Here is a 57,671-nt window from a genome sequence, read left to right as displayed (position 1 = left end):
AGAGGAAGACCATCCATATTCCCGTTGCCTGTTCATACAAAACCGGATCAGCCTTGAGGTCCCCGTCAAAATCAGCCGCAAACATGGTTTGCCCCGGCCCGCCAAACAGCATGCTTTCAGAAGAATATTTATTACCGGAGAAAATGACCTTAGCCCGGCCTTCTGATTCCGAATAAACCGTCGGATCAGCTTTGCCGTCCCCGTCAAAGTCGGCTGAAACAAAGCTGTAACCGGGACCGCCCATCAAACACGACGCTCTTATGTCAAAAGCGCCGTAGTTGGAAAGTATGGCGGATAAAACGCCTTCCGTTTCATTGTAGATTACCAGGTCGGCCAATTCGTCCCCGTCAAAATCAGCCGAAACAGCATCCTCTCCGTTCCCGCCAAAGCTCGCCTGGATGATTGGATTATAGCCCAACCTTGATAGTCTTGCCAACCAGATGCCAGAGCCCGGACAATAAATGAGCGGATCTGTCAACCGGTCGCCATCCAGATCGCCGCTTATTGCCTGACCATCTTGCGCCGTAATACTAAATGTCTGCCGGCCAAGACCGGAGCATAATACGTCAAAAACTCCCGATGCCGGATTGAACAACGCCAGGTCGGTCAATTTATCCCCGTCATAATCCCTTGCGGCGAACAACGATTTCGGCGTGGCGTTCACCTGCCGGTAGCCGGTATCATGCCCATAATCAAGGCTTGAGCCAAGCCCATTGCCGGCTTTTACTTTATACTGGTAATATACGCCTGATTTTGTGTAATAGTCGTTGAAATATGTCGCGCTAACTTGCGCAACCTTAGTCAGGTTTCCGCCGTTGTAATTCCCCCCGGGAATTTCCTTTCGCCAGATTTCATACCAGGCCGCATTCTCAACCGCGTTCCACGCAACCCGTATCCGGTAGGAATACAGGCCGTCGCTGGCGTTCACGCCGGCCGGCGTAATCAACCGGCGCCAGCCGGAGTCCGATGCGCTGTAACTGCCATATCCATTGGCATTTTTTGCTCTGACCCAGTAGTAGTAATAGATACCTTGCGAAACAGAAGCATCATTATAACTGGTCCCGGTTGTTTCCCTGATCAAAGCCGCCAATGAGAAATCGTTCTCCGTTGAGCGCCATACTTCATACTTGGTCGCCCCGCTGACCGCCTGCCAGGCAACCTTGATATAGTCGGCGTATATTCCGTCGCTTGCGCTTACCCCCGCCGGAATTGCCGGGTCCGCGATTGATCCGCAATAGCCCGAATCCGATGCGCTTAAGTCGCTGGTTCCGGCCGAATTAACCGCCTGAATCCAGTAATAGTATATGGTGCCGGCTGTGACGGTTGTATCCAGATAAAATGACGTTGTGGCAGTTCCAATCACAGAAGCATTCTGCACGTTATTGTTTGTTCCCCGCCATACTCTGTAACTTGTCGCGGCAGAAACCGCCGTCCAATAAATAAGCACTTTATCCGAATAAGTTCCGTCGCCGGCCGTAACGCCCGAAGGGGCCGGGGCCGCGGTCATGGTCAGCACTGCCACGGCGCTGGTGGCCGCGCCGGCCATGTTAGCGACCAAGCACCGGTAATTTCCCGCATCATCCATCGTTGCCGGATTGATCGTATAAGTCGCGTTGGTTGCGGAGCCAATATTTGCGCCATTTTTCTGCCATTGGTAACGGAACGGTTCCGTTCCTGTCGCCGATACAATAAAGCTTGCGGTTTCACCAACGTTCCGGATTAGTGACTGCGGGTTAGTCATAAACACCGGCGGAGCGGCCAGTATCAATGTCGCTGTCGCGCTGGTGGTTACGCCAACTAGGTTGCTGACCAGACAGCGGTAATCCCCCGCGTCGTCGCCCGCCACCGGATTGATCGTGCAGACCGCATTAGTCGCTGAAACTATGTTCACGGCATTATTTTGCCATTGGTAATATAACGGCTCAGGCCCCGAAGCCGTCACTGTGAAGATCGCGGATGAACCCAAATTATTCGTCAGCGATTGCGGCTGGGTCGTGATTGCCGCCGGTGCGATCCATAACGCGGTCGGGCGACTGCCAAAAGTCGTGCTCCAGCCTGTTGTCCCGGCCAGGTAATAGACGGTCGCATTGTTGTCTCCGGAGAACACGCTCGAGCCAAGACTGGGGGCGTTACCTTGGAAATAGACGCTTCTAAGACTGGCGCCACAGGATCGGAACGCAGCGTACCCGATACTGGTGACGCCATTGCCGATCACAACCTGGGTCAGTTTGGTGCAGTAACCGAATGTCCAGTCCGTGATGCTGGTGACACCGTTAGGGATCATGACGCTGGCCAGGCTGGCACAGCCTAAGAATGCTCTGTCCGCTATACTGATAACGCTATTGGGAATCCTGATGTCGGTCAGGCTGGAGCAGGAATCAAACGCATATGTCCCAATACTGGCGACGCTGTCGGGAATCGCGTAGGTTCCGGCTTTGCCTCCAGGACACATGATGAGCGTAGTCTGGTTCTTGTTGAACAAGACGCCGTCTGTACTGCTATAGGTGGCATTTCCCGTGTCCACTGTGATCGCGGTCAGGTTGGTGCAGTCACCGAACGCCCGATTACCTATATTGCTGACGCCGTTGCCGATCGCAACGTTAGTCAGTTTTTTGCAGTAATAAAACGCATAGTCCCCGATGCCGGTGACGCTGTCAGGAATTGTAACGTTGATCAGACCACAGCCGCTAAACGCATCCATCCCGATGCTGGTGACGTTGCTACCGATCGTGACGCTGGTTAGACTATAGCAGTCTTCAAAGACACCCTCCCCGATGCCGATAACGCTGTCGGGAATCGTCACCCCGGTTAGGCCGGAACAATCGCAAAACGCAACGTCTCCGATGTTGGTGACACTATCGGGGATCACATAACTTCCAGCTTTGCCTGCCGGATATTGAACTAGCGTAGTCTTGCTTTTGTTGAACAAAACCCCGTCCACACTGCTATAGGCTGAATTTTCCTCTTCCACCGTAATCGTGGTTAGGCTGCGACATGAGGCAAACGCACCATACCCGATGTTGGTGACGCTGTTGCCGATCGTGACGCTGGTCAGGTCATCGCACAAGAGGAATGCGCACCTCCCTATAATAGTAACGTTGTCGGGGATCGTCATGCTGGAAAGACTATAGCAGCAATAGAACGCATATTCCCCGATGCTGGCGACGCCATTACCGATTATGACGTTGGTCAGGCCGCTATCTTGAAAAGCATAGTTACCAATGGTGGTGACGCTGTCAGGGATTGTAACAATAGTCAGAACGGTGTTGAAAGCGAACGCGCTGTCCCCGATATTGGTGACGCCGTTGCCGATCGTGAGGGTGGTCAGGTCGTAACAGTGACTGAACGCATCATTTCCGATACTGGTAACGCTGTCGGGGATCGTGATGCTTGTCAGGCTGGTGCAATAATAGAACGCTTTCTTCCCAATGCTGGTAACGCTGTTGCCGATCGTAACGTTGGTCAGGCTGGCGCAGCCATAGAACACATAGTCTCCAATGGTGGTAACGCTGTCGGGGATCGTGATGCTTGTCAGGCTGGTGCAATAACAGAACGCATCCATCCCGATGCTGGTAACGCTGTTGCCGATCGTAACGTTGGTCAGGCTGGCGCAGCCATAGAATGCATCTACCCCGATGTTGGTAACACTGTCGGGGATCGTGACGCTTGTCAGGCTGGTGCAATCAAAGAACGCCCCCCCGATGCCGGTAACAGTTTTGCCCTCAATGGTGGAAGGGATGACAACCGCGCCTCCGGAACCAGAGTAGCTGGTGATGGTGATTGTGCCGTCGCCATTGTCCGTGTAAGTGTAATCGCCGGCCTGTACCGTTATGGCGACCAAAAAGAAAAGCGCCGGTATCCACCACGCTCTGGTTCGCGTCCGCAAAAGCAAAAACCCCAATCCGCTTTTCATTCGCGCCACACTTGATGTTTTCATGGTTTTCCTTTGGCTGGAATTCGGCGTCAACTGCCTTTCAAAAACTGCCCAAGCAAATGCTTCTTTCAGCCATGTGCTTTTACCGCGTGGACCAAACAGGAAGAAAGAATGCTCCCGCCGGAAAAGTTAAAGGCCATATATATGACTATTCAGTATCGACTAATATACATTCTTCACGTATAATTACAATGCGGTTTTTGCAAAACAGGCGCATAATTGCCTATTGATCGTTCCGCTGATTCGGATACTGCGTTCCGCCTGCTTGAATTCCGGACACCGGCGATAAGTTCGTACTTTCCGATTTCCGCCAAGGCGGCGGCAAAAATCACTTCAGCACCGCGCCGGCGCCGGCGCTGGTTACCTGGGAGGCGTAGCGCCGCAGGTATCCGGAAAGACTCTTCGGCTGATAAACCGGCAAACGCGCGCGGCGCTGTTTGACGACTTCCTCGGACAGCACGGCTTCCAGCCTGTGTTTTGGAATGTCAATGCGGATCAAATCGCCTTCTTCCAGCAGGGCAATCAGTCCGCCGGCGGCCGCCTCGGGCGAGACATGCCCGATGCAGGCGCCGCGGGTGCCGCCCGAGAAACGGCCGTCGGTAATAAGCGCCACTTTCTCCCCGAGCCCCTGGCCCATGATATATGACGTGGGTCCGAGCATTTCCTGCATGCCGGGGCCGCCGCGCGGCCCTTCGTAACGGATCACCACGACGTTGCCCGCCTTGACTTTACCGGCCAAAATGCCCTCGCAGGCTTCCTCCTGGGAATTGAAAATCACGGCCGTGCCTTCAAAGACCAGCATGGAAGGCGCCACGCCCGCGGTCTTGACGACCGCGCCTTCTTCCGCCAGATTTCCCCGGAGGATCGCAAGCCCTCCTTCACTGGCATAAGGATTTTCCAGCGGCCGGATGACGTTCTGGTCAATAACTTTTGCCCGCGCGATATTTTTACCCAGCGTGTTTCCGGTTACGGTCATGGCATCCGTGTTCAGCAACCCCTTGACGGCGCTGATGGTTTTCAGGATCGCGCTCACCCCGCCGGCACGGTCAACGTCCTCCACATGGTAGGCGCTGGAAGGCGAAACCTTGCAGATATTCGGGCATTTTTTTGAAATGGAGTTGATCCGCTCCAGATCGTAGTCAACGCCGGCTTCACGGGCAATCGCCAGCGCGTGCAAAACGGTATTGGTGCTGCCGCCCATGGCCATGTCCAGGGCAAATGCGTTGTCCAGCGCGGAAACGGCGACGATTTCGCGCGGCAGAGGCCCGAACTGTTGGGCGAGCTCAACCGCGCGGACGGCCGTTTTTTTATAAAGGCTTTTGCGTTTCGGGTCCGCGGCCAGGATGGTGCCGTTGCCGGGCAGGGCCATGCCAAGCGCCTCGCACAGGCAGTTCATGGAGTTGGCCGTGAACATTCCCGAGCAGGAACCGCATCCCGGGCAGGCGTTCGCTTCAATTGCCGCAAGCTGTTCGTCGCTGATGGTTTTCTGCTTGCAGGCGGCCACGCCTTCAAACACGCTGATCAAATCAAGGACTTTGCCGTCCGGCGCTTTGCCGGCGGCCATAGGGCCGCCGCTGACGAAAATGGCGGGGATGTTCGCGCGCATCACGGCCATCAGCATTCCCGGCACTATTTTGTCGCAGTTGGGAATGCATACCAGGGCGTCAAAACAGTGGGCGCGCACCATTGACTCCACGCTGTCGGCGATCAATTCGCGGCTCGGGAGCGAATATTTCATCCCGGCATGGCCCATGGCGATCCCGTCGCAGATGGCAATGGTATTGAATTCAAACGGAATTCCCCCGGCATTGCGGATATGTTTCGCAACAAAACGTCCGACCTGGTTCAGATGCATATGTCCCGGAACAATCTCGGAAAACGAGTTGCAGATTCCGATAAAAGGTTTGTCAAAATCCTCATCCTTGACACCCAATGCCCGCAACAAGCTGCGGTGGGGGGCCCTTTCCAGTCCTTTTTTAATCCGATCGCTGTTCATGCGCTTTTCCTTTCCATAGGGGATTAATCAACTCAAACAAAACGATATTTCAGAATGCACCACAAGGCGCGGATGCCGTCCCGCCAGGTGATTTTTTTCCCGTCCGCATAATCGCGGCCGTAATAGGAAACCGGCACCTCGTATATTTTCCATCCGCCGCGGGCGAGTTTGGCCGTGAGTTCAACCTCTACGCCGAACCGGTCCTCCCGCAAGGCGATGGAGTCAAGCGCTTGCTTTCTGAAAACCTTATAGCCGACTTCCATGTCGGAGAGGTTTAAATCGGTCATTATATTGGACAGCATGGTTAAAAACCGGTTGCCGAGCGAATGCCAGAAAAAAATGGCGCGGTGCGGGCCGTTGCCGCTAAAGCGCGAGCCGAAAACCACGTCGGCATAACCATTCAGGATCGGCGCGAGCAAGGCCGGATAATCGCGCGGGTCGTATTCCAGGTCGGCATCCTGGACCAGGACGATATCGCCGGAAGCCTCTTTGAATCCGCTGCGCAAGGCGGCCCCCTTGCCGCGGTTGCTTTCATGATAGACAAATTTCGCCTTCGGATATTCCCCCTGCAGCGCGCGGAGAATATCGCGCGAGCCGTCCGTGGAACCGTCATCAACAAAAATCAGCTCTTTTTCCATGTTGATTTCAACATCCCGGACCGCCCCGGCCACCCGGGTAATGGTGCCGGCCTCGTTATAAACCGGAATAATTACGCTTAACTTCATTCTTCAACCGCCGATAAGACCGAATCGGATCAACAGCCGGAACGCGAGATGATTCAAAACCAGGCTGTACAGGCAAGAAAAAAAATCGTCGGCCACGATGCCGAGCCCGCCGGGCAGGGCCTGCAGACGCCGCGCGGGAAACGGTTTGAGGATGTCAAAAACGCGGTTGGTGAGGAAAGCCATGACAAGGACCGGCGCGCAAACCGGCAGGCCGATCATACAGATTGGGAAGGTCAGATATTCATCGGCGACAATGCGTCCATCGTCTTTATGCTGGAAATATTTTTCAGCCAGATCGCACAACGGCACGGCCGCGGCGGCCAGCGCCGCGGCGCAACATATCTGCCAGATAACCGGACCGGACCAGACCCCGGCCAGGCAAAACATCAGCAAGACGCCCGGCAGGGTACCGGTGGTCCCCGAGGCCACCGGGCTCAGGCCCAGGCCGAACCCGGTGGCCGCGGCCAGCAGCGCGTATTTCACGAAACGCGAAACGCAACCGGCCGGATATTCAAAAAAATCTCTATAAATGCGTTTCACGATTACCGCTTCAAGAGTGTTATGAGCATCCCATGGAACTGCCGCAGACGAAACAGCGGTAACAGGAACCATTGCGCACGGTGATCGCGCCGCATTGATCGCAGACCGGGGCGTCGCCCGGATCAATCGTGCCCTGCTTGTAAAGCATTTCCTCAGCGTTGCCCGGCTTTCGGCCGGCCGTTTGCGCCGCCGGCTGCTTTTCGGCCGTTTTTTCAGGCCGCCATTCCGGGAGCGCGGCCTCGCTTTTGCCGTTGGGGAAAGTCAGCGCCAGCCAACGGAAAATATAATCAACGAGCGACTTGGCATACGGAATTTCAGGATTCTTGGTAAAGCCGCTCGGCTCAAAACGGCTGTGGGTGAATTTATCAATCAGCGTGGACGCCGAGACGCCGTACTGGAGGCACATGGAAATAGCGGTCCCGAACGCATCCATAATTCCGCCGACCGTGCTGCCCTCTTTGGCCATGGTGATAAAAAGCTCGCCGGGCGAGCCGTCTTCATACAGCCCGACCGTCAGATATCCCTGGTGTCCGGCGACTTCAAACTTGTGCGTGATGGATTTGCGCGTGGACAACATTCGCCGGCGGAACGGCTTGGGGGAAACGACCTCGGGCATTGCGCCCTGTCCGGACGCGGACTTATCGGCGCTCACCGGCTGAATGCCCTTGGAGCCGTCGCGATAAATGGCAACCGCTTTCAGGCCGAGCTTCCAGCCGTCAATGAAAACCTGCTGAACGTCGTCAACGGTCGCCGAGGCGGGCATGTTGATTGTTTTGCTGATCGCCCCCGACAGAAAAGGCTGAACCGCGGCCATCATTTTGAGATGGGCATGATAATCAATGAAACGGGTCCCGTTTTTCGGCTTGAAGGCGCAGTCAAAAACCGGCAGGTGCCCGGGCTTCAAACCGGGCGCGCTTTCTATCGTGTCTTTTTCGTCAATGTGCCTGACAATAACCTTGACCTGGGAATCGTCGTAGCCAAGCCGGCTCAAGGCCGCGGGAATGGAGCGGTTGACCAGTTTAAACATGCCGCCGCCGGCCAGCTGTTTGTATTTTATGAGCGCCATATCCGGCTCAACGCCGGTGGTGTCACAATCCATCATAAAGCCGATGGTGCCGGTCGGCGCCAGGACGGACACCTGGGCGTTCCGATAGCCGTGGAGCCGCCCCTGTTCGGCGGCGCGCTCCCAGGTTTCCTGCGCTTCGGCAAGCATACCGGAAGAATCGGCGTCGGGTTTCACCTGTTTCAGGGCGTCGCGGTGCAGTCCGATGACATCAAGCATCGGCTTGCGGTTTTGCGGGAAGGCATCAAAAGTTCCCCGTGCGGCCGCCATTTCCGCCGAGGTTAAATAGGCCGAACCGGTCATGAGCGCCGTTACGGCCGCGGCGAAAGAGCGCCCCTCGTCGCTGTCGTACGGCTTGCCCAGCCGCATAATCAAAGCCCCGAGGTTGGCGTAACCAAGGCCGAGCGGGCGGAAACGGTGCGAATTTTCGGCGATTTCCGGCGTCGGATAACTGCAATTATCCACGAGAATATCCTGGGCGATAATCAGCATCCGGACCGTGTGCCGGAAACGCTCAACATCAAAAACCCGGCGATCGTCGCAGAATTTCATAAGGTTGATGGAAGCCAGATTGCAGGCGCTGTTATCAACGAACATGTATTCCGAGCAGGGATTGCTGGCGTTGATACTGCCGCTGGCCGGACAGGTATGCCAGCGGTTGATGGTGGTATGATACTGGGTGCCCGGATCGCCGCAGAAGTGGGCGGCCTCGGCGATATTCCGCATGATGGTCCGCGCATCAAGCACTTCCGCGATTTTACCGGTGGTAACCGCCTTGGTGTGCCAGACCGCGCCGGCTTCCACCGCCTTCATGAAATCATCCGTAACCCGCACCGAAAGATTGGAGTTCTGGAACATGACCGACGAATACGCCTCGCCGTTGAACGAACCGTCATAACCGGAATTAATCAGCGTCCGCGCCTTTTTCTCCTCGTTGACCTTGCAGTTGATGAACTCCATGATGTCCGGATGTTCCACCTTCAGGCTCTGCATTTTCGCCGCGCGCCGCGTTTTCCCGCCGGACTTGACCACCGCCGCCACCTGGTCAAAAACACGCATGAAACTGAGCGGCCCCGAAGGTGTTCCGCCGCCGGATAATTTTTCGCGGCTGCTGCGCAATGTGCTCAGGTCCGTGCCGGTGCCGGAACCGTATTTGAACAACATCGCCTCGGAAGCGGTAAGACGCATGATGTCCTCCATGCTGTCGGCCACCGACTGGATAAAACAGGCCGAGCCCTGCGGGCGCTTGTAGGAATCGGCCGTCTGTTCTATTCTGGACGTGGCGGGATTAAAGAAGTGGCAGGCCTTGCTGGCGGAAGACAATCCGTAGACCTGGTGCAGGCCGATATTGAACCAGACCGGGCTGTTGAACGCCCCGATCTGGTTAACACAGATGAATGACAACTCGCGGTAAAAAGTTTCCGCGTCGGCGGCAGACGCAAAATAGCCGTCTTTCAATCCCCAGTCGGCAATGGTGCGGGCAACGCGGTGAATGAGCTGGCGGGCTGATTTTTCATGAACATTCGTGCCCTTGGCGCCGTAAAAATATTTTGAAGCCACAACGTTGGTCGCCAGGGCCGACCAGGATTTAGGCACTTCCACGTCGTCCTCTTCAAAAACAACCGCCCCTTTGTCGTTTTTAATGACCGCCTTGCGGCGCTCCCATTCAACCTCGTCAAACGGGTGCGTTTCCTTTTTACTGAATAAAGCCGGGATATGCAGGGCGTCCGGTCTGGCGCGCGCAGTGTTTTCCGCGGCGGAACCGCCGTTGCGGGATGGATTATTGCGCAATTTCTCTTTTTGTTTCATGGAACCATTTATTCCATCGCCATTGTTTCTTCCGCGCCCGCCGTTGTTTTTGCCTGACGGCTGGCCTGTTTTGTTATGCACATTTTCCAGTTCTAAAACCAAGCCAAGAGAATCGCGCGTATTGAGCATAACACCCTCCTAAATACGGAACATATAACGACTTACGCTGTTTCGGCAAGCCACAGATACCGCTATATATTGTTTTAATTCTGTTTAAGCCAAAAAAATACCACTATCTGTAGTATATGCAAGAAAAAAAGCAAAAAATCATGGCACATTCAACGTATACGGTCCGCCGCGCGTCTGATATTGCGCGGAAGAGAACCAGACATACCGATCAGAACCAACAATGCAGATCAGGTCGGCCAGTCCGTCGCCGTCAATGTCCCCGGCCGCGGGAAGGCCGGCAATACCCAGATCATACGGGCCGCAACGCGTCCGGTATTGATCCGAAGAAAACCACACGTGCCAGTTTGAGCCGGCGGCCATAAGCAGGTCGGCCAGCCCGTCGCCGTCAACATCCCCGGCCGCGGGAAGGCCGGCAATGCCCAGATCATAAGGACCGCAATGCGTCCGGTATTGATCCAAAGAAAACCACACGTGCCAGTTTGAGCCGGCGGTCATAAGCAGGTCGGCCAGCCCGTCGCCGTCAATGTCCCCGGCCGCGGGAAGGCCGGCAATGCCCAGATCATACGGGCCGCCGCGTGTCCGGTATTGCCCCGTGGAAAGCCACACGTGCCAGTTTGAGCCGGAGACAACAATCGGATCGGCCCGCCGGTCGCCGTCAATGTCTCCGGTTAAGGAGATGCCGGCAACCCCCAGATCATAAGGGCCCTGGCGCGCCTGGTATTGCGATGAGGAAAACCATATATACCAATCCGAACCGGCGACGGCAACCAGGTCGGTGATTTCGTCCTTGTCAAAATCATCGGCGGGCGCGGCATCGGCTTCCGACTGATAAATTGTTCTGCCCTGGCCCGCGGCAATGAAGGTGCCGTTGCCGTAAGCGACGGCTTCAAGATCCGCGCTGGTGTCAAAGGCAAGGTTGGTCCAAACACTGCCGTTGACGGACGACGCCAGCGCGCCGTTCGCGCCCGCCGCCACAAAACGATCATGCTTGAAATCAACGGCGTTCAGGGCCGATGACACCCCGGAAGGAACGTTGCTCCAGGCAACGCCGTCCGGAGAACAATAGATTCTGCCGCCGTCGCCCACGGCGACGAACCGATTGTTGCCATAAGCAACCGCCCGGAGGTGCGCACAGTAAGGCTTGGCCTGCTCGTCCGCATTGACATTGCGGTTGGTCCAGCTTAATCCGTCCGGCGAAGTGACGAGCGTGCCGTATTCTCCAACCGCGAGAAATTGATTCTGCGCATAGGTGATGCCGAAAATCCAGCGGCTGACTCCGGTCTCCGCCGCAATCCAATCAACGCCGTTTGAAGAAACCACGGCGCAGCCATCCTGGCCGGCGGCCACGAACTTATCAACCCCAAAAACGATGCAGGACATGGATTTGCCGACCGGCGAATCGCGGTTGGTCCAGGTCAGTCCGTCGGGCGAAGTCATGAGAGCGCCGCCCGAGCCGCAGGCCGCGAACTGATCCGCGCCATAGGCCACCGCCGAGTAATGCGGGCGGCATGGCTTGGCGTCCATAAACATTAACGGCTGATTAGACCAGCCGGCTCCGTCTTCGGAGGTCATGACAAGCGCATTCGGCCCGCCGACGGCCACAAACCGGCCGTTGCCGTATGCAACCGCCTCAATACAGTCGGTATATTCCGGCATCCTGCGGGTCCAGTTTAAATGGTCGGGCGAAGTAACAACATATCCCTCGGAACCAACCGCCACGAATTTTCCATCCTGGAAAATAATATCGCTGTACCAGGTTCCCATGCCGGTATAAAGGAGCGTCCAGTCAACGCCGTCGACGGAATAAAGGGTTTTGCCGGACGAACCGGCGGCGACAAAGAATCCGTCCGCGCAAGTGACGCATGAAAAGGTATACGAAATGCCCGTAACCATTGAAGTCCAGTCAACGCCGTTGGTGGAGGTCAGAACCGTGCCGCCGGAGCCGCACGCGGCGAACTGTCCGTCTTTAAAAACCACGCCGGATAAAGAAGCGGACGACTCCGTCGCCCGGTTTGTCCAGGCAATTGCGTCCGGCGAAGTGATAACCGCGCCATCCGGCCAACCCACCGCAACGTACTGCCCGTTGCCGAAGGTTACATCCTCCAGCGTCTTTGAAATTCCGGTAGTCTGCGGCGTCCAGACGGCGCCGTCGGGCGAAGTAGCGACCAATCCTCCCGAGCCGATTGCCACAAAACGGTTGTTCACAAAGCGGATATTGCTGAAATCGCCGGACACGCCGGTATCGCGCGCGGTCCAGACAAGATCGTCGGATGCGGTCGCGGCGAAGCCGTCGCCGCCCACGGCCGCGAAGCGGCCGTTGCCGTAAGCCACGCCATGCAAATCATTTGTCAGACCGGAATCGCTATGCGTCCAGACCAGACCGTCGGCGGAGGTTAAAACCGCGCCGTGCTTGCCAACCGCCACATAGATCGTTCCATTGCAGGCCGCGCCGCTGAGATCAACAATGGCAGACGCCGGCGAACGCAATTGCCAGTTGCCGGGCGCGGCGCCGCAATTCCGGGCCGCCGCGCCGAACACCAACACAACAAACAAGCTGAAAAATGAGCGCATGAAACATCCTCCTGTGATTTATTGTTGTCCGTACCTCCGCCGTTTATTCAGACCGTATCGCCGCAAATAAAAACCCCCCGGTCAGGCCAATTCTATCCGCGCCCGGAGCGTTTTGTCAACCGGTTTTACCGCCTGACTGCGATGAAAATACCGCCGTCTTTGACTCCCGGCGCCTGAATTTGAAAACAAGCGGGGCGCCTTCCAGGCCGAAAATTCCGCGGAGAGAATTTTCCAGATACCTCTCGTAATTTTCAGGCGCCCGGGCGGGATCATTGACAAAAACCAAGAAGGTAATCGGCCGCACCGCGGTCTGGACGGCGTAAAAAACCTTCAGCCTTTTGCCCCGCACCAGCGGCGGCTGGAAACGCGCGCCGATTTTTTCCAGGGCGCGATTGAGGATGCCGGTGGGGATTTTTTTCCGGTTCTGTTCCGCGACATAGTTTATTGTTTCAATTATCTCCCCCGTATTGAACCCCGTGGCGGCGGAGACGCAGACCACCGGCGCAAAATTCATGAACGGCAAAACCGCATAAAGGGCCTTGCGGCAGGCGCTCCGGGACGCCCGCGGCGTGAGGTCCCATTTATTGACGATAATCATGCAACCCTTTTTCCGGGCCATTATTTGCGCCGCGATGTTTTTATCATAGGCGGTCGGCCCGACGGTCGCGTCAATCACCAGCGCGGCAATATCCGCGGAACCGATGCTTTCCAGGGCGCGCAGGCGCCCGAACCCGTCAACGGCGTGTTTGAGCTTGTTTGCGGCGCGCAAACCGGCCGTGTCAATCAGGATATATCCGCCCGGCGGCGCGCCAGATTTTGCCGTCAACGGAACGGCGATGCTGTCGCGGGTCGTGCCCGGCTCGCCGGACACGATCACGCGTTCGCCGCGCGCGAGGCGGTTGACCAGCATGGATTTACCCACGTTCGGGCGCCCGACAACGGCCACGCGCAACCCGGGCAAAGCCTCCTCCGCGCCGGGAGGAAAAAGGGCGGACAATTTTTCAATCAAATCTTCAAACCCGCGGTTGTGCAGCGCGGAAACGGGAAAAACCGGGAACCCGAATCTTTCAAAATCAAGCGCGTGAAAGTCAAGCTCGGCGTTATCGGCCTTGTTGACGGCCAGCAGGACCGGCAAGGCGCTTTTATGAAGCCGGGCGGCCGTTCTCTCGTCCGCCGCCAGCACGCCGGCCCTGGCATCAACGACAAAGACGACCGCGCCGGCTTCGCGCAGGGCAAGGCCAACCTGGCGGCGCACGGCCGCCTCAATGGAAACGGCGCTTTGCTCCCATTCGTTTCCGGCATCCGCGTTTTCACCTTCCGGCAAAACAAGCCCGGCCGTGTCAACCAGATCAATCACACGCGGCTGCGCCGCGTTATCGGCGCGGCGGCTTTGAAGCCGGACGGGACAGATAATCCGGTCGCGGGTGACGCCCGCCTCCTCGTGGACGATGGCGATCCGGCGGCCGGCCAGCCGGTTGAAAATAGACGACTTGCCGACATTCGGACGCCCGATGATGGCCGCCATGGGTCTGTTTTGAGGCTGCATGGAATCTGTTTATAGCAGGCATTAAACGCCATGTGGAGTTTAATTTGCGGAAAGACCGAAAATTAATTCTATGCCTTTAAGAACGGCGACCATCACAAGGAAATACCCGGCCAGAATCCACAGATAAACGCGCCAATTCCGGCGATAATTGAACTGCCGCGCCGCATCGGCATGATAAACCAGCGTTTCCAGGTTCGGAACCACCCGCGCGCGGAACAGGAAGCTTGCTCCGTATCCGATCCCAAACGTTACCAGGCAGCCGCTGACGTTCCACCAGAGCCAGGAGACGCCCGGCAGCAGAAGCCAGGTCATGAGGTTGGCGCCGAATCCGGCCGCGATCCCGATCATGACGCCCGGGTCGTTGGCGCGCCTGGTCAGGATGGCCAGGAGAAACGCGGCCAGGATCGGGCCGTTGACGAGCGAGCTGATCTTGTTGATGGCCTCAATGATGGAAGGGGAAATGTCGCCGACAAAAAATGAAAAAGCCATGCAGAGAATTCCCCAGCCGACGGTTATCAGCCGGCCCCAGCGCATCAGCTCGCGTTCTCCGAAGGGCTCGGAACGGAAACGTTCAACCACGTCGCGGATCGTCAGGGCGGAAAGCGAGTTGATCGTTGAATCCAGCGACGACATGGCCGCGGCGAACATGGCCACCATGATCAAGCCGATCACGCCATGTGGCAGAACATGCAGGCAGAAGGAAGGCACCGCCAGATTGTAGTTCACGGCGTTGGTGGCAGGATCGGCCAGATAGCGCAGGAAATCCGGATGCTTGATCAGGTAGGCGCCGATCGCCACCCCGATCAGGCAATAGGTCAGGGTCAAGGGAAACCGCAGCATCCCGTTGATAAAAAGCGCCATGTTGGTGCCGTCCACGTCCCGCGTTGAAAGCCCGCGCTGGACCTGGGTCTGGTCGCAGCCGTAATAACTCAGGTAGAGAAAGAATCCGCCGAGCAGCATCGGCCAGAAAGCGAACGGGTTGGCGCCGGAAAATCCCATGCTCCCGAAATCAAGCGTGCGCGCCTTGTCAACCGGGAAAACAGCGATAATCTCGCGCCAGCCGCCAGCCAGATGCACGGCGTAGACCAGGCAGACCGCAATGCCGGCGTAAAGAACAATCATTTGAATCACGTCCGAATAGATATCGGCCCGGATGCCGCCCAGGAATTCATATACCAGCGCCACGGCGCCGATCAGCAGCACCGCCGCCCAGAACGGCAAACCAATCAATTGCTGGATGACCAGCGAAATACCGTAGACCGTCACCCCCGTGGAAAAGGCGCGCAGGAACTGAAAAAGGAGCGAAAGCATCATCCGGCTGCCCGGCCCGAAACGACGTCCCAGATATTCATAGACCGACACGACGCGCTGGCTCCGGAAAAACGGCAAAAGAAACATCATGATGCCGATCATCGCCAGCGGCACGGCCAGTTCGTATTGCAGCCAGAGCAGGCCGCCGACGGCTATGACGAAGGCGGGCGCGCCCATCAGGCTGTTGGTGGAACACTGGGTGGCCAGGATGGATATCCCGATCGCCCAGTGGCCGACCCGGTTGCCGCCCACGAAATAATCCCTGCCTGTCCGCTGGGTCCGGCCCAGCCACAGGGACAAACCGATCATGCCGAGCATGTAAACGGCGACAATACTCCAGTCCAGCGCATTCATTATTGTTGACCGCGCAATAACCCCAACCCGGCATAGCCGGAACCATAAAGGGTTCCGGCTATGCCGGGTGATAACTTTCTGATACAACAGCCTCCCAACAAGGAGGTTCACTATGCAAACATCTTTTCTTGAACGACATGCCGATGATATTCTCGGCGCCTATTCGTGTTTCGACCGGATCATTAGCAAGGTGGAACACCGCGACGGCACCGCCTGTTTCAATAATCTCTTTGACGAAGACGATGAACAGGTCTTCCTGACGGTGGCCCAAGGCCAAGCCCAATCCTTCGGGTTCCGCAACGCCGACCTGCGGAAACGACTGGACAAAACATCGGCGCAAATTTCGCGCATTTGCCAGCGTCTGCGCTACCATGGACTGATCAAAAAAGCTGTCTGTTCCTACAAGTATCATTTGACTGCTCTCGGTCAATTAGGCCGCCAAAAGGCGGCAACTGTTATTTTTCGCATGTAGGGGGCGTGCTTGTCGCGCCCCTTCAGAGGGCTTCGACGAGCGAAGCCCCTACAAAAAATAGACAACATTGAAATTCCTATACGTTGAATTAGGTCCCCGATCGCGAAGCGCATCGGGGGCAACTATTATCCCGTTCGACGTAGGGGCTTCGCTTGCGAAGCCCTTCCGGCGGGCGTCGTCAAGCGACGCCCCTACGGGATTTTCGGACGAACATATGTCTTTGAAATTCCTATGCCTTAAATTAATCGTCGCTGCCTCCTTGAAATTAAAGAAAATGACGCTTATTCCATTATTACGCGGTCAGCTTCTGCCAGCATGATCATAATCAGAAAATATTTGCAATAAAATCCTGCGCTTCTTGCGCAGAATTTTATTGATAACTGTTTAATGCCGCCTGGCGCTTGGCGTCATCGGCAAGATAAACCGTCTGGCTCGGGAAGGCAAACTCAATGCCTTCGGCGTTGAAGCGTTCCAGGATCAGAAAATTGACCTGTTCGGAAAATGCCATGTATTTCCAGTAATCCGGCGGGTGATACCAGTAAAGCATCATGAGATTCAGGGAAGAATCGTTGAAGCCGCTGAAAAAAACGCGCGGGGGAAATTCGGGGTTCATGCCCTCGTGATTGCTTAAAATTTCCTTGATGATATCCAGCGCGCGTTGAACTTTTTCAGGGGACGTGCCGTAGGTGATAGTGATGTTCGCCAGCCGGCGGATATACGGACGCTTGCCGATGTTCTGCAAGGTTTTGTTGACCATCTCCGAATTCGGGATGGTTACCTGGTGCCCTTCCAGCGTGCGGATTCGCGTTGAACGAAAACCGATGCGTTCCACCGGACCGTCATGCCCGTCAAAGACGATCCGCTCGCCGATCTCAAACGGCTTGTCCGCAAGAATGACCAGCGAGCCGAAAAAGTTTCTTATCGTGTCCTGCCCGCGAGCGCGACGGCCAGACTGCCGACCCCCAGCCCGGCCAGGATGGTGGTGATGCTCTTGCCGCTGATTTGCTGGATAACATTGACCAGCACCAGCACAAAAACGGTGATCCGGAGACTTTTACCAACCAGCGGCGCGAGCACGTCGTCCACTTTGCTTTCGGTTTTCGCGGCAAGATTGAGGAGATAATGGTCAACGACATCAACCAGCGCGTAAAGCGCATAGCCGATGGCAATGGCGTTCAGGATGTAACCGACGGTCTCGGCCGCGCTTATGATAGCCGGACCGGCGCTCGCCAGCGCGGTTATGCCGAACCACCAGCCCAGCGTAAAAGCCGCCATGACAACCGGCCGCGCCAGCGCGGCGCAGGCCAGGCCCGGCAATTCCCGGCCCCGGGCGCGCGAATGTTTAGCCGCCCGCTCCATGAAAAAACGGGCCAGCCGCCCCGCGACAAGGGCCAGCAAAATTGCCGCAAAAAAAACAAGGACACGCCATATCTCAATGCCGGCAATGCTGGTCTGAAATAAAAATTCCCGCATAGGTTCGGATATTATCCATATTTTCCCGGACCTGTCCACAAAATGCGGCGAATAAAATCAGGAAAATTTTTACCGATGGGAAAATGGAATGATGATTTTCAAACTGGCGCTAAAACCGCCAGTTCATGAAATTCAACAACCGATCGCAGCACGCCGGAATGCATGCCGGACCGTTTTAAAAATCGCTTCACCGGAATTTGCCGGCCGCCAACAACCCCCACGCCGCCAGAATCACAAAGACAAGCAGAACCGCGACAATCAAAAACTGCGTGGCGGGGCGGTAGAAGTCGGGGTTGAAAGTTTGCCGTCCGGCCGCGTGGCTGAAAATAACGGCCGGATTATGCCGGAAAGCCGCCAGAGAGCGGACGAGGCCGGAAATGAAGGTTTCGGCGGCGCTAAACACAGCATCCACGGTATCCACAAAATAGCGCCGCACCGGTCGTGCCGGCCAGCGATAAAACCAATCTGTATCCAAGGTTATGGTTGATGTTCCGGCCAGTTTTTCCCTTAAAACCCAGAAACCCACAAAAGTAAATATCAGGATTTGGGTGGTTTCCGCCAGATGGGCAATGGTGTAAGGCCGGTAGTCAACAGAATAAGGCAATATTCGGTAGAGTAAAGAGGGCATGACTCCGTAAAGCATGCATAGAAATGCCGCCAGGGCCATTCCGATCAGCATATTTTTAGGCGCTTTCAGGGGCGTGATGCAACGATCCTCGGCATACCAGGTAAAATACGGCAACTTCAATCCGGTATGAAGAAATGTTCCCATCGAGGCAAGTAATAAAAGAAGCACTGCCCACCCGTAATGGGCCTCGCCAGCCGCGGCAACCACCATGGATTTGCTAATAAATCCGTTGAATAACGGAAACCCGGAAATGGAAAAGGCCCCGATCATATACAGCCAGAGCATCAGCGGTTGGGACTTTGCCAAACCGCCCAATTCGGTAAGCTTGCTTTTGCCGGTGGTCTGTAAAACCGCCCCGGCACCCATGAACAGGAGCGCTTTATAAAGGATATGACTGAAAGCGTGGGCGGTTGAACCGTTTAAAGCCATCTCGGTTCCGATTCCCACCCCGGCCACCATGTAGCCCACCTGGCTGACGATATGATAGGCAAGAATTTCGCGGATATCATTGGCTAGCACGGCGAACACCACGCCGTACAGCGCCATCATCACGCCTAAGTAAAGCAGAATTTCCCAGCCGGGAAAAAGACGGATCAGCACATACACCGCCGTCTTGGTGGTGAGCGCACTCATAAACACTGCGCCGGTAACCGTGGCTTTGGGATAGGCGTCCGTGAGCCAGGCATGCAGGGGCGGAACCGCCGCATTCAAGGCCACTCCGGCCATGATAAACCAGGCGGCCGCGGACCCGTCCGGCAATAATTTTTCCAGAAGCAATGAGTTGTTCTGAAGATAATACAGGAGAATGCCGGCAAAAAGCAGGCCGCCACCGAAGACATGCATCAGTAGGTAGCGCATTCCCGCCCGGCCGGACTCGGGCGTACGCCGCGCCCAGACCAGGAATGTTGAGGCCACCGCCATAATTTCCCAGAAAATAAACAGGGTAAAATAATCACCGGCAAACGTTACGCCCAATGCGCCGGCAGCATAGAGCAGGGCCGTGCTTTGCTGGCCGGTGTCCCGCAGATGAAACGCGTAAATACCACCGATAAAAACGATCAGGCTGAACACGGTGCCAAACACCCGGCTGAGAGAATCAGCCTGGAAAAGGATCAGTTGATAGTCCATGACCCGGATGGCGACCGCCGGCTCGCCCGGCAGGGCCCAGACCGCATAGAGGGCCAGCAGCGGAAATGCCAGAAAGAAAAACGACCGATGCGCACGGGGGAGCAACGGCAATGCCAGCGCGCCCAAGACAAGGATAACCGCGGGAAGAACCGCCATCCTTGCCGCCGCAAAAAAGAGTTCAGTCAACATCATCGTAGTAATCCTCTTTTCTCTGCAGGAACAGTTTGCCAAGCGTTTTTGCAAACACGATGATCAGGACGCATCCGGCGAAGCCGTAAAAAATATAGAACGCCGGAATACGGTCCCACCAGTAACCATGCGCCGGCTCGCCCGGCAGGGACGCCGCAACAAAAACAGAAAGAAGGGCTATTATGCCCAGCATAATCCAGCGCCATGTGTTCATAGTCCCCCTCCCCCCAGCACGCCGGCGCTGATTTGGACGGCCAGGCGGTAAAAATGGAAAAACAAGTCGGGATTCAGGCCGAGCAAAATGGAAAACAAGGCGGTGATGAGAAGCGGGACCAGCATGGCCGGCGAAGCCTCCCATTTTCCGCGCAGGTTTTCAGCGCCGCCGGGCCGGCGAAACGATTCCGCGGCCGGTTTGCAAAAGGCGCGATACACAACCGGAAATAAATAACCGATGTTGAGCAGTCCGCTGATTATCAGGATGGCAAGCGGGATCCATGTCCCCGCCTGCAGAGAGCCGAGCCCGAGATACCACTTGCTGACAAACCCGTTCAGCGGCGGAATGCCGGCCAGCCCGGCGGCCACCGCGGCAAAGGCCAGAAAAGTCAAAGGCATGATTTTGCCGGCCCCGTCCAATTCGCTGACATTTTCCCTGCGCAAAGTCACATAAATGGCACCGGCGCAGAAAAAGAGCGTGATTTTCATAACGGCATGGCTGGCGATGTGCATGATCCCGCCCGCAAATGCCGCCGGGGATAACAAGGCCGTTCCGAGCGCCACATAGGATAAATGCGCAATGGTGGAGTAAGCCAGCCGCCGCTTCAAATTATCCTGCTTGAATGCCAGCAAAGAGGCCAGAATAATGGTGGCGCCCGCGAACACCGCCAGGATTGTGTTTAATCCGAATGCCCGCATCAGTTCCGGGCCGAAAACGAATCCCGCCACGCGGACAATTCCGAATACGCCGGCTTTCACCACCGCCACCGCATGCAAAAGGGCGCTGACCGGCGTGGGCGCCGCCATGGCGGTCGGCAGCCAGCTGTGGAGAGGCATAATGGCGGCCTTGACCCCCACTCCGCCCAGGAACAGGAAGAACAATGCCGTGAGCGTGCCGGAAGAAAATGAAATATCCGTGAACATGCCGCCCGGTTTGAAATCCAGGCTGCCGTTGATTTGATAGGTCCAGGCCGTGGCGGCGATCAAGAGCACGCCGGCCGTAAGGGTGTAAAGCAGGTATTTTCTACCGGCCAGAACGGCTTCCCTGGTCTCCTTGTGAATGACCAGCGGATAGGCGGCAACGGTCAGGATTTCGTAAAAGACCACGAAGGTCAGCAGGTTGGCCGCAAAGGCAATGCCGATCGTGGCCGAAAGACACACCGTGAAACAGGAAAAATAGCGGGTCTGCTTGTGCTCGGCCAGGCCCCGCATATATCCGATGGAATAAAAGGAAGTCAGAATCCACAGGCCGGAAGAGATTATCGCAAAAAATACGCCGAAGGCATCGGCTTTGAGGGCCAGCTCAATGCCGGGCGAGATTTCCATGAGACGAAAGACCGCCATGCGTCCTTCCAGAACGCCCGGAACAAGCGAAAGAACCAGACCGAATTTTATCAGGCCGGCCAGGATTGTCCAGAACTCCCGCAGGTTGGGATGACGCGAACTGAAAAGAATCAAGGGGACCGCCAGCAAAGAAACCAGCACGGCGCAGAGCGGCACAAAAGATGTATAGACTGTATCCATGCTCATAAAACTTTCGCTTAATTTTGCCCCGCATTCCGGCTGCTGAATTGCGCGCTTTTTATGCTGCTGCCGGAGTTTGGCCGTAAATAATAACGCGGATGTTTTGTAGCACAAACATCCGATTTAGAGAAGCCTGTAATTCGGCCGTCTTTTTTGGTTTGCTTTCCCGCGCTTGAGTTGTTAAAAGTCCGGAATATAAATTCAAATGGAAGATTTCAGCATATGATCACACCCCCTTTACATGAAACCCGATGGCACCAACTGCCGGCGGAAGAAGCCGCCCGGCGGTTGGAGGTAAATTTTCAAGAGGGCCTTTCCGCCGAAGAAACGCAACGCCGCCGGGCCGAGTACGGCCTGAACCAGATGACCGCGCGGCGCGGCACTCCGGCCTGGCTGAAATTCATTCAGCAGTTCAATCAGGCGCTCGTCTACATCCTGCTCGCCGCCGCCGCCGTTTCCGCCGCGATGGGCGAGTGGGTGGATGCGGCCGTCATTTTCGGCGTGGTCATTGTTAACGCCATCGTCGGGTTCATTCAGGAATTCAAAGCCGAACGGGCCATTGAGGCGCTGGCCAAAATGGTCCGCACCGAAGCAACCGTGCGACGCGCGGGCCGCAAACAGCGCGTTCCCTCGGCCGAACTGGTGCCGGGCGATATCGTCCTGCTGCAATCCGGCGACAGCGTGCCCGCTGACTTGCGCCTGTTCGCGGTCCGCAGTCTCCAGGTGGAGGAAGCCGCGCTCACCGGCGAGTCCGTGCCGGCGCAGAAAAACGTCCAGTTGCTGCCCGCCGATACCGTGCTGGGCGACCGCAGAAATTACGGATTCGCCGGCACGCTCGTCACTTACGGCCAGGCCGAAGGCGTGGTCGTCGCCACCGGCAACCGGACCGAGATGGGCCGCATTGCCACGATGATTTCCGGGGCGGTGGACCTGTCCACGCCGCTCACGCGCAAGATCGCCGAATTCAGCCGGCTTCTGCTCTATGTGATCCTTGGCCTGGCAGCGCTGACTTTTGTGGTGGGATTACTGCGCGGCGAGTCAGTGGCGGATATGTTTATGGCGGCGGTGGCGCTCGCGGTCGGCGCGATTCCCGAGGGTCTGCCGGCGGCCGTAACCATCACGTTGGCCATCGGCGTCGCCCGCATGGCCAAGCGCCGCGCCATTATCCGCAAGATGCCCGCCGTGGAAACGCTCGGCAGCACAACCGTTATCTGCTCGGATAAAACCGGCACGCTCACTGAAAATCAAATGACCGTCAGCCGCATCTGGGCCGGCGGGGAGGTGTTTGAAGTTACCGGCGGCGGCTACGAACCAGCCGGTGAAATAATGAGCGGCGGCCGGCATGCGGATTTGAAAACAAGCCCGGCGCTGAATGAATGCCTGCTCGCCGGTTTACTTTGCAATGATTCCCAGCTCGCGCGCCACGAAAGCCGGCTAAAGGTGGAAGGCGATCCCACCGAAGCCGCGCTTATCGTGGCCGCGCAAAAAGCCGGATTTGACCCTCAGGAAACCGCCGCGCGCCTCCCGCGCGTGGATGTGATCCCTTTTGAGTCCGAGCACATGTTCATGGCCACCCTGCACCGCGACGGCGGCGGCCGCACGATCTACAAGAAAGGATCGCTGGAACGTTTGCTGGCCCGCTGCGCCAAAGTCCTTGACGGCGCCGGAAACGAAATCCCGCTTGATGCCGGCGCGGCCAATCGCGCCGTTGAAGAAATGACGGCGCAGGGACTGCGCGTGCTGGCCTTCGCGCGCCGCCGCGTCCCGGCGGACCACGCAAAGCTCGCGCATGAAGACGTGGCGGGCGGCCTCACCCTGCTGGGACTGCAGGGCATGATTGATCCGCCGCGCACGGAAGCCATCCGCGCGGTAGCGCAATGTCAAAGCGCCGGAATTGAAGTAAAGATGATCACCGGAGACCACAAGGGCACGGCCAGCGCCATCGGCCGGCAACTCGGCCTGCACGGCGGAAAAGGCAGCACCGGACAAGCGGAGGCCGTAACCGGCGGCGAACTGGAGCAAATCCCCGACGATCAACTGGCGGAAACCGCCGAACGCGCGGCCATATTTGCGCGTGTCGCGCCCGAGCAAAAACTGCGCCTCGTGCGCGCCCTGCAAAGCCGCGGCCACATCGTGGCCATGACCGGCGACGGCGTGAACGACGCCCCCGCTCTCAAGCAGGCCGATATAGGCGTGGCCATGGGAATCACCGGCACGGATGTGGCCAAGGGCGCGGCGGACATGATTCTGGCCGACGACAACTTTGCCTCAATTGAGGCGGCGGTGGAGGAAGGACGGAATGTATTTGACAATCTTACCAAGTTCATCACCTGGACCATGCCGACCAACGGCGGCGAGGGACTGCTCATCCTGGCCGCGATTCTTCTCGGCACGGCCCTGCCGGTCCTGCCGGTCCAGCTCTTGTGGATCAACATGAGCACCGCCCTGCTGCTGGGCCTGATGCTGGTTTTTGAGCCCAAGGAACAGAGCCTTATGTCGCGGCCGCCGCGCGATCCCGGCCAGCCGATTCTGACTCCGCTGTTAATCCTGCGGATAGCGCTCGTCTCAATTTTCATGGTCGCGGGCGGATTTGCGGTCTTCCTCATGGAAAAGAACCAGGGCACAACCCTGCCCGAGGCCCGGACCGCGGTGGTTAATACGATCGTTATCGTGGAAACATTCTACCTCTTGAACTGCCGTTCGCTCACGCGCTCGTTTTTCTCGCTGGGCTTCTTTTCCAACATGTGGATCGCGGGCGGCATAGCGACCATGCTCGCGGCGCAACTGCTCTTCACCTATGCGCCTTTCATGAACAAGTTGTTTCACAGCGCGCCGATCAGCGGGCCGGCCTGGATAAAAATTACCGCCATCGGGTTGATTATCTTCACGGCAATTGAAATCAAAAAGCGGCTTGGCGCGCGGCGGCGGCCGGCATAGCCCCGGCCGGGCATTTGACTTGGTTGTGCCGCGGTTTGCCGGAACGACTTTCAGCCTGACAACCCAACGTCAAACCCGGAATCAGCCGGAAGACGGCAGGATACCCCCGAAATTCTCACATGCCCGCGGGGAGCATCGGCAGAATCAGTTTTTTAACTATCACAGCATTGAACAATCCCAATGCCAGGATGCCGAGCGCCAGCGCCAGGGTTGGCGCCAGCAATGAAGGCGAGGCTTCACTTTGCGGCCCGGCAAGCTCCGCCCCGGATCGCGCTTCCGGAACGGAGGCGCCGGAAGGCCGGAGATAGACCCGCTCCAGTATGTTGAAAAAATAGACTGCGTTCAAGAGACTGCTGAGCAGAATAACCGCCAGGAAAATCCAGTTGTTTGCGTCAATGGCGGCCAGGGCCAGGTACCACTTGCTGAAAAAACCGGCCAGGGGCGGGACGCCGATCATGGAAAGGGCCGCGACCGTAAAGGCCGCGAAAGTCCAGGGCATTTTCCTGCGGTATGATTCGTTCAAGGCGGAGATCAGGGTATGTCCGGCCCGGGCGCGGAGATTGCCGGCCACCAGGAACAGGCAGGCTTTCATGAACGCGTGATTGAGCACATGCAGGACCGCCCCGATCAATCCCAGGGGCGAGGCAAGGCCAATCCCCATGCCGATATAACCGATCTGCGCCACACTGCTGTAAGCCAGCATGCGCTTCAATTCCGTCTGGGTCATGGCCATTATTGAGCCGTAAATGATTCCAAATGCGGAAAGCCAGCCGATCACGGTTGTGACGGGAAAATCACGGCTCACATACTGGACACCGAAAATATAAAACAACACGCGGATAATGGCATAGGCGGCGATTTTGGTTCCAAGAGGCGCCAGAATGGCCACGGAGGTGGAAGGCGCATAGGTATAGGCGTCCGGCAGCCAGCCGTGCAGGGGAAAGACCGCCATTTTAATGCCCAGGCCGATGGTCATCAGAGAGACGGCTGTGAATAAAACCGGGGCGCCGGAAACATGGGGAAGAATGCGCGCAACATCCGCCATGTTCAGGGAGCCAGTGGCCAGATAGAGAAAGGCAAGCCCCATCAGGTAAAAAGAAGCGCCCAGGGTGCCCATGATCAGGTACCGGAAAGCGGCCACCGGCGACCGCTTTTCGCCCAGGCCAACCAGGCCGTATCCCGCCAGCGAAGCGATTTCCAGAAAGACATAGAGATTAAAAAAGTCTCCCGTCAGCACAATGCCGTTGAATCCGCACAATAAAAGCATCAGGACGGTGTAGTAAGGGGCCTCTTTTCCGGCCAGCTCAAGCGGCACGGAACGGCGGGAATGAATCAGGACGGCCAGAGAAATCAAAGCCATCACGGCGGTTACAAAGGCCGAGAGGGGATCCAGGACATATTCAATCCCGATGGGCGGAGGCCATCCGCCAAAACAGTAATGGACCGCTCCGGCGCACAGCGCCAGGGGAATATTAAATATGGCGACCGAACAAGCCGCGGCGGCGGCGAAAAGCGCCAGCGGATAAGCCGTCCTTTTGCGGCGCATGCCCGCAAGGGCGATAAACAGAGAAGCGGCCAGATAAATAACCGGGATCAAAGCCGGCGAATTCGGGAGAGTCATTTCATCCTGTCAATTAAGACATTTTCTTCAAGAGTTTTATAATTGCGATAGATAATAATCAGCAGGGCCAGCGCCACTCCCAGGGTGGCCACCCCGACCACGATGGCGGTCAGCATAAGGGTATGGGGCAGAGGATTGATATAATTGGCCGCCTGTGAGCAGGGTATTTCGGGAACTATGACCGGCACCGTGGCATTCCACTTTGAGGCGATGACCACCCAGAAAAGGATGATGGCCGACTGCAGGATGGTCATGCCGACCAGTTTTTTGACCAGGTTTCTTTTCATAATCATCCCATAGAGTCCGATGGTCAAAAGCGCCAGGATAAACCAATAGGCATAATGGCCAAGCAAAAAATCAAGCATTGTCCGTGTCCTCCAGAAGATTATCACAAATTCCAACCAGAATCGCCATGACCGCCAATCCCACGCCGATTTCAATGATAAGAATACCGTAAGAACGCAGCACGGCCGCGCCGTATCCGGCCAGCGGTAGAAATTTGTAGTCCAGAAAATCGCCGCCGGCCAGCATGGCCGTCAGCCCGGTCCCGAAAAAAATCAACACTCCCAACGCCCCCAAAGGGATGGCGCGGGATGATTGAAACTGCGGTTGAGCGTTCCTGATGCCGGAAGTCAGCCGCGTTAGAATCAAGGCGGCGGCCAGCATAGCGCCGCCCTGAAAACCGCCGCCGGGACTGTAATGGCCATGAAAGATCACATAAATCCCGAAAAGCATGATAAAAGGAGTCAATAAACGGCTCACCAGCAGGGTAATGGGATCATTTTCAGACTGTCGCATGGTTTTTCTTCTCCGGCCGGAACAGAATCAGAAAACAGATCAGGCCGGCGGTCAAAATCACGGTCTCTTCCCCCAGGGTATCGTAACCGCGATAATCCGCCAGCACCACGGTCACGATATTGGGAGTATGGGCGTCTTTATACGCATTATGAATATAATAATTGGCGGCGTTCGGCGTGCCGGCCGGACTGAAATCACGGTTGAAAGGCGCGTTCAGATCGGCGCGGCCGGGCAGACCGGCGGCGGCATAGAGCATCAGCCCGAGAAACGCAGCCAGCAGTAAAAAATTAATCCATTTCAATCCTGGCACCTCCGGGTGGTTTTAAAAATGGCTATGACGAGGAAGACGCCGACAATGCCGGCGCCCACGACCGCCTCGGTAAAGGCCACGTCAATCGCTCCGATTGAAACAAAAATCAGCGCGGCCAGAAAACTGTAGACGCTCAAGATCACCACCGAAGTCAGCAGATCCCGGACGGAAAGCGCGATGACGGCGGTAACAATCAGGAAGACAAAGAGCGTGATTTCCAGTTCCCAGTGCATTTTATGCCTCCCCCCCGGAATCCGGCTCATCCCCGCGGAACCATGGCTTCAGGCCGGACACAATGGCCGACTGGGCCAGGGCATGGGAAGCGGTGGGATTGGTAAGCCCCACAAAGAGCAGGGCAATAACCAGCTTGACGCTGATCAAAGAGAAACCAACATGCACCGCCAACCCGCCCAGTATAAGCATGATTCCCAAGGTATCGTTTTTTCCGATGGCATGGGTGCGCGCAAAAAAGTCCGGCAAACGGATGATGCCGATTCCGCCGATCAGCATGAAAAACGCGCCGGCGCTGACCATGATCACCGCGATAATATCCTGAATATCAGCCATTTTTGGGCCTCGCGGTATTCAAATAACGCGCAATGGCGATTACACTGATGAAATTCAAAGCGGCATAGGCCAGGGCAATATCAACAAACATGTCCATCCGATCGTAAAGAACCCCGATGATGCAGATCAGAACCATGGTTTTGGACCCGATCGCGCCGGCCCCGAGCATGCGGTCCCAGAGGGTCGGCCCTTTCACCACCCGGTAGAGCGGAATAAAAATGATGACGGTAAGAATTACCGCCATAATGGTAAACGGGGTTGCCATTACAACTCCTTTTTTGATTTGATAACTACCAGATCATAAACCGGGCCGGCCGGGCTTTGCGGTCCCGCCGGCGAATAGAGCCGGGCCACCTGCCGTGGCAATGTTCCGTTCACTATACCTCCAAAACTGACGGGGGAAAGCGCATGCACCAGAAATTCATCCTGCCAAATCCGCAAAGTAAGGGTGCCCGGGGTCAAGGTGATTGAATTGCCCAGGATGACCCGCGCGCCCGCGCCGGGCAGGCGTGTCTTGAACCGCAGGAGCACGGGATCGGCCGGCACGCGCGGATGCAGGACAATATAAGCAACCTGCAAACTGGCGACAACAATCTCCTTTACCAGCCAGGGAATAAAGAGTAGGAAGCGAAATAAGTTCAAACGCACGCCGGGAACCTTCTCTTCCCCGGCGGACGGGCGGTTCCGCGTCCGCCGGCTGAGCACGATCACCAGCGCCACCGCCACGGCGCCAATGGCAACATGAAAGACATCCATGATGCCGCTCAATGCCAGCCAGAAACCCATCAGCAAGGCCGCCTGGATAAGAATATTTCTGGAAAAAGCCGGGTTCATTTTATAGCCGCCAAATCAACCGTAACAAAATGAAGATTTATCATAACTGCTGCCGTAAAAAAAGCGATATTTTTTAATGTGCCTGATTTTATGATTAAGCGGAAAAATCTTGACAGATTGTATTTTAATAATTAGCTTTTGCAGTTATTATCAATTCGCACGGCGGCGAACAACCGCGGCCCATTCTGTAAAACGACAAGGAAAATAACAAATGCACATAAAAGCCATCAAAATCAGTCCGGTTTTCAGCGCCGTGGTTATCGGCGCAATTTTTTTCTGCGCATTGAACACCCGGGCCAACGAAGCCAACTACCAACAATATGTCATCGGCGATCGCGCGGCAGGCATGGGCGGCGCCGGCGCGGCTCTGGGCACGGCCCTGGACGCCGCCTATTACAACCCCGCCGGCCTGGCTTACACAAAACAGCGCACCATATCCGTTTCGGCCAGTTTGTACGGCTGGCAGAAATACAACGCCGATGACGCGCTCTATCCGGCCGAAGACGCTAAAACTTCGTCATTCATCACCGTGCCGCCGGCCATGGGCATGGTCTTCTTTGCCGCGCCGCAAACCGCCATCGGCCTGGGCGCTTTTGTGCCCGCGCGCTATTCCCTGTCCGATATCCTGGCCTTCCCCAGGGACCATAACTATTACAACATCACCATTGACGACCAGACCCTGATGATCGGACCTTCCGCGGCGCACGCCTTCTCTGAAAAATGGTCGGTCGGCATCGGGATCTACGGCATTTACCGCAACTACAGTTCCCTCCAGACTGTTTACCTTGACACGATTTCATACACCGGCACGCGAAACCTGAAATACAAAACCTTCGGCTTGCTGGGCATGGCCGGCGTGCAGTATCGCCCCACCGAGCGCTGGCGCTTCGGTCTGTCGGCCCAGTGCCCGGCCATTGACATCTGGGGCAACGGAGAATACCAGGCCAACGAAGAAGCTTATCAGGATGGAGTTTTCATCAAGGATTTCGGCCACGCCGACAATATGGACGCCAAATATAAAATTCCGGCAAAATTCACGGTCGGCGCGGGATGGGAAAAGGAAAAAGCGTTCGGAATCGGGCTTGACCTGACCTGGCACCTGGCTAATTCTTATAACCGGCTCAACGGCACGCTGGACGAAACAGGCGAACCGGCCATCGCGGAATACATCAACCGGTCCGTGGTGGACGTCAATGTCGGCGCGGAATATTACATCGCAAACGCGTATCCCATCCGCGCCGGTTTCTACACCGCCTTCTCCGCCGCCCCCGACGCCGATTTAAAGGAGCAGGAAAAGGGCTACCCCGGCCAGATAGACGAATACGGCCTCACCGCCAGCGTCGGACGCGAGCTGGATAACGTTACGATGTCGCTGGGCGTCAACTACATTTTCGGCTCGGGGGACGACTACGGCTATACCCTTGACGGGGAGCACAACACGGTGGTTCAATCCATCAATACCGCCCGCGAAAAACAGATTTACATCTTTTTTAACACATCCTATATGTTTTAAGGCGGCATATAGCCGCAACCAAATCTTTGGTTGCTCTGGCGTCAGAGGACATGAACAGGAATATCTTTTACGGCACATTGGGCGTTCTGGCGGCAATTGCCGTGATCGCCGGCGGTGTCGGCGCGTTCCGCCGGGAGGCGGGAAAATCACGCCCTGTGCCCGTCCTGATGTACCATGAGGTGGGCGATAAAACCAACAGCGCTTGGTGCGTGCCGGCCAAAATCTTCCGCTCCCAAATGTCCTCTCTGCGCGAACAGGGGTTTCAGACAATATTGCCGTCCGACCTTGCCGCGCACCGCAAGTGGCGCCGCCCCTTGCCGCGGCGGCCGATAATCATCACTTTTGACGACGGTTATCTCTGCAACCTGACGCGCGTTGAGCCCATCCTGAATGAAAACGGTTTCCGCGCCATTATTTACCTGATTACCGGCCGGGTGGCGGAAACGGCGGCGGAGCGGCGGCAGTATGAGGGAAAAGACTGCCTGGTCTGGCCGGAAGCGCTGGCAATGCAGAAGAGACGCACGTTCGTCTTTGGGGGGCATTCGCATACGCACGCAAACCTGGTGGTTGACGCCAATCCCGCCTGGCAGATGGCGGAATGCCGGCGGCAACTGATTCTGCACGGCATTAAAAAACCGCATTCCTTCAGCTATCCCCACGGGGAATACAATGAAAAAACAATCCAGGCCGCCCGAGAGGCCGGGTTCCAGACTGCGGTCGTCTGCCAAGACGCGGTAACATCAATCGGCCCCGGCGCGAACCTCCTCGCCCTGCCGCGCGTGTCGGTCATGGGCGGAAGCCATGAATTCCGGTTCCTGGAAAACAAGCCCGATGCCGGCGGCAAAGCGTTGCTTTGCCGCGTCTCCCATACCGGCATCCCGATTGAAATCACGGCCGGCCTGCGCGGAAACGGCAATGCCCCGGATATATGGCTTCCGGCGCGCGAAGTTTCACGGGGAGATTTTGAACTCCGTTTCGCGCTGCCCGACGATCCGGCCGGCCCCGGACACGGCCTCGTGGAAATATGGGATAAACACCGCCTCTTCAAGCTGGCAACAGCCGGGGCGCAAAAGACAGACCATTAAATTAAGCCGCCAAAAGGCGGCAACTGTTATTTTTCGCATGTAGGGGGCGTGCTTGTCGCGCCCCTTCAGAGGGCTTCGACGAGCGAAGCCCCTACAAAAAATAGACAACTTTGAAATTCCTATGCATTGAATTAGCCCGCCAAAAGCGGCAACTGTATTTGATAGACGTAGGCGCCGCATCCCCATGCGGCGATTCCAAACACCAGATGCATCGCCGAACAGGGGTTCGGCTCCTACCCACGATTTTGCGCTCTTTTGCGGCAAGATTAAAATCCCTATACATTTAATTACCACAAAACGGCCGCCAGGAAACCGGCCAGGTCCCGCGCGGCGCGGCGGACCGGCTCTGAAACCGGAGCGCCAAATTCCAGGCTTTTGGGCTGAATGCCGAGAAAGACAAAGGCAAGCTTCGTTTCGGCGGCAAGGTAATCAAGCATCAGTTTCAGCGGAAGTTTATGCGTTGAAAATGAAGCGTCGGCGATTTTTTCAAGCTCAACCAGCGCAACCGCGCCGGCCCGTTTCCCGAGGTCGGCCGCGTCTATTATTATCAAACAATCCGGGCGAAAACGCCTGATTTCACCGGTCAGGTTTTCGGGGGCGGTGCCGCCATTGAACAATTTTAAGACAGGCCCCTTGCGCGCCGGGCGGGCGGCGCCGCCGGCACGCTTGACAAAACGAGTCCGTGATTGCGGGGCGGGATATTTTTTTTTCTGAAGATAGCTCAGCGCCAGCAGGCCGGCGGCGTCATCGCCGCGCAATTCCGAACCGACGCCGAGGACAGCCACCCGACCGTAATTTTCAAGCGCCTTCCGGAGCTTTTGTTTCAGGAGAAGCATTGGTTGCGCCGGCTTGTCCGGCGGACGGCGGCTCGGCCGGCGGCGAAAAGACGGCTTTCAGGTTTTTGCGGTCCAACTGGGCCAGCTCAAATTCAGAAGTGATTTCAAGCGCTTTCTTCGGGCAGACATCAACACATTGCGCGCAATATATGCAACGGTCCAGGCTGATAACCGCTTCAAACCGTTTTTCGCCGATTTTATTTATCTGGATGGCCGCCGAGGGGCAATCCCGCATGCAGAGCCGGCAGCCGATGCACTTCTCCGGATAAAATTTGAGTTTTCCCCTGAAGCGGGGCGGCAGGGACACCCGTTCAAAAGGATAACGGTGCGTGGCCGGTTTTTCCCCCAGCGAACTCAAGAGCTGCTGCAGCATTTTTCCGATTTTTATCATGGAATTTTGTTATCCCGCATTTAAGACCGCCTTGCAGCTTAAACTGATGACCAACTGCAACAAGGCCGCCGGCGCCAGATATTTCCAACAGAAATCCACCATCTGCTCCAAACGCAGGCGGGCGAAAAGCGTCCGTAAAAGCGTAAGCAGACCCACAACGGCCAGAAGTTTCAGGACATAAACGATGAATCCCCCCCAGCCGGGCAGATTGAATCCGAACGGCAGAAAAACCGCCGCCAGCAGGGAAGCCCCGACAAAGAGCTCTATATCCAGCGTCAAACGGAACAAGGCCAGCATCCAGCCGCTGTATTCGGTGAGGGGCCCGGCCACGATTTCCGTCTCCGCCTCGGGAATGTCAAAAGGCACTTTTTCAAGTTTTCCCAGAAGCGCGACCAGGGCCACTCCAAATCCAATCACGTTGACCAGCGCAAGGGCCGGCGCTTTCTGGTAATAATCCGCCACACCGCTCAGGCTCCAGGTATCGGCCAGAATACACGGCGCCAGAATCCCCATGAAAAACGGCACCTCGTAGGCAAAAAGCTGGGTCAGACAACGCACGGCGCCGATCAGCGAATACAGCGAAACGGCGCCCCAGCCGGCCAGGAAAAGAGCCATGGAAGGAATGGTCAACAGATAAAAAACCACGATCAGGTCTCCGCTAAAGGAATAGAGAGCCGCGCTTTTCCAGAGCGGGATATACAAAAAAGAGGTAACAACCGCGGCCAGGGCAACAACCGGTATCAATTGGAACAGACGGCGGTCGGCGTTTTCCGGCACGATGGATTCTTTCGCCAGCAGTTTAACGAGGTCGGCAAAGGGTTGGAACCAGGGCGGTCCGATGCGGTTCTGCATGCGGGCGTGCACCTTGCGGTCAATGTATTCAAACGCCAGACCGCCGATAATCACGAAAAGCAAACCCGGGAAAACCAGCAAATTAAACAAAGCGGTTGCCATCAATGCCCCTCCATCAGTTTGAGAAGACGCTTGCCGGCGCCCGCGAAATCAATACCGCGGCGGCGATGCCATTCAATGCCGTAAGTTCTTAATGCGTCCCATTCCATTGAACGGCGGTTGCGCCCGTTGGCTTCTTTCAGAACCAGCGCCCGGTCGGTGCAGGAAAAGCAGGGATCAATGGCGGCAATGATAATCGGGGCGTCGGCCAGGTAATTATTTTCCAGCATTTTGGCGACCGAAGCCAGGTTGGCCAGCGTCGGCGCGCGGACTTTCACCCGCTCCGGCTTTTCGGTGCCGTTGGAGCGGACGTAATGGACGTCCTCGCCGCGCGGCGCCTCGTAGCGGCTGAAAGCCTCGCCGGCCGGGATTTTGCGCGGGGCCTTCACGGTGAGCGGCCCTTCCGGGAGCCGTTCCAGAACCTGCCGGATTATTTTATAAGTTTCCATCAACTCGCCGAGACGCACCAGCGTGCGGCCGTAGACGTCGCAGTGCTCATCGGTGATCACCTTGAAAGCCAGCTCGTTATAAACGGCATAGGGATCGTCGCGGCGCGTGTCGCTGTCCACGGCGCTGGCCCGGCCGGTGGGTCCGATGGCGCCGAGCGCCAGGGCGTCTTGTTTTGAAAGAAACCCGACTTTGGAGAGCCGGGCGATCAGGGTGGCCTCCTCGGTGGCGACCTGAATGTAATATTTGGTCCTTTCCTCAAGCCGGTCAATGCCTTGGGCGATGCGGGCGGAAAGTTCGGGAGTAATATCCCGGCGCACGCCGCCGATGGTGTTGATGGCGTAATTGACGCGGTTGCCGCTGATTTCGGCCAGCAAGTCCATGACAATCTCGCGGTCGCGCCAGCTGTACATGAGGAGCGTGTCAAAACCAACCTCGTGCGCGGCCACGCCGAACCAGAGCATGTGGCTGTGAATTCTTTCCAGTTCGCCGATTAAAACGCGGATATAAGCCGCCCGCGGAGTAATCTGCAAACCGGCAATTTCCTCAACGGCCTGCACGAAACAGGTGGAATGCGAATGCGAGCAGATGCCGCAAACCCGTTCCAGCAGGTAAATATCCTGAATGTAGGAACGCTGCTCGCAGGCCTTTTCCATGCCGCGGTGATTGTAACCGAGGCGCATGCCGGCCTCCATGATCCTTTCGCCTTCCAGGGCCAGCTGGAAATTTTCCGGCTCCTTCAGGGCCGGGTGCTGGGGGCCGATCGGTATTTTTATTCTGCTCATTTGTTTTCCCCGTCCGGATTTTCCTGTTTCCAGTCCTTGCGCAGGGGATATTCCCCTTCCGGCCAGTCGTCGGGCAGCGGATAACGCGGCCCGGGCGGCAGATTTGCAAACTGCACCCCGAACAGGCCGGCAATTTCGCGCTCATAATTAACGCAGCCCGGAAACCACGAAGCGACCGACTTCCATTCCGGTTTTTGCCTGGCAACCATTACCTTCAGGTTCAGGACAATCCCGTCCTTGCGCGCCAGGTGATAGGTGATTGAAAACACCTCGCCTTCGTCCTGGCCGGTGATCGTGCATAAATTATTGAAAGCTTCCTTGTCAACCAGCCAGTTCAGCACGCCGTCAAATTTGTCGCCGGGCGTCTCCACCCAGATCCGCCGCGCGCGCTGAACCCGCGTTTTCCCGTCAAGGAAGGGAAACTGGGCGAGAATCCGACCGCTGATTTCTTCTTCTTTTGTCATTTTTTTCTTTTCTCCGCGCACTCGGCGTCTCCAGCGAAGCGGGCGGTAAAAGCTCTTATTTCTTTGCGAAAAAACGCCTCATCAGTTTTTCAACGAGGCCAGCAGTTTAACCACGCCGTCAATGATCGCCTCGGGCCGCGCCGGGCATCCGGGAATATAGGCCGAAACCGGGATGACCGCGTCAATACCGCCCTTGACATTATAACATCCGCGGAATACCCCGCCGGAACAGGCGCAGGTTCCAACCGCCACGACAAATTTCGGCTGGGTCATCTGCTCGTAAATGCGGATGACCCGCTCCCTGATCTGGCGCGTTACCGGGCCGGAACAGACCAGCACGTCGGCATGGCGCGGGGTGCCCTTCAAAAGCACGCCGAAGCGTTCAATATCAAAACGCGGCGTCAGGGCCGCGACAATCTCAATATCGCAGGCGTTGCACGCGCCCGTGTTGAAATGGATAATCCAGGGCGATTTGATCCGCGCCCAGGTTACAATCTTTTTTACCATGCCCATTATTCAATTCCGATACAATATAAAAAGCCCCATGGCGGACGCAATCACAAACAAAAGCGCCAGGCCGAAGACGCGCAGGTTTTCGGCCGGCACGGTGGCGATAATCAGCGCCACGACGTGCATGATCGTGAAAAAAAACGCGAACGGAAAAAACTGGCCGTATTCCGGCCGCGCGCGGTGGTCCTGGACGTCCTCGCCGCAGGCATAAGCTTTAAGCGCGCCGGGCCGGACCGCATCCGGCCGGACCGCGAGGCGCGCGGCCAGCCTGACCAGCAGTCCGATGACGATAAAAAGCGCCGCAAACGCCAGCGGCGGGGATAATATGATTTGTTCAAGACTCATGGTTCACCGTTCAAGGTCCGGACAATTTTAAACTGCTCCCGCCGGGCCGCTTTTCATGATTGCAACCCGGATGGCGGCCGGGCGTATCAGCCTTTCAATGTTTTCAATTCCGACGTGTCCAGAGATCCGTTCCGCCTGAAAATCCCGACCGTTATGCCCGCGGCAACGGCAATCACCGCCACTTCCACCACAATCAACGTTATCGCCAGGCACTGCGCCAGCGCCGGCCGGCCCGCCAGCCGCCCCGCCAGAATAATGGCGAGCGTCACGGCCTTGATCATAAGCTCCACCCCGATCAGGATGCGGATGACGTTGCCGGCCGTGATAACGTAATACAACCCGAGCGCCAGGACAAAAACGATCGCACCCGCAAAGATTGGAAACATGTTCGCCATTTTTTTAAATTTAAATGCGTCCGGCCGGTTTTTCGCGCCTATTCCTTCGGATTCGGCCCGCCGCCGTCTTCTTTCTTCTTTTGCCTCTCCTTGAACAAGACTACCACGCCGAACACGCCCGCCAGAAGCACCGCGACCTGCCCGAGCAAATCAAGGGCGCGTTCCTCCCATAATACCTTTCGCACATCGGCCCCGCAAGGCAGAAGCGTGGAAACAACCGGGTCGGGCTGGCACCTGACGGCATAAAATCCCAGCAGAACAATCAACAATATCAACGGCGGAATAAAATACCTGGAGCGGCGCGGGGCATCCTTGACGCCCGGCCGGGTCAGGCCGATGACGCTGATAAACACGACCGTTATCAGGCCGGCGCAGACCGAAAGCTCAAAAACCGCCGCCAGCGGCGCCGCCAGCCGGAACATGAGTATGGACAGAATAGCGCTCACCGCCGCCAGGCCGACGGCGGATTTCAACAAATCCGCGGTCATGACGACCGCCAGCGCGCCGACTGCTAGAAGAATCAATATGATGATGTCAAGATTCATGCCCTGCTTACATCCCCGTCAACGGCAGAAGAAACGTTCCTTTAATAAACGGTATTGCCAACCCAATGGCCACGGTGAGCGCCGCCAGCAAAATAACCGGCGCGGCCATGCCAAAAGCCTCGGTAACCTTCTCAAAACCGGGGCGCAAAAGTCCGAAGAAAATTTTTCTCTGCATTATGAGAAAATAAGTCAGCGTTACCAGGCTGGCCAGAACGGCAATAACGGCATAAACGTAATGCCCCGCCTGCCATAAAGCCAGGATAATGACCAGCTTGCTCCAGAAGCCGGCCAGAGGCGGGACACCCGCCGTGGACAAAAGCCCGATCACCGAAGCCGCGCCAGTCAACGGCATTTTCTGCGCCAGACCGCCCATGGCGTTCATGTCGCGCAGACCGGTCTGCTTTTCCACCGCCGCCGCGTTGACAAAGAGAAGCGATTTGAAAACGGAATGGTTGAAAAGATGGAAAATTGCGCCGGCCATGCCCAGCGGCGTGCCGATCCCGAAACTCAGGATTATATACCCCACCTGGCTGATGCTGGAATAGGCCAGCATCCGCCGCATGTCGCTCTGCGCCATGGCCGCAAAAGCGGCCGCCGCAAGCGTGAAGGCTCCCGCCAGCATGATAACATCTCCGGCGCGGTCAAGCCAGCAAACGTCCGCCATGACGCGCATCAACACATAGACGCCGGTGGTCTTGGTAACGATGCCGGCCAGCAGCACCGAAACCGCGGAAGGCGCGGAAGCGTACGCGTCCGGAACCCAGCCGTGAAAGGGCATGAGCCCCGACTTGATAAAAAGGCCGCCGATGAAAAGCGCCAGCGCCAGCAGGACGAGCGGCTGGCCGGGAAGCGCCCGCAAGGCCAGCGCCACGGCGGCAAATCCGGTGGAGCCCGAGACAAGGAAAAAGAGCGCCACGGCCGAGAGCATGGCGATGGAAGCCGCGGCCGAGAGGACAAAATACTTGAAGGCCCCCTCCAGCCCCGCGCGGCTCTTTTCCGAGGCGATCAGGACAAAGGATGAAACCGCGGCGACCTCCACAAAAACATAAATGGAAAACAAATCGGCGCAAAGCGCCACGCCGTTCATGCCGAGCACGGCCAGCAGGACCAGGCTGGCAAAATTGCAGCGCGTTCTTTCATCGGCAAACGTAACCCGGCCGACCAGCAAAGCGGACGCGGAAACAATCGCGATCGCCAACAGCATAACCCTTGAAAATCCGTCCGCAAAAAGCGGCAGGACAAAAGACATGGCCGTTGCCTCCGGTAAAAACACGGCAACCAGCGCCTGCAGGACGGCCAAAAGAACGGCCAGGGGAATAATGCTCCTGCGCAGGAACGAAAACGGCAGGTTGCAAAACAAAACCGCCGCCAAAGGAACGATTAAAAGCAGGGTCAACATGTCAAATTGCTCCATTTCAACGCATAATCCAGACTATCAAAACCGCCAGGCCGGCCACCGACCAGGCCAGATAAACCGCGTAACTGCCGGAATGCCTGGCGCTGATCCAGCGCGCCAGGTTCAAGGACAACCCCACGGCAAAAAAATCGCTGATCCAGTTGACCGCGCGGTCAATGGCCAGGGCGGAAACGGCGATCGCACGGCAAAACCGCAGGCCGATTTCATAGGGGTCAAAAACCCGCCGTTCGGCTTTCGCATACAACCACGAAAGAACGGGGGCGTAATGGATGTGGTCTGCCGCGCCGAGACCGCGGCCGGCGCGCCGCACGCCGTAAATGTGATTGAGCAAAGCCAGAACCAGGGCTGCCACCGTAAACAACACCAGCTTCCGGCTTTCCGGCCAGCCTGAAAAATCATGCCCTTCCATGGCCGTCCCGAGCACCGGCTGGATAAGATTTTGAAGCGGAAACGCGTTGTATAAGCCGAAAAACACGCACAACCCCGCCAGGCATATCATCGGCAGGAGCATAAAAAAGGGCGCTTCTTTAACCCGCCCCACGCCGGCCGCGCCTTTGCCGAAAAAGGCGGCATGGCCCAGTTTGAGAAAAGAGGCGGCCGTCAGGAAAGAACCGGCCAGCGCCGCCCAGTAATACCATTGGCCGCGCGCCAGGGCGCCGTCATAAACGAGCTCCTTTGAAAAGAACCCGTTAAAAGGCGGCACGCCGGAAATTGAGGCGGCCGCAACCACGAAGCAGATGAAGGTGAACGGCATGCGCGCCGCCAGGCCCCCGAGCTTGTTTAAATCGGTCGTGCCGGTCTGTTTCTCCACCGCGCCGGCCGTAAGAAAAAGACAGCATTTGTACATGGCGTGATTGACCATGTGGAAAAGGCCGCCGACAATGCCGACGGGCAGGGCGGTGCCGATGCCCAGGATCATGTAACCGACCTGGGAAACCGCGTGATAAGCAAGCAGCCGTTTATAATCGGTCTGGATGAGCGCCATGGCAACCGCCACCAGGACGGTTACCGCCCCCACGATCATCAGCAGATGGGTCATTGACGAGGCGACGTTCATCTGGAACATGTCCAGAGAAATGCGCGCCAGGAAATAAATGCCCAGCAGTTTTTCCATGGCCGCCGGCACAAGCGCCATGAAAGGAAGCGGCGCGTCAATGGCCGCGTCCGGAATCCAGGTGTGAAAAGGAATCGCGCCGGCTTTGCCGATCGCGCCGATCATGAGAAAAATGAACGCGAGACTCCCCATGAAATCCAGAGGCAGACTGATCCGCGAAATAGTCAGGGTGCCGGCCAGTTTTCCGCAGAGCGCGATGCCGAACATCAGGCACAGGTCGGCGCCGCCGGCAATAATCAGCGCCTTGACCGCCGTCTTGTGGGCGGTCGGGGATCCGATGGCAATCATGCCGAAAAGCGTCAGGAGCAGGCCTTCCCAGAAAAAAAGCAGTAAAACCAGGTTGTCGGCGAGCGCCGCGCCGTTGGCAAAAGCGATTGAAAAGAAAAGATACGCGAAAAACTGGCCGGAATGACGGTGCGCGGCCATGAAGGCAATGCTGTACAGGCAGATGCCAAAGCAGAAAGCGGCGGTCGCCAGCATAATAAAACCGCTGAAATGATACAGCCGCAGGTTAAAATCCATGCCAAAGGGCGCCCACGGAATGAGCATCTGGCCGGAAGACCCGAAAAGCTGCCACGCCAAGGCAAAATTGGCCGCCGCAATCAGCAGGATTAAAACATTGCGCGCCACGCGATGCGCTTTGCCATGACACAACACAATCAACCCGCCGACGGCCGGAATCAATATGGTGAATAATAATGCGTTCATTTAAGGCGGCAAGGGCCGCCAGCCCTAAATTTCCAGGCTGGCGCTCTGCCATCAATGTTAAACTTCTTCACAAAAGCGTCATATGTTTCAAGGGAACGATCCGATCAATCCCATCACTTGCTGAACGGCCGAAGCGGCAAAGCCGAAAGAAGGCATGATAAAAATGCCGCCGATTACGGAAAGAAAGGCCAGCAAAGCCACTGAAAAAACCATGCGGGGCGAGCCTTCAACCGCCGCCCCGGCTGGAGCGGCCCCCATGAACACGATCACGAAAACGCGCATGAGATACACAATCGTCAGTATGGCCGTGGCCACGAACAAAAGGGCCAGCCAAAGCTGTCCGCCGGAAACCGCGCCGGCAATCACCCCGTACTTGCTGAAAAATCCGCCGAGTGGCGGAAGCCCCATGACCGAAAAGGCGCAAACCAGGAATGAAACCGCGGTAACCGGCATGCTGGCGATCAGACCGCCCATCTTGGTGATATCCTTGGTGTGTGTTTTCTGTTCAATAATGCCGGCGCAAAGAAAAAGCCCGCCCTTCGCAAGACCGTGCATTAAAATATATAAAAGCGCGCCGGCGGCGGCGAGTTGATTGTTGACGGCGAATCCCAGGAAAATAAAACCGATCTGGCTGATCGTTGAATAGGCAATGATCCGTTTCAGATCGGTCTCAAGCAGCGCCGCGCCGGCCGCCACCAGGGCGCTCAAGCCGGCCAGGGCGGGCACGATCACATGCCAGATGTCGGCCACCGGCAGCGTGGCTATCAGGAGGCGCGCATAAACATAGACGCCGATTTTGACGAGCACCGCGGCATGCAGCAGCGCCGTTACCGGCGAAGGAGCGATACCGGCGTCCGGCAGCCAGGTCTGCAGCGGCAGAGTGGCCGATTTGGCGAAGAGTCCGGCCAGAATAAGCAGCACAATATAATCCGGCGCGACCCGGCCCTGAAACGCATGCTTAACCGCCGCCAGATCAAATGAACCGGCCTGCTGTTGAACGGCAATGAAACCGATCAGCATCAGCAGCGCTCCGAAAAACGTCATCAAAAAAGCCTTGTCCGCCCGCAAAACGTGCGCCGGCTCGCGGAAAAACCCGATCAGACGCCAGCTGGCAAAGGCGGTTAATTCCCAGAAAACATAAAGCACAATCAGGTTGGCGGCAAAAACAAGCCCCATCATGGAGCCGAGGAAAAGGACCACCATGAAATAATACTCGCCCTGGTTCGGATAATGGCTGATATAATCAAAAGAGTAAAAAACAATCACGGCCCCGACCAGCGACGAGACCAGCGCCATGAAGACGGCCAGCTGGTCGGCGACAAAGAGGTCATGGCCGAACCCGAAATTCAATGAGACCAAGATCAGGCCGCCCTTAATGACCGCCGGCAGGAGCGCAAGCGCGCACAGAAAGGACACGGAAACCGCCAGAAAAGCAATTAAATTGCGCGCCTTCGGCGAATAACGCCCCAGGAGGGGTAAAAGGCATGATCCCAGCACGGGCGCGCCAATCAATACTATTAATAACACTTTCGGATTCACAGCTTTCAACCATCCGGACGCATTCCGGCATATCAGCGGGTGCAATCGGGTTTAATCGCGCGAAGCAAACCGGGCAAGACTACCCTATATTGACGGCAAGTCAACAAAATATCGTAAAAATTTTAACTTGTTTTTTTTTTACATTCGTATATTTCATGGTTGCGTTCGCTTATTAACCTTACCATTGCGCATCAATGCGGGCAGTCATACTTTCCATCGGAGACGAACTGGTCCTCGGCCAGACGGCGGACACCAACGCCGCCTGGATCGCCGCCAGGCTGGTCGCATGCGGCATCGCGCCTGAATACCACCAGGCGGTCCGCGACGACCAGGACGCCATCATAGAAGCCGTAAAAAATGCGGCCGGCAAGGCCGAGCTCATTATCGTCTCCGGCGGGCTTGGCCCCACCCCGGATGATCTGACCCGCCAGGCCATGGCCGCGGCCGGCGAAGCGCCCCTGGTCTTACATGCGCCTTCCCTTAAAAAACTGGAAAAAACTTTCAAGACGCGCGGCTGGAAAATGACCGCCAATAACCGGATCCAGGCCATGTTCCCGCAAAACGCGATTGTGCTGGATAACCCCGTCGGCACTGCTCCGGGTTTCGGGATGCCCCTGGGAAAAGCAAAAATCATGGTGATGCCCGGCGTGCCGAAGGAAATGAAAGCGATGTTTGCCCGACACATCGCGCCGGTCATCATGTCAAAAAAACGTTCCGGGGTGCAGACCATGAAATTGAATGTTTTCGGCATGGGCGAGTCAATGGCGGCCGCCAAACTGGGTGAATTGATGCGGCGCGACCGCAACCCGCTCGTTGGAACAACAGTCTCCGCCGGGATAATCTCAATCAGAATACGCGGCGTATTCAAAAACGCCGCCAAAGGGCGGCAAGCCATGCGCGGAACCGCCGATAAAATCAGGCGTTTATTGGGGCGCGCGGTCTTCAGCGAAGGCGATGAAAGCCTGCCGGAAGCGGTCGGAAAAATGCTTGCGGCCGCGCGCAAAACAGTCGCTACCGCCGAAAGCTGCACGGCCGGAATGCTGGCCGCCATGCTGACCGAGACGCCCGGCGCCAGCAGGTATTTTACGGGCGGTTGGATTGTCTATGCCAACCGGATGAAAACCGAAAATCTCGGCGTGCCGGAGGAGCTGATCCTCGGGAACGGCGCGGTCAGCGCGGCCGTCGCGAAAAAAATGGCCGGCGGCGCCCTCTTAAAATCGGGGGCCGATTACGCTCTGGCAATAACCGGCATCGCCGGGCCGGACGGCGGCGCGCCGCGCAAGAAAGTCGGCACGGTCTGGATTGCGCTGGCGGAAAGGAAGTCCGGCGGCATTCACGCCGAAAAATCCCTTTTCCCCGGCGACCGCGCCATGGTGCGCGACCGGGCCGCGAAAACAGCGCTCAACATGCTGAGATTGAATATTCTTTCTGGCCTCAGGGAATGGGTTCCACAGAGATGATTTCATCGCTGGAAAATGTCTTGAAAATCCCCGCTTCAATTTCCACCTTTACATCGCCGCTGGCGTATCTTTCGCGGATAACACCCCGGAAAGTCTGTTCCGGCTTGTCGCCGGTGCGGATGAGCACATTGGGAACGAACGGCACCGGACGCATGGCAAGTTTTTCGTGGAGAATAATCGTCTGCTTCGGCATGATATCCACGGAGCGCTGCACGTCGTAATACCCTTTGCCGGTGAACTGCAGCTGGTGCCGGCCCCGCGGCACGAAATCAATCTGCATCTGGTCCGATATTTGTTCGCCGGGACGCCCCTTGGTTGCGCCGCGAAATTCACCGTCCAGATAGACATTTATCTCCGGCGGAAAAGTGGAAATGAGGATGGTGCCGCTGGATTTGACCATCTGAAACTCCAGGATGGTTTCCTCGCCTGAAACGACCTCGTTGCTGACGGTCTGCGGGTCGTGCCCCCGCAGTTCAACCCGCACAACATAACGGCGCGCGGGAATATTAGTGCCGGTAAAGGGCGTTTCGGCCTTAAACTGATTATTCAAATAGACCCGCGCCCCGGGGGGACTGGAAAGCACCGTCAATTTTCCCGGCAAAGGACTGAGGTGCGCGGATATTTTCTGCTTCTCGCCGGCTTGGAGCGCAACCTCGTGCCGAAACGGCGAATACCCCTTCAGGGCGATTTCCACCGTGTGTTTCCCGGTCTTCACCTTTTTAAGCGTCAACGGAGTCTTGCCGACGCTTAAGCCGTCCACGGAAACCACGGAACCGGTCGGCGCGGATTCCACAAAAAGTTCGGCCGAATCCGGGGTAAGATTAACATCAACCTTGACCGGCGTGCGGTCATCAATGTTTAAATTAACGGACTTGGACAGATAGCCCGGCAGGCCGATTTGCAGGCGTTTCCGGCCCAGCGGGATATCGGTGAGAAGCAGAGGCGTCCGGCCGACGCTGACGCCTTCCAGCTCAACTTCGGCCCCCGCGGGAACCGTGTGCACGAGGACCAGGCCTTTCAATTCTTCAAGCTTAAGCTCCACGGCCAGCCTTTCGCCGGACCTGGTGGTCACGGTCGCGCGCGTCTCGCGGTACCCCGGCTTGCGGACAACCAGCAGATGCTCGCCGGCGGCAGCCGGAACGACCGTGGCCGGGGTGCTGCCGCAACTGGCGGAATCGCACAACAAAGTTGCGCCGGAGGGATCGGTGGTAACATATATCTGGCCGGGTTTGGCCGGCGTCAAGCCGGCTTGCCGGCATGCCGGAATCCCCGCAAGACACAAAAACAGCACGCAGAACCGGATTATCTCACCCGCTCGTCCCGAGCGCACAGCGCCTCGGGACTCGCTAGAGTTCACAGAGAGAGATCGGCTTTTGTCCATCTCCATGAACTCCGTGTGCTCTGTGAAAAACTTCTTCATTTGCTCTTCAGATGCCGTTCAACATCAATCAGTTTTTTGCGGACATTCCGGTGACGTTCGTCGGAACGATCGGGTATTTTCTCCATGAGAATGCGCAGATTCACGGCCGCATCATTCCAGTCCCTTAATTTTACGGCCCTTTCGGCCAGGAAAAGATGATTCTTGTAATTCTCTTCCAGCTCCCGCTCGCATTCCCGGCGCAGGACGACGGCGTCGGCATAGTAGTCCGGCTTGGGCTCAACGGTTTCCAGGTACCACTCGGCCTCCTTCAAGGCGCGGATGGCAAGGGAAAGATTTTCGCGTTTTACCTCGCGTTGCTCATAAAGCTGGCGGCCGAGCCGGGCGGAATCCCCGGCCAGTTCAAGCAGTTTTTCCCTGGTCAGGGCCAGGGCGGCCAGGCCGATTTCATTCTGGGCAAATTCCTCAATCGCCTCGCGGGCCTGCTGGAATTGTTCAGGCTCAATGGTGTTAAAAACTTGCACGCGCCGGGTTTTTCTGCCGAAAGTAATCGTCAGGTCCAGGAGGTCATAAACCTCCTCGGTGCTGCCGCGGTGGACTTCATTGAGACTGTTGAAATCCGACTGCAGGAGCGTGTCGCCAAGAGAGGCGATCAGGTCCCGATCAATCTTTTTGTGCTGGTTTTTAGCGATATGCCTCTTGTTGGCAAGGTCGTCAATCTGGACGGAAAGCTCGTCATTTTTCAATTCCAGTTCGTAGCGGAATATGTTTTTGGGGCTGGCTTGGATTTTCTCATAATAAATTTCAAGCTTTTCAACCTGCCCGTTTTTCGCCGCGCCATTTTCCGTCCCGGGCGCGGACAACCCCTGGAAATGCACGATCAGGGCCAGCGCCGCGGCAACGACAACAACCGCCAGCAGAAAAGCCAGCAGTTTTTTCCTGTTTTTTCCAGCGGCCTGGCGCAACGGACCCTCCGGCCGGCCGGCAAAAGATTCGGATTCGGAAGCGCCGAAAAGCTGGGCGGCGGAAGATGACGGATATTCATCGCCGACCACTTTCAGCACGGTGTCGCCGAGCGCCAGCTGGTCGCCCGGCCGCATACGGGCCATATGAACGGGCGCTGAATTTAAAAGGGTTTTATTGGCGCTGCCGAGGTCTTCAACCCATAATCCTTCATTCGGCTTGAAAAAAAGCCGGCAGTGGTAACGGGACATGACCGGGTCTTTAAGCACAACATCATTGTGGCTTGAACGCCCAATGCGCGCCCCCTCCGGCCGGATTGATATTTCCTTCCCCTGGTCGGGGCCTTTTTCAACAATGAGATGAACTGGACGTTCTGCCGCCATAAATCTGCCGGTTGATGCGTTTTTTTCATTAAATACCCATTCTGACGGGAAAGATCAATCAAAAAGCGGGGGAATCGGAATCATGTGATTTTCAATATTTGCAGTTCCAGGGATAATCAATCTGCCCGGCCTTATGGAAAGGATGCACGTCGCACAATAACTTCTCATAAGCGTTCGGCGTTCCGGCGCGCGAAAACTCGCCCCTCTTGAGTTCTTTAAGTCAAACGCAATTAATTTGTTTTTTTTCTTGCAAGGTGTTACGATTTGTGAAATTGTATTACTTGTCTGACATGTCCGGAAATAATTCCGGCATGAAACATGAAATAACAGGAAAGGAGCGGGACAGGTGAAAGAGAGAGTAAAAGTCGGGCTTCTGGCCGCCGGCCTGATGGCAACAGCGGCCGTTTCGTTCGCAGCGCGTCCGTTGATCATTGACGATGCCGATCCGCTCGATACCGGCAACGGCAAGATTGAAGCCGGGTTCTGGCACGAGAAAAACGGCGGCTGCAAGAACTGGGATTGGCCCATCGGTTTGGGGTGCGGCCTTGTTCCCGGCCTGGAGGTGAACCTCGGCCTGGGCGGCACGTTACAGCAAATGGCGGAAATTGATGAAAACGGAGCCGAGTGCATCAAAAGCGAAAACGGCCTGGGCGACCTGACCCTCAACGCAAAATGGCAGTTTCTGGAAGAATCAAAATGGATCCCCCGCCAGGCAATTGTGCCGGCCGTCAAATTTCCCACGGCCAATAAGGATACGGGCTTGGGCAGCGGCAAGATTGATTACGATCTCACCTGGATAGCTTCAAAATCATTCACGGATAAAGCAGGCGGACATCTCAATCTCGGATATTCATTTATCGGCGCGCCGGCGGACGAAGATGTGGGCGACATCATTCATTACGGCGCGGCCCTTGATTATCGGCTCATTGATCCGCTCCAGTGGGTGGGCGAAATATACGCGGAAAAAGAGTTGATGAGCGGAACCGACCACATCATAATGTTCAATACCGGTCTGCGCTGGTTCCCGCTGGACGGTCTCATGATTGACGTTGCGGCAGGATCGCATATCAGCAGCGCCGGCCCTGACCTTACCACCGCGGCCGGCCTGACATGGGAGTTTGGAATTTGGAAGCGAAAGGACAAATAGACCGCAAATTTTGCGCGCGCCGGCTTGCAGTTCGAAACCGGATTCCCTGGAACCATAAACTTTAATTCGCCTGTGCGCAAAATGCATTTGCGGACGGCGCAGACTGAAAGGATAACAATATGCATATGGCAGATGCCTTGATTTCACCCGCCGTGGGCGGGACAATGTGGCTTGTGAGCGCGGGATTGATCGCTTATTGCGCCCGGAAACTTAAACAAACCATTAGGGACAATCTCGTTCCCATGATGGGTGTGCTGGGCGCGTTCATCTTCGCCGCGCAGATGATCAATTTTTCCATCCCCGGCACTGGCTCGAGCGGCCACCTGGGGGGCGGACTGATTTTAAGCGTTTTGCTGGGTCCCCACGCGGCCTTCCTCGTAATCGCCTCCGTCCTGATGGTGCAGGCCCTGTTTTTTGCCGATGGCGGTTTATTGGCCATGGGATGCAATATTTTCAATCTTGGTTTTTTCCCGGCCTTTATTGCCTATCCGTTCATTTACCGCCTGATAGCCCGTCAGGAGCACGGAACGCCGCGCGCATGGATTGCCGCGATTGTCGCCGCCATTGCCGGCCTGCAGCTTGGCGCCTTCAGCGTGGTAGTTGAGACCAAGGCTTCCGGAATTTCAGAACTGCCTTTCGGCGATTTCACGCTTTTGATGCTTCCCATCCATCTGGCGATCGGCGTCGTGGAAGGCCTGGCCACGGCTACCGTGGTTGCGTTTGTGGCCAAAGCGCGGCCGGAAGCATTGGATGCCGCGCCGGTTGGCGCTCCGATCGCAACCGGCCTACGGCCGGTTGCGATCGGACTCGCGATAACCGCCGTGATTGTCGGCGGAATCATGAGCTGGTTTGCCTCCACGCATCCCGACGGGTTGGAGTGGTCCATCGCCAAAGTGACGGGCAAGGAGGAGGTTTCCGGTTCGGATGACGCCGTTCACCGGAAACTTGCGGCGGTTCAGGAAAAAACGGCCTTTCTGCCGGATTACGGGTTCAGGGCGGCCGGAACCGAGAGCGCCGCCGCTGAACAGGTTCCCGCCGAAAACACTGACGCCGAATCGGAATCGTGGCCGGCGGTGGCGGCGGGAACATCGGTCGCGGGCATAGTTGGCGGCCTGCTCACCCTGGGTTTGGCCGGCCTGACAGGTTTGGCCTTGAAAGCGCGGCGCGCAAGCGTATGATTTCGTTTTAATGCGCTTGGCACAATGGATTGAAATCGGCCGGATGGACGAGTTGGCGCGGCTGGATACGCCGCTGCACCGGCTCGATGCGCGGGCCAAGATCGTCGCCACCATCGCCTTTATCGGCGCAGTCATGTCGTTTCCTCCGCGCGAGATATCAGCCCTGACGCCGTTTTTTCTTTATCCGTTCGTCTTGATATTTATGGGACGGATTCCGCCCCTGCTGATTCTCCGCAAACTTCTTGTGGCCGCGCCGTTCGCTTTTGCGATCGGCATTTTCAATCCTTTTTTTGACCGCGCGCCGGGCCTGGCAATCGGGTCTTTGGTTGTTTCCGGCGGTTGGCTTTCGTTTACCTCAATCATGCTGAGATTTGCCCTGACGGTCGGCGCGGCGCTGGCGCTGGTGGCCTGCACCGGGATGTACCGCATGGGCGAAGGATTGGAAAGGATCGGGCTGCCGCGGATTTTCGTTGTTCAGCTTCTTTTCCTGTATCGTTATTTGTTCGTGATTGCGGACGAGGGTTCCCGGATGGTCCGCAGTCTGGAAATGCGAACTTGCGGGTTTGCGCCGTCAGGTTGCCGTGTTTACGGCTCGCTCGTAGGGCATTTGCTTCTGCGGTCCATGGCGCGGGCGGAAAGGATATACTGCGCCATGGTTGCGCGCGGTTTTTCGGGCGAGATCCGGGGCTTGCGGAAAACCGTTTTTCAGCAGGCGGACTGGGTGTTTCTGCTCGGCTGGATGGCGTTTTTTATTGCGGCAAGGACCTGGAACCTGGCCGGGATGCTGGGAGGCCTGGTTATCGGGGAGAAATAAATGAGTCACCATATTATTGAAGCCCGTAATTTGCGATATGCCTACCCCGACGGGACCGAAGCCCTGAAAGGAATTTCTTTCCGGATTACGCACGGCGAAGCGGTGGCCGTTATCGGCGCCAACGGCTCCGGCAAGTCCACCTTGCTCCTGCATCTAGGCGGCGCCCTGCTGCCGGCCGACGGCGAGATGCGGATAGGAGAAACGCCTTTCACGCGCCGGACGGCATCCGTTGTCCGCCGCGCCGTGGGTCTGGTTTTCCAAGACCCGGACGATCAGCTTTTCATGCCCACCGTGTTGGAGGACGTGGCTTTCGGTCCCCTCAATGCGGGCTTGCCGGCCGAAGAAGTTGAGCGTCGCGCCAGCCTGGCCCTGGAGCGGGTGGGAATGCTCCACTTGAAAGACCGGCCGCCGTACCGGCTTTCGGCGGGCGAAAAACGCGCGGTTACCATCGCAACCGTGCTGGCCATGGCGCCCGATATTCTCGTGTTGGATGAGCCCTCCTCAAATCTTGATTCCCGCGGCCGGCGCCGGCTGATCGGACTGTTGCAGAGCTTTGAGCACACCCGGATCATCGCCACGCATGACCTGGAAATGGCGCTGGAAGTATGTTCCCGCGCGATCATGCTGAATGAAGGCCGGGTGACCGCGGATGGCGCCGTCCGGGATATATTGAATGATACGGAACTGATGGACGCCTGCGGCCTTGAATGTCCGATCAGCCTGCGAAAGAAAAACGGCGCATCACTATGAAAATTATTTACCAGCCAGAAGCCGCCGGCCGGTTGGATTAGCCGGGCTTGATTTACATTTGTGGGAACATGGCTGTCCCTGTTAGCATCCCATAGAGAATGAAAAAGCTGGATCCGGCTCAATATCTGCGCCTGCCGCCCTGCATGTTGTTTTGCCCACACTTGCACTGTCAATGCGGTTATCGCCGGGATGAAAACAACAAGGGAAAACCAAACAATTGTTTTAATCCGCTCTACAAATTGTAGAAACAGATGTGTTGAAAATATTGGTTGGGCAGGACACCATATTTTGATGTTTCTAAAAAATACGGAGGAATTCATAATGACGGAAGCAAAGGATAAAAGCGTCTCAATAATCCATCAATATTGGAGAACAATAACCATTAAAATCCATTCGTTGTTATCAACGCGGTTCTTATCACCGCTGAAGATAACGGTTGCCTTTATTTTGTTTGCAGTCTTGGGGGCGACAGCGCCAGCTGAGAATGTTATTAATCCGAATCCCACAAATCTGGTTTTCACGGTGGTTCATGGCGGCACAAATATAATTCCAACGCAGGATTTCGTGCTGACCGTTCCAAGCGATGTTTCGTCCACCGACTATCTGCTCAGCACAAACCAGCCCTGGATGAGCGTAGCGAACGCCGACGGCGAAGTGTCTGGCACGGTGCCCTCTCCCGGATCCACAAACATTACGGTAACAGTGTCAACGAACGGACTTGCCGTTGGGAACTATGTCGGTACGATTGCGAATGACGCGCCAGGCGTTACGGGCTGGACGAATGTAACCGTTAATTTGAATGTTGTATTGCCGCCCGCCCCCACAAATCTTTATTTTAAGGCGGTTTATAAAGAAACACCAAGTCCGCAAAATTTTAATCTGGTTGTCCCCGCTGACGTGTCGTCCACCGCCTACCTGCTGGGCACAAATCAGACCTGGTTGAGCGTGGCGGATTCAGAAGGCGAAGTGTCGGGCACGGTTCTTTCCGGCGCGACCAATATGATAACGGTAAGTATTGTTCCGGATGCCGTATCTCCGACCGAACTCTCCGTCGGCAGGCATACCGGCACAATCACGGTCGGCTCCCATTGGTTGGATGTGCCGGTGATTTTTGACGTTGTTTTAAAACCTGATCCCACGAATTTGAGCTTTAACGCCCGTTATGGAGACACGGCTCAAATTACAAATAATTTTGCGCTGAGGGTTCCAGATGACGTGTCACCCACCGCCTATCTGCTCAGCACAAACCAACCCTGGCTGAGCGTGGCGAACGCCGAGGGTGAAGTTTCGGGCACGGTTCTCACTGACGCTTCCACCAATATAACCGTAGTCATATCGCCGAGCGGTCTCTCCGTTGGCGGTTCCACCGGTACGGTCACGGTCGGCTCCAATTGGCTGGATGTGACCGTTAGCGTTGCTGTTGACCGCGGACTTGACGCGATCTGGTTCAGCGGCATAAACCAAACTTACAACGGATCGGCGATTTCCGTAACGGCTACAAGCACGCATGACAACGTCGTGGGTTTAACCTATAACGGAGGTGGAGCGCCAACAGATGTCGGCACATATGTTGTGACAGGTATTGTGAATACTGTAAACTGGACCGGCACAAATACAGCAACATTGACAATTATCAAAGCCACGCCGGCGGTAACAACCTGGCCCACGGCTTCTGCAATCACATGCGGGCAAACGCTGGCGGATTCAGAATTGAGCGGCGGGGCCGCGTCTGTGGCGGGCGCATTTGCCTTTGACAGCCCGGGCACAAAGCCGGATGCGGGCACGTATACGGCCGCGGTAACGTTCACTCCGACCGATACGGACAACTATAACACCGTTGCCGGGACTGTGAATGTGACGGTAGACAAAGCCACGCCGGCGGTAACAACCTGGCCCACGGCTTCTGCAATCACATGCGGGCAAACGCTGGCGGATTCAGAATTGAGCGGCGGGGCCGCGTCTGTGGCGGGCGCATTTGCCTTTGACAGCCCGGGCACAAAGCCGGATGCGGGCACGTATACGGCCGCGGTAACGTTCACTCCGACCGATACGGACAACTATAACACCGTTGCCGGAACCGTGAGCGTGAACGTCCAGGAGATTAAGTTTGTTGAAGGTGACTTTGACAATGACGGCGCGGCCGATCCATACGCGGTGATCGGTAGTAATTGGTATATCTGGTTTTCCGGTCTGGGGTATCAGTTGGGCGGCGGGCCGTTTAATTTCGGCGCGGCGGGTACGCCCGTGGCGGCTGACTTTGACGGCGACGGCGCCGCTGATCCGGCCATGGTGGCCGCCAGTGGCGAATGGTATATCTGGTTTTCCAGTCTGGAGTATCAGTTGGGCGGCGGGCCGTTTAATTTCGGCGCGGCGGGTACGCCTGTGGCGGCCGACTTTGACGGCGACGGCGCCGCTGATCCGGCCATGGTGGTCAACGGCAAGTGGACGATCTGGATGTCATTATATGGATATGTTCCGCAGGGGCCGTTTGACTTTTCGGTGTCCGGCGCTGATCCGATACCGCTGGCTGGCGATTTTGACGGCGACGGCGCCGCTGATCCGGCCATGGTAGTCAACGGCAAGTGGACGATCTGGATGTCCCTGTATGGATATGTCCCGCAGGGGCCGTTTGACTTTTCGGTGTCCGGAGCCGATCCGATGCCGATGGCTGGCGATTTTGACGGCGACGGCGCCGCTGATCCGGCCATGGTGGTTGATGGTAACTGGACAATCTGGATGTCCCTGTATGGATATGTCCCGCAAGGACCGTTCCCGTTCATGCCGTAATGATCGCTGAAATTGGGTGATCAATCAACGCCAGGCGTCTCGATGTGAGTCGAGACGCCTGCGTTGTTTTGCGATAAAGGCTTTTAATTGTGTTTCCGTAACGCCTCGGTCATTTTCAGAGCTTCGCGGGCGGTTTCGTGGCGGGGGTTTATTGCCAGCGCTTTTTCCAGCAAAGCGCGGGCAATATTCAGACGGGGAACGTCAACGGATGGCTGTAAAACGCCTTGGATCATATGCGCCATACCGCCAATGGCATAGGTCATGTCCGTAAAAAATCCGGGATATTTAAGCATTGCATTGAATATATTTTCAGCCTTTCGGGCGTATTGCAGAGCCTCAACGTTACGGTTTGCGGCCGCAAGTTCACGCGAGTAAATAATGTAAAGCCCGCCAAGATTAATTAGTTTGTGCGGCGAGTAAGGGTCATATTTTGCGGCGTCCTCAACCTCGCGGATTTTTTCTTTGGTGGAAACATGAATTTTTTTACCATGGTAGTTGGCGTAAATCAAGGCGCGGTATTCCTGCAATCGGACATTCCACTTATAGCAGTCCATGGATTTGCGCAGTAACAGCAGGGTTTGCTCGTCAAAACGTCCGGCGGACGCCAGCGCGATGGTTATCTTCAGGTATTGATCCCCCTTGCGACGGGACCAGTCGTCCCGGAATACTGCCAGACAACCGGCTATTGAGGCGATGGCCAGGAAAATATAAACAAAGCGCGGAAGAACAAGTTTTATCCGCAGGTCGATATCGGCCTTCTCAACGCGCATGACATATATGCCGGTTATTATACCGGCAAAGATCCATAACAGCGTGGGAGCCAGAGGAAGCTGTAAAGGAAAATCCATTAACGAATTAATGCCCAGTCCGATAATTCCGGTCATCAGGCATAGCGACAGCAAGCGGGGGGCATAGGTTTTGGCTTTGTTCCCGATTCGCCAAGTCATCATCAACAGAGTCAAAAAGACACCGATATACGCCAAACCGCCAAAAATTCCCAGTTCCACAAAGGCCTGTTCAAGATCGTTATGCATCCGTGATGGGCGCGCGTTCATGCTGAAACCGCCGGATGGCGTCGGACAGACAGCCCGATAGTAGGCAGGATAAGCCGTATGGAAAGCTCCAAGACCGACACCATGAAAAGGGCGGTCGCCGATCATGGCCAGTCCATTCAGGTTATAGGCAATACGTGCGGCATGGGCCTGCATGGGCATCCTGACCAGACTGTGAATCCGTTCCGTGGCGCTTTGCATCCCGCTTTTGTCTCGCAGGCTGACGCCGCCAATGACCGCAAGACACGCCGCAGCCAGCAAAATCAAAACCGTTTTGTTAAAAAAAACTTTAATAATCTGCCGATACGTCCGGCACAATAACATCCAGCTTATAAAAAAAAATGCCGCGCACAACGCGGAAAGCCAACTGGCGCGGCTGCGGGTATAAAACAAGGCGATCATGCCCGCAGCGAATAACACGGCCGCGGCGCCCCGGGCCGGCTTCTTGGGGCTGGATAGAAATAGATAGAAGACGGTCGGCAGGGTTAGAACTAAATAGGATCCAAACAGGTTTTTATTGGCCAAAGTGCCGGCCGGAGGAGCGGCCTGACGGAACAGATCAAGGAAAATATCCTGATGAAAAAACGGCAATGTGTCGGCCATGGCTTTATCCGTGTTGTCCAGAAAATAAAGGATTCGCAGCAGTCCGGAAAATCCGGCGGCAATATGCTTCCAGAAGGGGAAAACAATCGTAATGTCAGCATCGCTGACATTATGAAATTGAGCGATGCCGATCAGACAATTAAAACCAACCCCCGCGGCTGCAATCCACAGCAGGTTTTCATACCATTTTTCACTGCGCAATAAGCAGACGAATGCAAACAGAACGACATATCCCAGAAAATGTTTTAATGACCACCATGTGTGATACGGACTGAGCGTCCAGAACATGGAGAGCGCCGACCAGACAGCCAGGAATAACGTCAGCCATATAATCGGCGGCGCTTGCAAATCTATTTCATTCCGAACCGAGGCCGTACGGGACAAAAAGTATGCCGCCGCCAGAATCATGGCTGTTCCATGAATCAGAAACCAACGCAGATCGCCGGAAACTTCGGCAACGGAAATATCGTAGGATACCGAGACCACCAGCAGAGTCAGGGCGATCAGCGCCCGCCCGAATCTGTAGAACCAACCCGGAGTTTCCTGCGTGTCCGGAAGGCTGGCGGCCTTTTTGATTGTGGAGGCATCATGCATAGTTGCCACAATAAACGGGGAATTTACGGCCGAAAAGATTATATCCTCTACAAATTGTAGAAATAGACGTATTGAGTATTACGATTTTCAGAATAATTATACTTATTTATCAAAAGGATTGTTCATGGCGGAAATGCCCCTTCCATCGTCCGCGCTTAACGCATCTGAAAAGTCTTTTACATCTGTATCTGTTGGACTTTTGCTTGCCAAACGTTTGCGCGGCTGGCGTGAACAGCATGATATTCCAATCAAGCGCGCGGCCGCCGAACTCGGCGTTTCCTCTGCGACCTGGGACCATTGGGAAAAAACACGGCGGTTCCCGAGCATGGATGATTTGGATCTTCTGGCTCAATATCTGCGCCTGCCGCCCTGCATGTTGTTTTGCCCACACTTGCACTGTCAATGCGGTTATCGCCGGGATGAAAACAGCAGCGGAAAACGGAAAATATAAATGATTGTTTCAACGCCTTCTACAAATTGTAGAAACAGATGTGTTGAAAATATTGGTTGGGCAAGCGAACATAATTTTTCCATGGGATAAAATATTCTCAAGAAATAATAAAGGAGGAGAAACGGTATGAAGACAAATCAAAGTTGGTTGCGGAAAGCCGCAACCTGTGTGTTCGCGCTGGCCATGCTTGGCGCTGCGGCAAATGCGGGCGTTATCTCGGCCGGTTATCAGGATAGTTTCGGCCTTCAATCCGATCATACTTTGTGGGCATGGGGTTCTGACGGCGGCGCCGCCAATAATTATACCGACCCCGCGCGAACGCAAACCGTTTCCGTTGCTAAAGCGCAACTGGGACTGGGAGCAGTTGGAACATACGCGTACACTCCCACGCAGTCAGGAACGGATAAGACTTGGATTGACGTCGTGGGCAGTATGGAGCGCTCTTTCGGTATTCAGTCCGACGGCTCATTGTGGGGCTGGGGCTATGACGGCGCGCCCGCGGAAATTTTATTGGGCCATAAATACGCCGACCTGTATCATTACGAACAAGCGGGTGCGCTGGGCATGGGAACGCAAATGTGCGAGGTTATTTCCCGGGTCTATGGCAATGTTCCGGAATGGACGACAAATTTCAGCGGCGGGGCCGGCAATCATACCGGCGGGGCCGGCAACGAATTATATACTTCCAAGGATGTTGAATCTACAACAACCCCTTCTTACACCAACTCCATTATGAATGGTCTGGCAGCCAACCGGCCCACGCAAATAGGAACGGCCAGAACCTGGAAACAGGTTGCGGTTGGAAGTAATTTCTGCCTGGGCCTGCGGACCGACGGCTCAATCTGGTCATGGGGAACTGACGGCGGGACAAATACATATAAATATAATACGAATGGATTCACGGCCGTCACAGAGTGCAAGGCGTTTGGCCGGCTGGGCCATGGCAATATGGTTGTTGCCACGACCAATTATGGCGGCGGGGAAAGCAGCGCTAAAGTCGTACAGCATTATACCAATACTAACACCGACTATCCTTATGACTGGCAATATGTGTCAACCACCACTAATACCGGCCTTTCCGCCGTAACGACCAATTTTGTCCAGTATGCTCGCGCGCTCAATGAGCCGACTAAAATCACGGCCCCGAATTCCGCGGCTGCGGCGTTGCCGGCCATGGTTTGCATTGCGGCTGGTTTGAACCATAGCGCGGCGGTCGGGTCAAACGGTTCGCTCTGGACCTGGGGGAAAAACCAGAAGAGTTATCTTGTTTCAGTTGTATATACCAATCAATACGGCTATGGCTATTATATATACAGCTATGCAACCGGCAGTGTTCTTGGATTGGGAAATACTAATCTTTTCTCCACTAATGTGCCAACCCGAGTGGATTCGGGGACAAAATGGGCCAGCGTATCAGCCGGGATGAACGCCAACTTCACCATGGCAATCAAGAAAGATGGTTCGCTATGGGGCTGGGGCGACAATGGCGCCATTTTTGATGGCAATAGCGTGCGCGTGTGCGGATATCTGGGATTAGACTCTGATACGCTGTTTGCCAACACTCCCACTCGGGTAGGGACGGATAATAATTGGGCCATGGTGTCCGCTGGTAATCAACACTGCTTGGGACTTAAATCAGACGGCTCGCTCTATGCCTGGGGGAGAAACGATTCCGGTTGCCTGGGGATCGGAAGGACCGATTATAGCATGGCCGAACCGACACGCGTGGGCGCCGACACGGACTGGGTGTTTGTTTCGGCCGGTTACAACCACAGCCTGGCGCTGAAATTAGACGGCTCTCTCTATGCCTGGGGCGCTAATGCCTGTGCGCAATTGGGAGATACGGAAGGTGATGCTTATGAACCGGTCTTAATCAGTTCCGGCTGGGGTTTTTCTTCGGGGGAAGGCGACTTTGACGGCGATTGCCTGGCTGATCCGTACGTGGTGGCCGACGGCAACTGGTACATCTACATGTCTTCCGGCGATTATGCGCCGCAAGGCCCGTTTGCGCTTTCGGTGCCAGGCGGGGTTCCGGTGGCGGCCGACTTTGACGGCGACGGTCTGGCTGATCCGGCCATGGTGGCCAACGGCAACTGGACGATCTGGTGCTCTGCCTTCGGTCACGCGCCGCAGGGTCCGTTCGCATTTTCGGCGCCCGGCGGGGTTCCGGTGGCGGCCGACTTTGACGGCGACGGCGCCGCTGATCCGGCCATGGTGGTCAACGGCAACTGGTATATCTGGCCTACCTCATTTGGCTACGCGCAACAGGGCCCGTTTGCATTTTCGGCGCCCGGCGAGACGCCGATGGCCGGCGATTTTGACGGTGATCAATGCGCCGACCCTGCCGTGGTGGTTGACAATAATTGGACGGTTCGGATGTCATCAAAGGGATAC

The 57,671-nt window shown here is 56.3% G+C and carries 47 protein-coding genes (1 of these 47 running past the window's edge); 11 read left to right on the top strand and 36 right to left on the bottom strand.

Annotated elements, in window-relative coordinates; genetic code table 11:
* From PHP98_02090 to PHP98_02055, 8 genes are all read right to left on the bottom strand, one after another.
* Positions 1-3,937: the 5' portion of a leucine-rich repeat protein gene (locus PHP98_02090; GenBank protein MDD5482433.1), read on the bottom strand. 206 nt of this gene lie to the left of the window's left edge; the window shows 3,937 of its 4,143 coding nt (coding positions 1-3,937); the start codon lies at positions 3,935-3,937; its stop codon lies beyond the left edge, outside the window.
* 325 nt (positions 3,938-4,262) lie between these two features.
* A complete protein-coding gene (gene ilvD / locus PHP98_02085) occupies positions 4,263-5,930 on the bottom strand; it encodes a dihydroxy-acid dehydratase (protein MDD5482432.1) in 1,668 nt (555 codons plus the stop codon).
* 32 nt (positions 5,931-5,962) lie between these two features.
* A complete protein-coding gene (locus tag PHP98_02080) occupies positions 5,963-6,655 on the bottom strand; it encodes a glycosyltransferase family 2 protein (GenBank protein MDD5482431.1) in 693 nt (230 codons plus the stop codon).
* A 3-nt stretch (positions 6,656-6,658) separates the two neighbouring features.
* Complete coding sequence (locus PHP98_02075; protein MDD5482430.1) at positions 6,659-7,195, bottom strand: phosphatidylglycerophosphatase A; 537 nt, start codon at positions 7,193-7,195, stop codon at positions 6,659-6,661.
* 19 nt (positions 7,196-7,214) lie between these two features.
* A complete protein-coding gene (locus PHP98_02070; protein MDD5482429.1) occupies positions 7,215-10,067 on the bottom strand; it encodes a vitamin B12-dependent ribonucleotide reductase in 2,853 nt (950 codons plus the stop codon).
* Between the two features lie 267 nt (positions 10,068-10,334).
* Complete coding sequence (locus PHP98_02065; GenBank protein MDD5482428.1) at positions 10,335-12,767, bottom strand: hypothetical protein; 2,433 nt, start codon at positions 12,765-12,767, stop codon at positions 10,335-10,337.
* A 115-nt stretch (positions 12,768-12,882) separates the two neighbouring features.
* On the bottom strand, positions 12,883-14,313 hold the full coding sequence (der, locus tag PHP98_02060; protein ID MDD5482427.1) for a ribosome biogenesis GTPase Der: 1,431 nt from the start codon (positions 14,311-14,313) through the stop codon (positions 12,883-12,885).
* Positions 14,314-14,352: 39 nt separating this feature from the next.
* The gene (locus PHP98_02055; protein ID MDD5482426.1) at positions 14,353-15,978 is read right to left on the bottom strand and encodes a sodium:solute symporter; all 1,626 of its coding nucleotides are present in this window, start codon (positions 15,976-15,978) and stop codon (positions 14,353-14,355) included.
* Positions 15,979-16,090: 112 nt separating this feature from the next.
* Between PHP98_02055 and PHP98_02050 the strand changes: the two genes are divergently transcribed.
* Complete coding sequence (locus PHP98_02050) at positions 16,091-16,450, top strand: hypothetical protein (protein MDD5482425.1); 360 nt, start codon at positions 16,091-16,093, stop codon at positions 16,448-16,450.
* Positions 16,451-16,820: 370 nt separating this feature from the next.
* On the opposite strand, the gene PHP98_02045 is transcribed toward PHP98_02050, so the two are convergent.
* From PHP98_02045 to PHP98_02025, 5 genes are all read right to left on the bottom strand, one after another.
* Positions 16,821-17,321 (bottom strand): mechanosensitive ion channel, encoded by a 501-nt coding sequence (locus tag PHP98_02045; GenBank protein ID MDD5482424.1) that lies wholly within the window; start codon positions 17,319-17,321, stop codon positions 16,821-16,823.
* A 47-nt stretch (positions 17,322-17,368) separates the two neighbouring features.
* Positions 17,369-17,923 carry a hypothetical protein gene (locus PHP98_02040; GenBank protein ID MDD5482423.1) on the bottom strand — a complete coding sequence of 185 codons (555 nt, stop codon included), beginning with the start codon at positions 17,921-17,923 and terminating at the stop codon, positions 17,369-17,371.
* 187 nt (positions 17,924-18,110) lie between these two features.
* Positions 18,111-19,871, bottom strand: coding sequence for a Na(+)/H(+) antiporter subunit D (locus tag PHP98_02035; GenBank protein MDD5482422.1), 1,761 nt, complete (start codon positions 19,869-19,871; stop codon positions 18,111-18,113).
* Entirely contained in the window at positions 19,858-20,082 is a 225-nt protein-coding gene (locus PHP98_02030) for a hypothetical protein (protein MDD5482421.1), read from the bottom strand. Before PHP98_02030 ends, PHP98_02035 begins: the two co-directional genes overlap by 14 nt.
* Complete coding sequence (locus tag PHP98_02025; GenBank protein ID MDD5482420.1) at positions 20,079-21,605, bottom strand: monovalent cation/H+ antiporter subunit D family protein; 1,527 nt, start codon at positions 21,603-21,605, stop codon at positions 20,079-20,081. Before PHP98_02025 ends, PHP98_02030 begins: the two co-directional genes overlap by 4 nt.
* 222 nt (positions 21,606-21,827) lie before the next feature.
* Between PHP98_02025 and PHP98_02020 the strand changes: the two genes are divergently transcribed.
* Positions 21,828-24,542 (top strand): cation-transporting P-type ATPase, encoded by a 2,715-nt coding sequence (locus tag PHP98_02020; protein MDD5482419.1) that lies wholly within the window; start codon positions 21,828-21,830, stop codon positions 24,540-24,542.
* Positions 24,543-24,657: 115 nt separating this feature from the next.
* Here the strand turns inward: PHP98_02020 and PHP98_02015 are convergent, their stop codons facing one another.
* Genes PHP98_02015 through PHP98_01980 form a run of 8 tightly spaced genes read right to left on the bottom strand, consistent with a single transcriptional unit; the run spans position 24,658 to position 28,672 of the window.
* The gene (locus PHP98_02015; GenBank protein MDD5482418.1) at positions 24,658-26,163 is read right to left on the bottom strand and encodes a monovalent cation/H+ antiporter subunit D family protein; all 1,506 of its coding nucleotides are present in this window, start codon (positions 26,161-26,163) and stop codon (positions 24,658-24,660) included.
* Positions 26,160-26,528 (bottom strand): cation:proton antiporter subunit C, encoded by a 369-nt coding sequence (locus tag PHP98_02010; GenBank protein MDD5482417.1) that lies wholly within the window; start codon positions 26,526-26,528, stop codon positions 26,160-26,162. Before PHP98_02010 ends, PHP98_02015 begins: the two co-directional genes overlap by 4 nt.
* A complete protein-coding gene (locus PHP98_02005; GenBank protein ID MDD5482416.1) occupies positions 26,521-26,961 on the bottom strand; it encodes an MnhB domain-containing protein in 441 nt (146 codons plus the stop codon). Before PHP98_02005 ends, PHP98_02010 begins: the two co-directional genes overlap by 8 nt.
* Positions 26,948-27,262, bottom strand: coding sequence for a hypothetical protein (locus tag PHP98_02000; GenBank protein MDD5482415.1), 315 nt, complete (start codon positions 27,260-27,262; stop codon positions 26,948-26,950). The genes PHP98_02005 and PHP98_02000 overlap by 14 nt, the downstream gene beginning before the upstream one ends.
* Positions 27,259-27,504, bottom strand: coding sequence for a DUF4040 domain-containing protein (locus PHP98_01995; GenBank protein ID MDD5482414.1), 246 nt, complete (start codon positions 27,502-27,504; stop codon positions 27,259-27,261). The genes PHP98_02000 and PHP98_01995 overlap by 4 nt, the downstream gene beginning before the upstream one ends.
* Before the next feature lies 1 nt (position 27,505).
* Positions 27,506-27,838: a monovalent cation/H(+) antiporter subunit G gene (mnhG, locus tag PHP98_01990; GenBank protein MDD5482413.1), complete on the bottom strand. Its 333-nt coding sequence runs from the start codon at positions 27,836-27,838 to the stop codon at positions 27,506-27,508.
* A complete protein-coding gene (locus PHP98_01985; GenBank protein MDD5482412.1) occupies positions 27,831-28,103 on the bottom strand; it encodes a monovalent cation/H+ antiporter complex subunit F in 273 nt (90 codons plus the stop codon). The genes mnhG and PHP98_01985 overlap by 8 nt, the downstream gene beginning before the upstream one ends.
* Positions 28,103-28,672 carry a Na+/H+ antiporter subunit E gene (locus PHP98_01980; GenBank protein ID MDD5482411.1) on the bottom strand — a complete coding sequence of 190 codons (570 nt, stop codon included), beginning with the start codon at positions 28,670-28,672 and terminating at the stop codon, positions 28,103-28,105. The genes PHP98_01985 and PHP98_01980 overlap by 1 nt, the downstream gene beginning before the upstream one ends.
* Positions 28,673-28,883: 211 nt before the next feature.
* On the opposite strand from PHP98_01980, the gene PHP98_01975 reads away from it, so the two are divergent.
* Both PHP98_01975 and PHP98_01970 read left to right on the top strand, forming a co-directional pair.
* On the top strand, positions 28,884-30,185 hold the full coding sequence (locus PHP98_01975) for an outer membrane protein transport protein (GenBank protein MDD5482410.1): 1,302 nt from the start codon (positions 28,884-28,886) through the stop codon (positions 30,183-30,185).
* A 50-nt stretch (positions 30,186-30,235) separates the two neighbouring features.
* The gene (locus PHP98_01970) at positions 30,236-31,270 is read left to right on the top strand and encodes a polysaccharide deacetylase family protein (protein ID MDD5482409.1); all 1,035 of its coding nucleotides are present in this window, start codon (positions 30,236-30,238) and stop codon (positions 31,268-31,270) included.
* Between the two features lie 287 nt (positions 31,271-31,557).
* On the opposite strand, the gene PHP98_01965 is transcribed toward PHP98_01970, so the two are convergent.
* The 12 genes from PHP98_01965 to PHP98_01910 form a co-directional block, all read right to left on the bottom strand.
* Positions 31,558-32,106 carry a hydrogenase 3 maturation endopeptidase HyCI gene (locus tag PHP98_01965; GenBank protein MDD5482408.1) on the bottom strand — a complete coding sequence of 183 codons (549 nt, stop codon included), beginning with the start codon at positions 32,104-32,106 and terminating at the stop codon, positions 31,558-31,560.
* Positions 32,069-32,497, bottom strand: coding sequence for a 4Fe-4S binding protein (locus PHP98_01960; GenBank protein ID MDD5482407.1), 429 nt, complete (start codon positions 32,495-32,497; stop codon positions 32,069-32,071). The genes PHP98_01965 and PHP98_01960 overlap by 38 nt, the downstream gene beginning before the upstream one ends.
* 9 nt (positions 32,498-32,506) lie before the next feature.
* Complete coding sequence (locus PHP98_01955) at positions 32,507-33,451, bottom strand: NADH-quinone oxidoreductase subunit H (protein MDD5482406.1); 945 nt, start codon at positions 33,449-33,451, stop codon at positions 32,507-32,509.
* Positions 33,451-34,680, bottom strand: coding sequence for a nickel-dependent hydrogenase large subunit (locus PHP98_01950; protein MDD5482405.1), 1,230 nt, complete (start codon positions 34,678-34,680; stop codon positions 33,451-33,453). The genes PHP98_01955 and PHP98_01950 overlap by 1 nt, the downstream gene beginning before the upstream one ends.
* Positions 34,677-35,144, bottom strand: coding sequence for an NADH-quinone oxidoreductase subunit C (locus PHP98_01945; GenBank protein MDD5482404.1), 468 nt, complete (start codon positions 35,142-35,144; stop codon positions 34,677-34,679). Before PHP98_01945 ends, PHP98_01950 begins: the two co-directional genes overlap by 4 nt.
* Before the next feature lie 81 nt (positions 35,145-35,225).
* Complete coding sequence (locus PHP98_01940) at positions 35,226-35,657, bottom strand: NADH-quinone oxidoreductase subunit B family protein (protein ID MDD5482403.1); 432 nt, start codon at positions 35,655-35,657, stop codon at positions 35,226-35,228.
* A gap of 3 nt (positions 35,658-35,660) precedes the next feature.
* Positions 35,661-35,999, bottom strand: coding sequence for a hypothetical protein (locus PHP98_01935; protein MDD5482402.1), 339 nt, complete (start codon positions 35,997-35,999; stop codon positions 35,661-35,663).
* A gap of 86 nt (positions 36,000-36,085) precedes the next feature.
* Positions 36,086-36,394 carry an NADH-quinone oxidoreductase subunit K gene (locus tag PHP98_01930; GenBank protein MDD5482401.1) on the bottom strand — a complete coding sequence of 103 codons (309 nt, stop codon included), beginning with the start codon at positions 36,392-36,394 and terminating at the stop codon, positions 36,086-36,088.
* 38 nt (positions 36,395-36,432) lie between these two features.
* Positions 36,433-36,939 (bottom strand): hypothetical protein, encoded by a 507-nt coding sequence (locus tag PHP98_01925; protein ID MDD5482400.1) that lies wholly within the window; start codon positions 36,937-36,939, stop codon positions 36,433-36,435.
* A gap of 7 nt (positions 36,940-36,946) precedes the next feature.
* Positions 36,947-38,338, bottom strand: a complete 1,392-nt coding sequence (locus PHP98_01920; protein ID MDD5482399.1) for a proton-conducting transporter membrane subunit — start codon at positions 38,336-38,338, stop codon at positions 36,947-36,949.
* Positions 38,339-38,354: 16 nt separating this feature from the next.
* A complete protein-coding gene (locus PHP98_01915; GenBank protein ID MDD5482398.1) occupies positions 38,355-40,178 on the bottom strand; it encodes a proton-conducting transporter membrane subunit in 1,824 nt (607 codons plus the stop codon).
* Between the two features lie 87 nt (positions 40,179-40,265).
* Positions 40,266-41,717 carry a proton-conducting transporter membrane subunit gene (locus tag PHP98_01910; GenBank protein ID MDD5482397.1) on the bottom strand — a complete coding sequence of 484 codons (1,452 nt, stop codon included), beginning with the start codon at positions 41,715-41,717 and terminating at the stop codon, positions 40,266-40,268.
* Between the two features lie 194 nt (positions 41,718-41,911).
* Here PHP98_01910 and PHP98_01905 point away from each other — a divergent pair, with 194 nt between their 5' ends.
* Positions 41,912-43,177: a competence/damage-inducible protein A gene (locus PHP98_01905; protein ID MDD5482396.1), complete on the top strand. Its 1,266-nt coding sequence runs from the start codon at positions 41,912-41,914 to the stop codon at positions 43,175-43,177.
* Here PHP98_01905 and PHP98_01900 read toward each other — a convergent pair.
* Together PHP98_01900 and PHP98_01895 are read right to left on the bottom strand one after the other, a co-directional pair.
* Entirely contained in the window at positions 43,152-44,420 is a 1,269-nt protein-coding gene (locus PHP98_01900; GenBank protein MDD5482395.1) for a PEGA domain-containing protein, read from the bottom strand. The two genes, PHP98_01905 and PHP98_01900, sit on opposite strands and share 26 nt — an antisense overlap.
* Before the next feature lie 173 nt (positions 44,421-44,593).
* Positions 44,594-45,901, bottom strand: coding sequence for an FHA domain-containing protein (locus tag PHP98_01895; protein ID MDD5482394.1), 1,308 nt, complete (start codon positions 45,899-45,901; stop codon positions 44,594-44,596).
* Positions 45,902-46,247: 346 nt separating this feature from the next.
* On the opposite strand from PHP98_01895, the gene PHP98_01890 reads away from it, so the two are divergent.
* The 5 genes from PHP98_01890 to PHP98_01870 all read left to right on the top strand — a co-directional run bounded on the left by PHP98_01890 (position 46,248) and on the right by PHP98_01870 (position 52,577).
* Positions 46,248-47,048 carry a transporter gene (locus PHP98_01890; GenBank protein ID MDD5482393.1) on the top strand — a complete coding sequence of 267 codons (801 nt, stop codon included), beginning with the start codon at positions 46,248-46,250 and terminating at the stop codon, positions 47,046-47,048.
* 119 nt (positions 47,049-47,167) lie between these two features.
* Positions 47,168-48,226 (top strand): energy-coupling factor ABC transporter permease, encoded by a 1,059-nt coding sequence (locus PHP98_01885; protein ID MDD5482392.1) that lies wholly within the window; start codon positions 47,168-47,170, stop codon positions 48,224-48,226.
* A gap of 10 nt (positions 48,227-48,236) precedes the next feature.
* Positions 48,237-49,040: a cobalt ECF transporter T component CbiQ gene (cbiQ, locus tag PHP98_01880; protein ID MDD5482391.1), complete on the top strand. Its 804-nt coding sequence runs from the start codon at positions 48,237-48,239 to the stop codon at positions 49,038-49,040.
* On the top strand, positions 49,041-49,790 hold the full coding sequence (locus tag PHP98_01875) for an energy-coupling factor ABC transporter ATP-binding protein (protein MDD5482390.1): 750 nt from the start codon (positions 49,041-49,043) through the stop codon (positions 49,788-49,790).
* A gap of 564 nt (positions 49,791-50,354) precedes the next feature.
* Positions 50,355-52,577: an MBG domain-containing protein gene (locus PHP98_01870; protein MDD5482389.1), complete on the top strand. Its 2,223-nt coding sequence runs from the start codon at positions 50,355-50,357 to the stop codon at positions 52,575-52,577.
* Between the two features lie 83 nt (positions 52,578-52,660).
* Here PHP98_01870 and PHP98_01865 read toward each other — a convergent pair whose 3' ends face one another.
* Positions 52,661-54,826, bottom strand: a complete 2,166-nt coding sequence (locus tag PHP98_01865; protein MDD5482388.1) for an O-antigen ligase family protein — start codon at positions 54,824-54,826, stop codon at positions 52,661-52,663.
* Between the two features lie 577 nt (positions 54,827-55,403).
* Here PHP98_01865 and PHP98_01860 point away from each other — a divergent pair.
* A partial coding sequence (locus tag PHP98_01860; protein MDD5482387.1) for a hypothetical protein occupies positions 55,404-57,671 on the top strand: 2,268 nt, incomplete at its 3' end.

This window comes from Kiritimatiellia bacterium (genome assembly GCA_028715905.1).
GTDB lineage: Bacteria > Verrucomicrobiota > Kiritimatiellia > JAAZAB01 > JAAZAB01 > JAQUQV01.
Note: the sequence above shows the minus strand (reverse complement) of the source record. Positions and strands in the feature narration are given on the sequence as shown.

Bases quoted from the DNA above. Each gene is read 5' to 3' on its own strand.
- PHP98_01920 (MDD5482399.1), bottom strand. From the start codon at position 38,338: ATGTTGACCCTGCTTTTAATCGTTCCTTTGGCGGCGGTTTTGTTTTGC.
- PHP98_01985 (MDD5482412.1), bottom strand. From the start codon at position 28,103: ATGGCAACCCCGTTTACCATTATGGCGGTAATTCTTACCGTCATCATT.
- PHP98_01970 (MDD5482409.1), top strand. From the start codon at position 30,236: ATGAACAGGAATATCTTTTACGGCACATTGGGCGTTCTGGCGGCAATT.
- PHP98_01965 (MDD5482408.1), bottom strand. From the start codon at position 32,106: ATGCTTCTCCTGAAACAAAAGCTCCGGAAGGCGCTTGAAAATTACGGT.
- PHP98_02070 (MDD5482429.1), bottom strand. From the start codon at position 10,067: ATGAAACAAAAAGAGAAATTGCGCAATAATCCATCCCGCAACGGCGGT.
- PHP98_02080 (MDD5482431.1), bottom strand. From the start codon at position 6,655: ATGAAGTTAAGCGTAATTATTCCGGTTTATAACGAGGCCGGCACCATT.
- PHP98_01895 (MDD5482394.1), bottom strand. From the start codon at position 45,901: ATGGCGGCAGAACGTCCAGTTCATCTCATTGTTGAAAAAGGCCCCGAC.
- PHP98_02005 (MDD5482416.1), bottom strand. From the start codon at position 26,961: ATGCGACAGTCTGAAAATGATCCCATTACCCTGCTGGTGAGCCGTTTA.
- PHP98_01945 (MDD5482404.1), bottom strand. From the start codon at position 35,144: ATGACAAAAGAAGAAGAAATCAGCGGTCGGATTCTCGCCCAGTTTCCC.
- PHP98_01885 (MDD5482392.1), top strand. From the start codon at position 47,168: ATGCATATGGCAGATGCCTTGATTTCACCCGCCGTGGGCGGGACAATG.
- der (MDD5482427.1), bottom strand. From the start codon at position 14,313: ATGCAGCCTCAAAACAGACCCATGGCGGCCATCATCGGGCGTCCGAAT.
- ilvD (MDD5482432.1), bottom strand. From the start codon at position 5,930: ATGAACAGCGATCGGATTAAAAAAGGACTGGAAAGGGCCCCCCACCGC.
- PHP98_01930 (MDD5482401.1), bottom strand. From the start codon at position 36,394: ATGGCGAACATGTTTCCAATCTTTGCGGGTGCGATCGTTTTTGTCCTG.
- PHP98_01980 (MDD5482411.1), bottom strand. From the start codon at position 28,672: ATGAACCCGGCTTTTTCCAGAAATATTCTTATCCAGGCGGCCTTGCTG.
- PHP98_01975 (MDD5482410.1), top strand. From the start codon at position 28,884: ATGCACATAAAAGCCATCAAAATCAGTCCGGTTTTCAGCGCCGTGGTT.
- PHP98_02025 (MDD5482420.1), bottom strand. From the start codon at position 21,605: ATGGATACAGTCTATACATCTTTTGTGCCGCTCTGCGCCGTGCTGGTT.
- PHP98_01905 (MDD5482396.1), top strand. From the start codon at position 41,912: ATGCGGGCAGTCATACTTTCCATCGGAGACGAACTGGTCCTCGGCCAG.
- PHP98_02040 (MDD5482423.1), bottom strand. From the start codon at position 17,923: ATGCGGGAATTTTTATTTCAGACCAGCATTGCCGGCATTGAGATATGG.
- PHP98_02055 (MDD5482426.1), bottom strand. From the start codon at position 15,978: ATGAATGCGCTGGACTGGAGTATTGTCGCCGTTTACATGCTCGGCATG.
- PHP98_01935 (MDD5482402.1), bottom strand. From the start codon at position 35,999: ATGAGTCTTGAACAAATCATATTATCCCCGCCGCTGGCGTTTGCGGCG.
- PHP98_02065 (MDD5482428.1), bottom strand. From the start codon at position 12,767: ATGCGCTCATTTTTCAGCTTGTTTGTTGTGTTGGTGTTCGGCGCGGCG.
- PHP98_01915 (MDD5482398.1), bottom strand. From the start codon at position 40,178: ATGAACGCATTATTATTCACCATATTGATTCCGGCCGTCGGCGGGTTG.
- PHP98_02020 (MDD5482419.1), top strand. From the start codon at position 21,828: ATGATCACACCCCCTTTACATGAAACCCGATGGCACCAACTGCCGGCG.
- PHP98_02030 (MDD5482421.1), bottom strand. From the start codon at position 20,082: ATGAACACATGGCGCTGGATTATGCTGGGCATAATAGCCCTTCTTTCT.
- PHP98_01865 (MDD5482388.1), bottom strand. From the start codon at position 54,826: ATGCATGATGCCTCCACAATCAAAAAGGCCGCCAGCCTTCCGGACACG.
- mnhG (MDD5482413.1), bottom strand. From the start codon at position 27,838: ATGGCTGATATTCAGGATATTATCGCGGTGATCATGGTCAGCGCCGGC.
- PHP98_02050 (MDD5482425.1), top strand. From the start codon at position 16,091: ATGCAAACATCTTTTCTTGAACGACATGCCGATGATATTCTCGGCGCC.
- cbiQ (MDD5482391.1), top strand. From the start codon at position 48,237: ATGCGCTTGGCACAATGGATTGAAATCGGCCGGATGGACGAGTTGGCG.
- PHP98_01950 (MDD5482405.1), bottom strand. From the start codon at position 34,680: ATGAGCAGAATAAAAATACCGATCGGCCCCCAGCACCCGGCCCTGAAG.
- PHP98_02015 (MDD5482418.1), bottom strand. From the start codon at position 26,163: ATGACTCTCCCGAATTCGCCGGCTTTGATCCCGGTTATTTATCTGGCC.
- PHP98_01875 (MDD5482390.1), top strand. From the start codon at position 49,041: ATGAGTCACCATATTATTGAAGCCCGTAATTTGCGATATGCCTACCCC.
- PHP98_01925 (MDD5482400.1), bottom strand. From the start codon at position 36,939: ATGAATCTTGACATCATCATATTGATTCTTCTAGCAGTCGGCGCGCTG.
- PHP98_02010 (MDD5482417.1), bottom strand. From the start codon at position 26,528: ATGCTTGATTTTTTGCTTGGCCATTATGCCTATTGGTTTATCCTGGCG.
- PHP98_01995 (MDD5482414.1), bottom strand. From the start codon at position 27,504: ATGCACTGGGAACTGGAAATCACGCTCTTTGTCTTCCTGATTGTTACC.
- PHP98_01960 (MDD5482407.1), bottom strand. From the start codon at position 32,497: ATGATAAAAATCGGAAAAATGCTGCAGCAGCTCTTGAGTTCGCTGGGG.
- PHP98_02035 (MDD5482422.1), bottom strand. From the start codon at position 19,871: ATGATGTTGACTGAACTCTTTTTTGCGGCGGCAAGGATGGCGGTTCTT.
- PHP98_01940 (MDD5482403.1), bottom strand. From the start codon at position 35,657: ATGGGCATGGTAAAAAAGATTGTAACCTGGGCGCGGATCAAATCGCCC.
- PHP98_01955 (MDD5482406.1), bottom strand. From the start codon at position 33,451: ATGGCAACCGCTTTGTTTAATTTGCTGGTTTTCCCGGGTTTGCTTTTC.